The following is a 57,671-nucleotide window of genomic DNA, read 5'->3' on the forward strand; positions in this document are numbered from 1 at the left end:
GATCATGACAATCTGGTTGATCTCACTTATACCGATATGGAAGGTAAGGAACGAGGCAGTACCCAGATACATATACGTACAGCAGCGATTTCACTTGCTGACTTTCCGAAATGGAAAAAAGTGAAAGCACTACCCGAAAAAATGGAACCTGGAATGAATTTAATTAACTATCCGGGTATGAGTGAAGCGGATGTATCCCTCCCCTATATGTTAGATAGTGAAGGAGAATTACGCTGGCTGTTGCTTCTTAAATCATCTCCAGATTTACAGAAAATTTCGACCTCTATCGGGCTGAAGCGGACTAAAAAAGGAACTTTTATTGCAGGTGATCAAGCACAGGCACGTGTGGTGGAAATCGATATGTTTGGTAATTTAAAGCGTCAGTGGGATCTTCAAAAACTAGGATATGGATTTCATCATGAAATTACGGAATCGAACAACGGGAACTTCTTAATTACAGTGACAAAAACTGGTGCGCGCCTGCGAAATGGTGAACCACGCATCAATGACCACATTATCGAGCTAAATCCCGAAAGTGGTACGCTAGTAACCGAATGGGATCTTGCTCATCAGCTCGATACTTCCCGCTACATAAAGCCAGATGGTATTACTCCGCCCATTTTCTCGCAGACACCCAACAACTGGGCCCACAATAATGCTGTAGGCGAAATAGGCAATGATTTATTAGCCACGCTACGCTACCAGGGAATTGTAAGTTTTAATCATTCCGGAAGTCTTCGCTGGATCATATCACCTCACAAATTATGGAAAAGCCAATATCACGCTCTGTTATTAAATCCTATTGCTGAAGACGGCACTCCGGTTACAGATCCCGCAGTTATCAATGGCGACGCACAAATCGACGGCTTTGACTGGCCATGGGGGCCTCATACTCCGGTAGCTATTGCCAATGACCGCCTACTGGTATTTGACAATGGTTATGACCGTAATTGGATATCAAACTCCATCCCCTCTAGAACGAATTATAGTCGTATAGTGGAGTACAAAATTGATGTTGCCAACAAAACAGTACAGCAACTTTGGTCCTATGGTAAGGAACGCGGTGCTAAGGGATTTTCTCTTGCCGTGTCAGGAGTACAATACCTGAAACAAACCGGAAATGTCCTTTTCTGTCCCGGAATGGGCGTGTCCACCTCATTGGGAACAGGGGGCCGCATCATGGAAATAAATCCAAAGACTAAAGAAATACTATTTGAACTTGAAATCGCGGCCAACAGTGGCTTCGCCTTCCACCGTGTAACCCGCATGCCTTTATACCCAGAGAACTACTAAATTGAAAATACTTATAGATTTTACTGCCTGATGTCGACTATATTTGAAAACCAAAAGAAACAAGTAGCTGAATACCATGAATCTTTACTTAACCGACCCAATTATTGCATTCCTTCATCAAATGGTATTATACAGCGTTGTGAAAATCCAGTAATTACAAAAGATCATATTCCTTTGCATTGGCGTTATGATTTTAATCCACAGACGAATCCCTTTTTTTTAGAACGCATAGGTTTTAACTCGACTATGAATGCGGGTGCACTCTACTGGAAAGAAAGATACCTCCTTTTTATCCGTGTAGAGGGCACAGATAGAAAATCTTTTTTTGCAATTGCTGAAAGTAAAAATGGTCTTGACAACTTTCGCTTCTGGGATCGTCCGATCTCTGTGCCAGATACCGATCCTGACGAAACAAATATTTATGATATACGACTCACTGTTCATGAAGATGGCTGGGTTTACGGAGTCTTCTGCAGTGAAAAATTAGACCCTAACGCAGCACCAGGTGATCTCTCAAGTGCTCTTGCTTCTGCAGGCATTATACGTTCAAAAGACCTGATCCAGTGGGAACGTCTCCCCAATCTGCGTGCTTCCAGTCAGCAACGTAATGTTGTGCTTCATCCGGAGTTTATCGATGGAAAATATGCACTTTACACAAGACCTCAAGATGATTTTATCCTGGCCAAAAGTGGTGGCGGAATTGGATGGACATTGATAGATGATATCGCTAATGCTACAATACAAGAAGAAAAGATCGTCAATTTCAGACATTACCATACGATCAAGGAAGTTAAAAATGGAGAAGGTCCACCTCCTATTAAAACGACTAAAGGCTGGTTGCATTTAGCCCATGGTGTGCGTAAAACCGCAGCGGGTCTAAGATACGTTTTATACCTCTACCTCACCGCCCTGCAAGACCCTAGTCTATTGATTGCGGAGCCAGGTGGGTATCTGCTAGCCCCTCAAAAAGATGAAAGAATTGGAGATGTGTCCAATGTTTTATTTTCAAATGGATGGATTGCAAAAGATGATGGAACTGTTTATATATACTATGCATCCAGTGATACACGCATGCATGTTGCCATATCAGATATTGACAGACTACTGGATTACTGTCTTCATACACCAAAAGATGATTTTAGATCATTGGAATCTGTAAAAAAAATAAATCAGCTGATCGACAAAAATCACGCTTACCTCGCTAAAATGATCTAAAAGAAATTTCAAGCCATCGGCCAGAAACATCAATTTTTTCTTAAAGCCGTCATGAGTTCTCATAATTTTAGGAATTCATGACGGCTTTATCTCAACGATACAATCATTAATTTCTTTAAAGTCTTCATCTGCTTATACTAAATTGTCCTGATAACGATGTATATGGTAACATCCCTATCGCTGAAAACGGGATAAGGAATAGTAGAAAAAAAATGTATATTTGGTTACCGAAGAAACCAATTTACAAATCAATCACTAGAAAGGAATAGTTAATATTCAATGAAGCTCCAACTCATAGATATACTTATAATAGTCGTCTATCTCATCGCTATGATCGTTATCGGCTTATTATTAAAAAAAAGAGCCTCAAAAAATCTGGACTCCTATTTTCTTGGAGGCAAAAAACTTCCTTTCTACATGCTTGGTCTATCGGATGCCTCTGGCATGTTTGATATTTCGGGAACCATGTGGATGGTCTATCTTGCATTTGTTTATGGTTTTAAAAGCCTTTGGATTCCTTGGCTATGGCCCGTTTTCAATCAGGTATTTTTAATGATCTACCTTTCAGTATGGTTACGGCGTTCCAATGTACTAACGGGAGCTGAATGGATCCGAACACGCTTCGGCTATGGACGAGGAGCCAACCTGTCCCATACAATAGTAATCTTATATGCAATAATTGGGGTTCTTGGATTTCTTAGCTATGGTTTCATCGGAATCGGAAAATTCATGGAAGTATTTTTTCCCTGGGAGTATATCTCTCCCTATGTTCCCATTCATCTGGAACCAGAATCTGTCGCCAAAGTTTACGGCATATTTTTTACGACTATTGCAACCTCTTATGTGATGCTTGGAGGCATGCATAGCATTGTTTGGGCCGATGTTGTCCAATTCAGCATCATGACCATTTCAGGAATCATCATTGCGTCAATAGCCATGAATAAAGTGAGTCCGGAAATGCTTGCAGCACATACACCCAAAGGGTGGGACTCACCTTTTTTTGGATGGAAATTGGATCTTGATTGGGAGGATTTAATACCCTCTATCATGACTAAAATCCAAGAAGATCAATATAGCTTGTTTACGATATTTGTTATGATGATGCTTTTCAAGGGAGTATTTATGAGTATGGCAGGACCAGCAGCTAACTATGATATGCAAAAAATACTTGCCTGTCGTAGTCCAAGAGAAGCCGCACTCATGAGTGGCTCGGTATCGGTCATTTTATTAATTCCCAGATACTTGATGATCATGGGTTTTACAGTACTTGCACTTGTATTTTTTAGTGACGAATTTAAGACAATGGGAAATAATATTGACTTTGAAACCATTCTTCCTAAAGCGATCAATGAATTTGCATACGTAGGGCTCGTAGGTATTTTGCTAGCAGGGTTGCTCGCTGCTTTTATGTCGACATTTGCCTCCACTGTAAATGCTGCTCAAGCATATCTGGTAAATGATGTTTTTCTAAAATACATCCACACAAAAGCATCCTCCAAAACTCAAATTAGAGCAAGCTATATCATATCCGTACTGGTTGTTGTTGTCAGCACCATAATTGGCCTTTACCTGCACAATATCAATTCTATTTTACAATGGATCGTTTCTGCATTGTATGGCGGATACATCGCTGCTAATGTTTTAAAATGGCATTGGTGGAGATTTAATGGCAATGGCTTCTTTTCAGGTATGTTTACAGGTATTGTAGCAGCAATGGTGGCACCATTGTTTTTCCCAGACATATTGCCTTTGTATTATTTTCCGATATTAATGTGCATTTCATTGATTGGCTGTATAGCAGGCACATTACTATCCAAACCTACTGAAGATAAAACGCTCATAGACTTCTACATTAAAGTACGTCCGTGGGGTTTCTGGGATCCAATTATAAAAAAAGCACAAGCCCAATATCCCGATTTAAAGGAAAACAAAAACTTCAAACGTGATATGTTCAATATTGTTATCGGTATTGTGTGGCAGTGTTCATTGACATTAATACCGATGTATATTGTTGTTCAACAAGGATTTCCATTAATAACCAGTATATTGGTTCTGAGCATTACCTCGTTAATATTAAAGAAAAATTGGTACGACAAAATGAATATGGAAGAGAAAGAATACGATGCATTTATGAAAAAGAATTTCACACCATAAAAAACTGAAGATTTTTCCCTCCCAGACAACTACATTTTCATAATAGATCCAATATAAAATATAGTTCAAATCGGAAAATGTATATCTACAACAGTCGAAATATGGCTTCTGAAACACGGTATTATCGGATTTTGGAAATACAAGTAATGTTTGTTTTATCGAAAACATCGATCTCTTTATCATAAAACAAAAAACTAATAAAAATTAACATACTTAAAATCAGTAAAATCACTGCTCAAAATCTATTTTTACCCTTATTTTTTTAAAATAAATTTGGTAGGAATGTTAAAATTCGTACTTTTGTCGCGGAGAGCTGGCAGAGTGGTCGAATGCGGCAGTCTTGAAAACTGTTGACTGTCATAGGTCCGGGGGTTCGAATCCCTCGCTCTCCGCCAACAAAAAATAAAGCCCAACTGCAAAGTTGGGCTTTTGTTGTTTATGAAGTTTTTGAAGCTTGCTTAAATAAAACTCTATAAACAACAAAAGAAATGAGCAAAGCGAATGGTTATATTTTGTGATTGAAGCCCCCCCCTTTTTAGGATCATGAAATAATCCCTCGCTCTCCGCCAAAAAACAAAAGCCCAAAGTAATTTGAGCTTTTATTTTTTATGATATTTTGCAAGCTTTTTTATATTACTATATTCTATAGGGCTGCCTCTTCCTGGGATCATAAAATAATCCGCCACACTTTCCAAATATTAAAAACGATCGGTATCGAAATAACAAGCATACTTTATTCTATCAAAGATTCTTTAAATTGCAAGATAAAGAAATCTAGGATTTCAACTTTTTTATTTTTTGGAAAATGGAATTAAAGACAATTTGAAATTGTTTTAATTTCCACTGATAATTTAAACAAACCGATGATATTAGAATTAGCGATATTACATGTAAAAGCAGGTAAGCAGCTTGCATTTGAAAATGATTTCATCACAGCCAGCCAATATATTGCAGCTATTGACGGCTATATAAGGCATTCACTAAAAAAATGTATCGAGGTAGAAAACCAGTATGTACTTCTAGTGGAGTGGAGTTCTGTAGAAGCACATGAAATTGGATTCCGCCAGTCTCCGCAATATTTAAAATGGAAAGAGCTGCTTCACGACTATTATGATCCCTTTCCTCAAGTTTTTCATTACGAAGATTTACCTCAAAAAATATGATAAATTATAATAACAAACGTTTTTCTGCTGTAAACAATAGCAATAATGGAGAAACATCCCATGAAACAGTTTTTCACTATAAACAGATTGACTATATTGTAACAGCTCAATATAACGGAGGTAAAATCATCCATGGTCAATTGATTGGTCTCGTGAATGAGCAGGGTGAGATTGATATGCGCTATCAACAGGTGAATAGAGAAGGAAAATTAATGACAGGAATGTGTAAATCTAAACCCGAAATCTTACCGAATGGAAAAATAAGATTACATGAAAGCTGGCAATGGACTTCGGGAGACCTATCTTCGGGGCAGTCTATTATTGAAGAGTTGTAAACCATATTTTGAATACCAATACTAAAACAATAAATAATGAATTTCACGTTCCACCAGATCAATAACATTAAAGTAGCAGAATTAATTTCCGATGGTCTAGTCATAAAAACGGCAGATGATGCCGTAGATTTAATAGGAAATCTTTATTATGAAGATCTCTCTAAAGTAATCGTACACGAAAAAAATTTGATATCAGATTTTTTTGATCTTAAAAATAAAATCGCGGGAGAAGTATTGCAAAAGTTTTCTAATTACCGCATGCAAATCATTATTATAGGTGATTTTTCTAAATTCACTTCCAAAAGCATGATTGATTTCATATATGAAAGTAATAAAGGAAGACAGGTTAATTTTGTAAAAACACTAGAGGAGGCACTGTCACTTCTTGCAAAATAAAAAGCATGAAGGAGTGATTTTGAACTTTCACAGGCAATTCAAGTATTATTCATAAGCTTGAATGAAGTATAAAATTTAAATTTTCTATTTTTTAAAAAAAACTGCTTCAGCAACAAAACTGTTAGATAGGAAAAAAACAACAGCCAATATTTGCTGGCTCACATAAAAAGCCCTAGCTTTACCTCAATATGAACCGCTTTAGACTACATATCGCAAGAAAATCGCAACGCATCTTATTTGTCGTTGCAACGGTTTTTTGTGTACTGTTGACTTCCTGTGCAATAAAAAGTAGCATCAAAAGCTGGGCAGATATAACAAGTAATACAGCAAAAGCTCCGATAAAAAATGGAAATCTATTTTCCAGCAACGGAGCTGAAAAATGTATCAATAGTGAAAGCACAGATACACAGATATCACAAGCTGTTTCTTTTCATGTTGGTGATTTTGCTCCACTTGTATTATTTACCCTTGCGTTTATGTTGCTGCTTAACATTGTTATCCGCAGTCAACAAGTACACCCCAATTATGGTCATCTGAAACTATCAGGCTCCATCCCTATTTTTATAAGAGATCGCAATCTCCAAATTTAGTACTTCTTTTTACCTTCCTATAATCCTATTGATCATAACTTTTCAATAGGCAAAACTCTATTTTATTCTAGACAGCTTGTTGTTATTTCAACGGCTTTTCAAAACGTAATATCATTATGATAAAAGACATAGTGGCAGCTATATGTATATGGCTTGCCCTTGCATCCGTACTACCCTTATACGGACAGCAAAAAAAAGAAAACACATTGCGCAGTTTATGGTCTCAGGTGGAAGAAAACTACCCTGGAATAGGTGTTAAAAAAAGTGCTATAAATGCGGCCGAGCTAAATGCAAAAGCTGTAAAAAGTGCTCATCTTCCACAAGTAAAAACACAATTTCAAAACACCTATGGCACTTATGAAGGAAGTGCCGGAGCTTTCTTTCCGCAGCCCGGTTTTTTTAATGTAAGCGGAAATCCTGGAACATTAGAAGGAAGCAACTTAGCGGCAAATAGCTTTGCTTCGGCTACTGTTGAATGGGAATTGTTCACCTTTGGTAGACTTAAAAAAGAAAATGAAGTGGCAGAAATGCTCGTTCAGAAAAAAGTTAGTGAACAGGAAGCTTACATCCTAAATCTCAAAAAAATACTTTCTGAACGCTACATCACATTGCTTTATAATCATGCAAAATTAGAATGGTCGAAAAAAAATACAGCACGCTTAGATGATATCCGTAAAATCAGTTCAGGTTTAGCGGCTTCGGGTCTTAAACCTGCGGCAGATAGTCTTTTGGCTACTTCTTCTTATGTGCAGGCAATGGGTGAGTATGATAAATGGAACGGTAATAAGCATGCTTCCTATATCAAACTCCAAGAACTATATGGCCAAGATACTGTTATGTACAGTTCATCCATTCGGCATTTTTCAGATCCCATGGAAAGTCAGGATGTAAATGCTAGTCAGGGCATTAACGACAGCCATCCAATATTAGCTGCACTAGGCAAACAGGTGCAATACTATACGCAAAGCGGAGAAGCCCAAAAGAGAGCAGCGATGCCATCACTAAAGCTACTAGGTGGTTATGCTTATCGAGGGACAGGTGTTAATTCTAATGGTAAAAGTTCAAGTGCATGGCAAGACGGTTTTAGAAATAATACGAATAATATGCTTGTTGGTATAGGCATAACCTGGAATATAACAAGTTTGTATACAAACCGATTAAAAGGTAAAGGATTAAATGAAGAAGCCAACAGCGCTAAATTATTGCAAACGCAATATCAGGATGCGATGGAAGCAGATTTATCAGCATCTCAAACAAAAAGCCACTGGCAATATAAGCAGTTACAAAAATCTCAAATTGCCGTTAAACAGGCACAAGATGCTTATGGTATGTACATGGCCCGTTATAAAAGTGGATTGATCACGCTTAGTGAATTATTACAAATCCGCATTTTACTTGAACAGGCCGAGAATAATCATATCGAAGCCTCCCGTTCGTATTGGATGTTACTGGCATATGAGTCAGAGCTAACGGCCAATTTCGATTATCTGTTTAATAACCTTTAATATATAGATATGAATCTAATAAGATTTGCGCTCAGGAAACCCATTGCTATCATGGTAGCGGTCATTACGATTGCCTTTTTTTCTTATAGCACAATAAAAAAAATCAATGTAGACATCTTTCCTGAAGTTGAATTACCGGCTATGTATATCGCTATGCCTTATGGCGGATTATCCCCGGCCTATATGGACGGATTTATGGCAAATGAATTTCAGAAGGTGCTCCTATTTGTCAGCGGTGTTAAAAATATAGACTTTAAAAGTGTTCAGGGACTCAGCCTGATGAAGCTTACCTTTTATCCAGGTACCAACATGGCACAAGTAGCCGGAGAAGTATCTACTTCAGTTTCAAGAGCGATGGGCTTTCTACCTGCTGGTGCAGTACCGCCGATGGTAGTCCGTTTTGATGGAAGTTCATTACCGGTAGGTCAGTTGGTCTTTGAAAGTGACAAACTCTCGATCAATGAAATACAGACACTTGTGTTAACCAAAATCAGACCGATGTTTGTCGAAATCCCCGGGATCACCGCACCCGCACCTTTTGGAGGTAATGCGCGTTCTATTGTCGTCGATATTGATCCCGAAGCGATGCAAGCCAGCGGACTAAGTGCCGAAGACATTACAATTGCCATCACCAAAAGCAGTATTCCTTCTCCTGCCGGAAATATCCGTATAGGCGATGAAAATTTAATGGCTCCAATTAACTCAATCGCTAAAAATCCGGAGGAGTTTTTAAATACACCGATCAAGACCACTGATAACCGTACCATCTATGTCAGAGATGTCGCTTCTGTGTCAGATGGCGCAGATCAAACAGTGGGATATGCATTGGTTAACGGAAAACGCTCCGTATACCTGCCCATCATCAAAAAAGCAGATGCTTCTACACTAGATGCTGTAAATAATTTAAAGTCCTCCATGGATAAATTAAAGAATCAACTTCCGGAAGATGTGGATGTCCGTTACGAGTTTGATCAATCCAAATACATTGAGCGCTCACTTTCTAATCTGATACATGAAGGCATACTCGGTGCTGTTTTTACGGGATTGATGATTTTCTTATTTCTAGGAGATACGCGGGGGGCTTTTATCGTAGTACTGACAATACCGATTGCTATACTCTCAGCTGTTATGGTTCTTTACCTATTTGGACAAACCATCAACATCATGACACTAAGCGGCTTAGCCCTATCGATCGGTATTCTTGTCGATGAAGCGACAGTGACGATCGAAAACATCCATCAACATATGGAAATGAAAAAAGGAAAACAGCGCGCTATTTTAGATGCGTTGCTTGAAATATCTGTTCCAAAGCTTTTAATTCTACTTTGCATTCTAGCAGTGTTAACTCCTGCTTTCATTATGACCGGTATTCCTAAGGACATGTTTATTCCTTTATCAATGGCAGTTGCATTTGCAATGATAGCATCCTTTATTGCCTCTCAAACATTCGTACCTATTTTGGCGAATTGGTTAATGAAAAATAAACAGGAAATTGTAAGTAAAACAAACAGAAAAAAAGCTTTTTTTGAGAAATTCAGAGTAAATTATGCTTACAGAATGCGCAAGTGGTCCGCAAAATCACTTGGTCTTTTTTTACTCTATATCGTACTTTCGGGGGGAACAATCGGTTTGTTATTAAATTTCGTCGGAACCGATGTCATGCCTGTATCAAATAGCGGTGACTTTCAATTACGAATACAAGCCCCGCAAGGAAGCAGAATCGAAAAAACAGAACAGATCGTCAACTCCATTACTGATGCTATCAAAACACAGCTTCCTGAAGATGGCATAGCGATAACTTCTGCTTTCGTGGGCATGCAACCTGCAACATCCCCGATCAATCCTATTTTTCTGTTCACAAGTTCTTCACATGAAGCGGTATTGCAAGTATCCGTAGATCAAAATTTGTATGCTGGATCTATGGAGGACCTGAAAGAAAAAATAAGAACTTCAATAACTCAGAATCATCCACAGATAAAGTTCAATTTTGAACCGATGGAACTGACAGAAAAAATAATGGGACAGGGAGCTATGACGCCCATTGAAATTAAAGTTGGTGCCGGACAGCTTAAAGCTGCAAATACACATGCTTCGAAAATTGAATCGAATTTGAAAGAAATACGTTATTTACGAGATGTACGAATTGCTGAACCAATCGCCTACCCTACTCTTGAAATTGAAGTTAACCGTGACTTAGCCGGACAGTTTGGATTGACCATGCAGGAAATCACGAAGAGCTTAGTGACCGCCACCTCTTCTACCCGTTTTACAGATAAAAATCTTTGGGTAGATCCGAAATCGGGGCTTGTTTTTCAAGTTCAGGTTCAGATCCCCGAGCATATCATGTCATCAGAAGAAAGGCTTAAATCACTTCCTTTAAAGAAAGGAAACCTTCGTCCGGTACTTGAAGATATTGCCACTGTTCGCCGAGTAACCGCTCCGGCACAAGTAAACCGCAAAGGTCCTAACCGATATGTCACGATCATAGCAAATGTCTACAATCAAGATTTGGGAACAGCTTCTACAGCCGTAAAAAAAGCTATAAAAGATGCGGGCGAACCTCCACGTGGTGTTAGTATATGGACTGAAGGTACAATGCAACTTCTTGACGACACATTAGGTAATCTTTTGACAGGATTAGCTGTAGCTATTATGGCTATTTTCTTGATGTTATCTGCGTACTACCAGTCTTTTAAAGTTCCTTTAATTATCCTATCAGTCATTCCTGCTGTAATTACGGGGAGCTTAATTGTATTATTTCTTACCAACAGTACTCTTAATTTACAATCATATATGGGTATTATCATGTCCATTGGTGTATCGGTATCCAATGCCGTATTGCTCATTAATCAAGCTGAATATTACAGAAGAAATATGGCCTTAAAACCTACAAACGCGGCAAGATTAGCTGCTTCGTCAAGATTGCGTCCGATATTAATGACTGCCGCGGCCATGCTTGCCGGTATGTTGCCTATGGCGATAGGTATTGGAGATGGCGCTGAACAAGTAGCACCTCTCGGTAGAGCGGTTATTGGCGGTCTTATTGCATCTACAATTGTTATTTTACTGCTTCTACCGCATTTCTTTTCTTCGCTCATGTCCAGAACATCAGTTAGTAGCCCATCTCTAGATCCTGATGATGAGACAAGTCAGTATTATTCTAATAAAAAAACATCATCCATTTAAAATATCACATCATGAATACGACAATCTCTAAATATAAAATATCAAGTTTAACGGGCTTTGTTTTGCTCCTCTTTACATGTATGTCATGCGCTCAGCAAGAACAAAAAACTAAAAAAGAGAATAAAAAAGCGGACAAACAAGTAAATTATAGTACTGCGGCGGTGCAGTTCATAAATCCGGAATATGAAATTTCAGTTCCAGCAGAACTGAAACCTTATGAACAGGTGGCTGTTTTTGCAAAAGTATCAGGATTTATAAAACAGTTATATGTAGACCGTGGTGATCATGTACGTAAAGGACAGCTATTGGCGATACTAGAGGCTCCAGAAATGAATCAGCGATATCTTTCTGACAAAGCTACTGAGCAAAAGATATATAACGATTACCTCTTTGCACAACAAGCATACGATCGGTTGAAAGATGCATCAGCGACAACTGGTGCTGTAGCAGCAATTGAATTAGACAGAGCAAAAAGTTCCGTTGAAAGTGCACGTGCAGCTTACGAAGCTTCTAAAGCAGGTACGACCCATACATCACAATTACAGCAATATCTGCGTATCACTGCCCCTTTCGATGGCGTCATTACAGAGCGAAATGTTTCCGTAGGAGCATTGGCAGGAACTTCATCCAACCAATCGCTGTTCATGATGGCACAAGGTAATAAATTACGCTTAACTTTATCACTTCCAGAAAAACATGCGGCTTCTGTTCAGCAGGGTGTCCAAGCGAATTTCACCGTAAGTTCACAGCCTGGAAAAACATTTGAGACAACATTATCTCGTACTTCAGGATTACTGAATCAGCAAGATCGGTCACTAACACTAGAATTTGATGTCGACAATCCATCAGGTGAATTACAAGGAGGCGAGTATGCACAAGTTAAATTAAAACTAAAACGTAAGCAACCCTCTACTTGGGTACCTAAAAAAAGTGTTCTAACGACACAGGCTGGCACTTTTATACTTATATTAGACGATCAAGAAATTAAACGCATTCCTGTCAAGGAAGGCGTACATTTGGATACGTTAACGGAAGTATTTGGCCAAATTTCGACAGAAAGTCAAATCATATTAAAGCCATCAGAAGAAATTAAAGAAGGAAAAATAAACAAATAGAAATAAATATGAAAATCCAATTCAATAGGAAAATGATCGGCATGCTTTTGATTGCATGCAGCATTACAGCTATATCCTGCAATTCAAAAACTAAAGGCACGCAAAATTCAAAGTCGGACGAAACAGCAGAGGATAGTACAGTGGCTACTACAGCTATCCAAGCAAACGAGGTTAGCTTTAAAGATGAAAATGGAAAAGATATCACCCTAAGCTCACTAAAAGGTAAAGTGGTATTCATTAACTTTTGGGCGACGTGGTGCCCTCCCTGTATTCATGAAATGCCTTCTATCAACACTTTAAAACAATCCTTCAAAGGTAATGATGACATCGTATTTTTAATGGTAGATGTAGATGGCACGATGGAAAAATCAAAAGCATTTATGACCGAAAATAAATATGATTTACAAGTGTATATTCCAAATGGCGATATTCCGCAAGATTTCTTAGGAAATGCAATACCAACTACGGTAATCATTAACAAAAAGGGAGAGATGGTAGATCGTATGGAAGGTGGGCGTGATTATGCCGATCCTGAAATAGCAAAATCTTTGAATGAGCTTATTCAAAGCAATTAATACCTTATTGTAAAAAATGTAGCTCATTATTAATACAGTGAGACCAAAAGCCTTCATCTGTCCACGATGAAGGCTTTTTTTATGCTCATTAATTTACTTCTCCCGAAGTGAGCAATCAAGAATCCAATGCTCAAACAAAGAAATGTTACTTCTATAGTAAAAAATAAAAAAGCACATTTGCTAGAAAGCCTATTTTACAAAACAGCATGAAATAATCTTTGAACTTAAAAAAATATTGAATTATTATATTTTTTCCTTCATTATATAGATTTATCTCCTTATTTTTATATATGAGCAAAGCAAGTTTTGCTCATTAGTAACCAAATAAACTATAAAATACGCGATATAGATTAAAATTTATAGCTAATAATTCCCTGTTCTTTTACATTAACTATTTTATATGAAAAAAAACTTACCTTTTGCAACATGCACTTTAATTGGATTTTTACTTTTATACAGTATATCGGCTCGCGCCCAAGTACCCGATAGTACGCAAGGAGAAATTTTAGAAAGTTACCCCAAATTTCAGTTCAAGGGGCTTTTTCAAGGAAGGTTTACAACAAGCCTTAAAAAAAATGTTGATGTAGAAGGCCTTCACCATACAGATGATAAGGGCACCAATAATTCCTTTTCGCTCAAATACATGCGCGCGCAACTCAAAGGACAAATTAGCAGAAGAGTAGAAGTTGTTGCTTTAGCAAATTTTGCTGATTTTAAAAATGATCCCAAGACCCGAGTTTTAGAAAACGCTTATCTACGGTACAGTTTTAATCCCAAAGTTGCCATTACTGTTGGGCAGTTCAGACCTTGGTTCGGATTAGAAGAAACCTATCCCGTGGATATCATCAAATCATTGGAATGGTCTAATCAATATACCGAATTTGGAAAAAATGGTTGGACAAGTTTTCAAATTGGGGCTTCAGTAGGCGGTACATTACCGTTAGGGACCATACCAATGCGTTATGCCGTTTCTGTTGTGAATGGAAATGGGAAAAATCAGGTTTCGGATAAAGATAATGGAAAACAATTTTTAACAAGGATCGTATTTGATCTGGCAAAAAAATATGATTTCAGTATTGGTTTAAACGGTGGTACGGGTACCGTGTTTAAAAGAAATGTACATGCTTTAGCATTTGATGTATCGTCTAAATTTCAGCTTGCACATAAATGGAATATAGATTTTCAGATCGAAGCTAAGCAGGCGATTAATCACAATCTATACTTCAGTCTCGAAGAAACAGAGCGACTTCAAGATATCTATCAATACCAAATGCGAGGAGCTTACTTCTTACCGAATATGCGTTATGAAATTGATTATAAAAACCTGAAAGCTATTGAGTTTTCTTGTAGATATGAATACTTAGATACTGATTTCAGACAAAAATCTAATCCTAGACAGTCTTTAGTTCCTATGGTAAGTTTGGAATTTCTCAAAAACTACGGGGCTAGAATACAAATGGGTATGCAGATGGATTACTATAAACATCAAATTGAAAGTACAAACAAATACAATGGTAATTTGTTCATTTTACAAGTACAAAGTCGATTATAACCTTAAACAGAAAATATGAAAGAAGTGGACATTAAAAAGATGGGTATAACCTTTGCTTTCGCATTGATTATTTGGTTTATACCTATACCAAAGGGTGTGTCACCCGAGGCTTGGCACCTATTTGCGATATTTGCGGCAACAATCCTGGGTATCATACTAAAAGCTGCCCCTATGGGTACCATGTGTATGTTGGCCATTGGGTTCACCGCTTTTACACAGGTTCTAGCACCTGGTAATGCCTCTCTATCCATAACCAAATCATTAAGTGGTTTTGGTGATAAAGTAATCTGGCTTATAGGAATCTCATTTTTTATAGCAAGAGGTTTTATTAAAACCGGCTTAGGAAACAGAATAGCATTTATATTTATCAAAATATTCGGAAAAAGTTCTTTGGGATTAGCTTATGGATTGGGGCTTGCAGACGTTTGTCTTGCTCCTGCTATTCCTAGTAATACTGCCCGAGGTGGAGGTATCATCTACCCCATTATGAAATCAATGGCTATTAGTTTTGGATCTCTGCCAGAAGATCCGAGCACACATAAAAAAATCGGTTCATATCTAACGCTTAATAGTTATTACATGAACCTCATTGCCTCGTCTATGTTTCTTACCGGAACGGCGAGTAATCCCATGTGTCAGAAATTTGCTGCAGATTTGGGAATCAATATCACTTGGATGTCATGGGCTGCGGCTGGATTTGTACCCGGACTTGTTGCATTTTTTATTGTTCCGTTAGTCTTATACAAATTATATCCACCAGAGTTAAAAAAAACTGCCGATGCCCCTAAAATGGCGACTGAAAAGTTAAAAGAAATGGGTGCTATTAAAACAAATGAATGGCTGATGTTACTTGCTTTTTTTATACTGTTGGGATTATGGATTTTCGGAGGATCACTATCTATAGATGCCACAACTACGGCATTTATTGGACTGACACTGTTACTGCTCACATCTGTCCTGACTTGGGAAGATGTAAAATCAGAGAAAGGAGCATGGGACACCATTGTGTGGTTTGCAGTATTGGTCATGATGGCCAGCTCTTTAAATGAACTTGGTTTTATTGGCTGGTTCAGTGATTTGATCAAAACGGAGATCGGCGGATTAAATTGGATTATTGCCTTTCCTGTCATCATTTTAGTCTATTTCTACAGCCATTATATTTTTGCCAGTGCTACTGCACATGTTGCGGCAATGTACGCCGCTATGCTCGGAGTTGGAGTTTCCTTAGGTATTCCAGGTATGCTATTGGCCATGATGCTTGGTTTCGTAGGATCTATATATGGAGTCCTTACTCATTATGGACATGGACCTGCTCCGGTTTATTTCGGTAGTGGCTATGTCGATCTCAAGTCATGGTGGGTAAAGGGTTTTGAAATTGGAGTGCTGTTACTCGTGATCTACATGGCAGTTGGTGGTCTGTGGATGAAAATAATCGGTTATTATTAATTCTTTGCTTATGTTATCAACCCTATCTCGAAAATTAGTAATGTGTTTGACAGGTTTATTCCTGTGTTTTTTCCTTATCATTCACTTTTTAGGAAATTTGCAACTGTTTTTACCTTCCGAACAGGCCCATACACAGTTCAATGCCTATTCTCAATTTCTATCTGGTAATATTTTAATAAAAATAGTTTCATATGTACTTTATGCAAGCATTCTGATACATGCCCTGGACGCTTTGGTCATTACCCTTAAAAATAGAAAATCCGGAAAACAGTACCAACATGATCAAAGACAAAGGGCGAGTAAATGGTATAGTCGTAACATGGGTATTCTAGGTACCATTATTTTAATATTTCTAGTCATTCATTTTCAAAATTTTTGGTATGTCTATAAATTCGGAAGCCCGCCGATAGATAGCAACGGTAATAAAGATCTTTATATTTTGGTAGTTACCACTTTTAAAGAATGGTGGTATGTGCTCATTTACGTCTTATCTATGGTTGCATTATGCTACCACCTCATTCATGGTGTACATAGTGCAGTTCGTACTTTAGGGCTTTTTCATCCGAAATACGTCAAATGGATAAAAACCTGTGGGATAGCTTATTCCGTAATCATTAGTGTCGGCTTTGCCATGATGCCCATTTACATTTATTTTACACAATAGTAACCTTTATATTTTAAGAACATGAATTTAGATGCAAAAATCCCCGAAGGTTCTTTAGAGAAAAAATGGGAAAACTATAAAAAAACTGCAAAATTAGTCAATCCGGCAAATCGTAAAAAATTAGACGTCATCGTAATAGGAACTGGATTAGCAGGAAGCTCGCTTGCTGCATCTCTAGGTGAGATGGGTTATAATGTAAAATCTTTTTGCTTTCAAGACAGTCCTAGACGCGCCCATTCTGTCGCAGCACAAGGTGGTGTCAATGCTGCAAAAAATTACAAAAATGATGGAGACAGCGTCTACCGGATGTTTGTTGATACGTTAAAAGGAGGAGATTTCCGTGCTCGAGAGGCTAATGTATATCGAATGGCTGAGTGTTCACTCAACCTCATCGATCAAGCCGTTGCTCAAGGTGTCCCTTTTGGTCGAGAATATGGAGGCTATCTCAACAATCGTTCTTTCGGTGGTGTTCAAGTAAGCCGGACATTTTATTCAAGAGGACAGACCGGACAACAATTGCTACTGGGATCTTATCAAGCACTTATGCGTCAAGTCGGTAAAAAAACAGTCAAACTTCATGCGCGTCATGAAATGTTAGATCTGGTGATTATAGAAGGAAAAGCGCGTGGTGTAATTATCAGAAATCTAGATACTGGCGAGATTGAACGCCATGCTGCACATGCTGTTGTACTGGCTACTGGAGGCTATGGGAAAATCTATTACCTTTCCACTTTAGCGATGGGTTGCAATGGTTCTGCTATATGGAGAGCGCATAAAAAAGGTGCATTAATGGCCAGCCCAAGCTGGATTCAGATTCATCCGACATCATTACCGCAGTCTGGAGATTATCAATCTAAATTAACACTCATGTCCGAGTCTTTAAGAAATGATGGACGCATATGGGTACCACTTAAAGAAAATGAACAGCGCTCTGCTAATGACATTCCCGAACAAGAAAGAGATTACTATCTGGAAAGAAGATACCCAGCATTTGGAAATCTAGCCCCTAGAGATATTTCTTCACGCGCTGCAAAAGAAAGAATTGATGCCGGATTTGGAATCGGTCCCTTAAAAAATGCCGTTTATCTGGATTTTTCTAAAGCCATTAAAGAACAAGGAATAGACAAAATAAAAGAAAAATACGGTAATTTATTTGACATGTATGAAAAAATTACCGGTTATAATGCTTATCAAGTACCGATGATGATTTCTCCATCGGCCCACTTTTCAATGGGAGGACTTTGGGTAGATTACGAATTAATGACGACAATTCCTGGGTTATTTGCTTTAGGGGAAGCTAATTTTGCAGACCACGGAGCTAATCGATTAGGAGCAAATTCTCTCCTTCAAGCCTCCGTGGATGGCTATTTTATTGCTCCCTATACCATAGCAAATTATCTCTCAGGTGATATCCACACGGGAAAAATATCAACGGATCATACGGAATTTGAGAAAGCAGAGCAAGAAGTCAGAACACAATTGCAACAATTCAGCAAAAGCAAAGGAACCAAAACTGTGGATTATTACCATAAAACTCTTGGTAAAATACTATATGATTACTGCGGCCTTGCCCGAAATGAAGCCGGATTAAAATTCGCGATCTCGGAAATTCAGAAATTGCGGGAAGAATTCCATAGAAATGTTCATATTCCGGGAAATGAGGAAACAATGAATACAGAAATAGAGAAAGCAGGAAGAGTCGCTGATTACCTCGAAATCGGAGAATTAATGTGCTATGACGCCCTGACTAGAAATGAATCTTGTGGTGCACATTTCCGTGAAGAATATCAGACACCTGAAGGCGAAGCAAAAAGAAATGATGCGGAATATCAATTCATTTCGGCATGGGAATGGAACAACGCATCTGTTCCCATTCTTCATAAAGAACCACTATCTTTTGAAGTCATTCAACCAATTGTACGTAGTTATAAATAATTAAAATTCAAGCTATGAAATTACATCTAAAAATATGGAGACAAGAGAATAAAAATGCTGATGGCAAACTTGTAGACTATACTTTGGAAAACCTCAATCCGCATATGTCCTTTTTAGAGATGCTAGATACATTAAATGAAAAGCTCATATTAGCGAATGACACACCTGTTGAATTTGACCACGACTGTCGTGAAGGAATCTGTGGACAATGTGGTATGATGATAAACGGGATTGCGCATGGACCGCTGAAAAATACGACTACCTGTCAATTACATTTAAGGTCCTTCAAAGATGGTGAAGTGGTTTTTATCGAACCATTTAGATCTGAAGCATTTCCTGTAAAAAAAGATTTAAAAGTAGATCGTTCTGCATTTGACCGCATTATCTCTTCAGGTGGATTTGTATCAATCAATACAGGACAAGCACCGGACGCACTGACCATTCCTGTAACACATCAAGTGACAGAAGCGGCATTTGATGCTGCTGCCTGTATCGGATGTGGAGCCTGTGTTGCCACCTGTAAAAATGGAAGTGCGGCCCTTTTTACATCAGCCAAAATCAACCATATGGTATTACTCCCACAAGGTAAAGAAGAAAGACTTACAAGGGTCATTGCTATGGTGAATCAAATGGATGAAGAACTCTTTGGCCACTGCTCCAATACGGAAGCCTGTGAAGTTGAATGTCCACAAGGTATTTCAGTACTCAATATTGCACGAATGAATTATGAATATAATCGAGCACATCTATTAAAAAAATAAAGGTTGTAAATACCAATATTCTGGACTACAGTTCATAAAAAAAAATTGACCTTAAGAATCAAAAATGGATCAAATAGCAAAACAGCATTTAAATCATTTTATAGGAACTTGGGATACCGAAGGTATTATTCTAGAAACCAATAATGCTCCTGCAGTTAAAATCAAAGGGACTGATACATATTGTTGGATTCTAGACAATTCTTTTATTTTGCACCAGGCAAATGTCATGATAGGAACGTCAAATAGCCTTACCCATGAAATTATAGGATATGACGTCGTACGTCAACATTACAGCATGCAATATTATAACAATCAAGGTCAATCTGGCTTTATGAATGCTATATTAGACAATCACCTTTGGACATTTACCGGAACTAACTTAAAGTTTAACGGTGGGTTCAGTAAGGAGAACAATGAATTTTCAGGTATTTGGAAACAGCTGACTGATCATAATAGCTGGAACGATTTTATACACATAAAACTGACAAAAAGATAAAGTTGGTATAGGGTAAAACATAAAAATATTTTACAAAAAACATCAACTCTGCCCTTTTTTTCTATATTTAAATAAATTATAAAACTCTAAAATATGAAAAAGTACTTTTATACAGATGGCTACACAAACTTTGGTCCCTTTACTCTCGAAGAGCTCAAATATAAAAACATTACACCAGAAACAAATGTATGGTATGAAGGAATGGGTGACTGGAGAAAAGCCAGTGAGGTTCCTGAGCTTGCTGCTTTATTTTCTTCAAACATAGCCTCCCCTCCTAATCCTCCCAATCCATTTCAAACAACTGGACAATCTCCCTTCAACCAGTCAGCCGATCCGCAAAATAAAGCCTATGACCCATTTTTAAATATCGTACCTAAAACATGGTTAGTTGAATCTATTTTAGTTACAATTTTATGCTGTCTTCCTTTTGGAATAGCGGGAATAATAAATGCAGCAAAAGTTGAATCCAGATTCTATGCTGGAGATCTGCAAGGCGCACAAAGAGCATCAGATGAAGCTAAAAAATGGACTAAAATTGGTTTTATTGTTTCCATTGTGATGACAGTATTATATGTACTATTGATGATCTTAGGTGTAGTTGGATCTATATTTAATTATGGTAATTAAGAAATATTATCTATGGTCCATTGGGATTATACTTCTATTCATCTTAATTCTTACATATAAGTTCTTTAATCCGATACAGTATGACATTTTTCCTAAATGCCCATTTTATGTCATTACAGGCTACAAATGTCCCGGATGTGGATCACAACGCGCCATACATTATCTTTTAAATTTTGACCTCCAAAACGCATGGAGGCAAAATTTTTTACTGATCATCGCGATCCCCTATATCATCACAGGATTAATCTTTGAATATCAAAAATCACCTACGCCAAAAATGCTTAAATGGCGAAAGATACTATTTGGTTATAAAGCAATTGTAATCGTTTTTATCATTGTAATTGGTTTTTGGATAGTAAGAAACTTATAAAGTAGAAACAGTTACTGTAAGTCGCTTTAATATAAAAAAAACATTACGGTAAAAAATACTCATTTCAGATCATCCGTTCTATTTGCACGATTTTAATGAAATGATCTTACTTTAGGAATATGGATAAGATCTTATAATTAACTCCCAATTCCTATCAAGAACTATCTGTGTGTTTTAAAACTCATAAAAAAAGGAGCGTCTTATTAAAAACGCTCCTTTTATGTATGATAAATTGTTTAATTACAACTTACGTTTTACTTCAACTTGTTCGTATGCTTCAACGATATCACCCTCTTGAATATCATTATATCCTTGAATATTCAAACCACACTCATAACCGAATGAAACTTCTTTCACATCGTCTTTGAAACGTTTCAATGAAGCTAATTTACCTGTGAAAACAACAACACCATCACGGACGATACGAATATCATTATTGCGGTTAATTTTACCATCCAAGACCATACAACCTGCAATTGTACCGACCTTAGAGATTTTAAACGTTTCACGAATCTCAACGTTAGCAACGATTTTCTCTTCAAATTTCGGAGCCAACATACCTTCCATTGCCGATTTAAGTTCTGCAATAGCATCGTAAATGATAGAGTAAAGACGAATATCAATTTGCTCTTGTTCAGCCAATTTACGTGCACCTATAGATGGACGAACTTGGAAACCGATGATAATTGCATCAGAAGCAGAAGCTAATAAAACATCTGACTCTGAGATAGCACCCACAGATTTGTGAATTACATTCACTTGAATCTCTTGTGTTGATAATTTCAATAATGAATCAGATAATGCCTCGATCGAACCATCCACGTCACCTTTTACGATCACGTTCAACTCTTTAAAGTTACCGATTGCCAAACGACGACCGATCTCATCCAAAGTAATATGTTTCGTAGCACGCATACCTTGCTCACGTTGTAATTGAAGACGTTTATTCGCCACATTACGAGCTTCCGATTCACTCTCCATAGTATAGAACTTATCACCTGCAGTAGGTGCCCCAGCCATACCTAAGATTTGAACCGGTACAGAAGGACCTGCTTCTTTCACACGCTCACCACGTTCATTTGTTAAAGCTTTCACTTTACCACTATGAGAACCTGCTAAAATAGGATCTCCCACACGTAAAGTACCTCCTAATATCAGTACTGTTGTCACAATACCTCTACCTTTATCCAAAGCAGCTTCAATTACAGAACCAACAGCACGTTTGTTCGGATCAGCTTTTAAGTCAAGCATCTCTGCTTCTAATAATACTTTTTCTAATAAAAGATCCACATTCAATCCAGTTTTTGCTGAAATCTCCTGTGCTTGGTATTTACCACCCCAATCTTCTACTAATATATTCATTTGAGACAACTGCTCTTTAATACGATCTGTATTAGCACCTGGCTTGTCAATTTTTGTAAATGCAAATACGATTGGCACACCAGCAGCTTGTGCGTGGTTGATTGCTTCTTTCGTTTGTGGCATGACAGCATCATCCGCTGCAATAACGATAATTACGATATCTGTTACTTTTGCACCACGAGCACGCATCGCTGTAAAGGCTTCGTGACCTGGAGTATCTAAGAAAGTGATCTTACGTCCACCGTCTAATTGTACCGCATAAGCACCAATATGTTGCGTGATACCACCTGCTTCACCACCTGTTACATTTGCTTTACGCACGTAATCTAACAAAGATGTTTTACCGTGATCGACGTGACCCATTACCGTAACAATCGGAGCACGAGAAATCAATGCATCTTCATTGTCAGCTTCTTCAAGATCAGCAATCTCTTCATCTTCAGGTTTGATAAATTCAATTTGGTAACCAAATTCATCAGCAACAATGGTTAAAGTTTCTGCATCTAGACGTTGGTTAATTGAAACAAACATACCTAAACTCATACAAGTTGCGATAATTTGTGTAACAGCCACATCCATTAAGTTAGCAAGTTCGTTTGCCGTTACAAATTCTGTAACACGCAACACTTTTGCTTGCATTTCTCTTTCTAATGCTTCCTCCTCCGCGTTAGTTGCGACATCGTCACGTTTTTGACGTCTCAATTTCGCACGTTGAGCAAATTTACCTGACTTACCAGCACCACTTAAGCGCGCTAATGTAGCCTTGATTTGATCTTGGATTTCCTTTTCAGTAGGCTCCTCTTTTGGTACATTAGGTCCATTACTTCTATTGTTGAAGGCTGGACGACCTTTATTTGCACCTGGACCTCCTGGACGGTTATGATGTCCTCCTGGACCTCCCGCTGGACGGTTTTGATTATTTCCTCCTGGACCTCCTGCTGGGCGGTTTTGATTATTCCCTGCTGGATGATTTCCACCAGTACGATTTGGATGATTTCCACCACCTTGGTTTGGACCTCCAGTACGATTTGGATGGGTACCACCACCCTGAGGCGGAGTTCCTGTATTATTCGTACGTTTACGTTTACGCTTATGATCATTACCAGTAGCACTTGAAGAAGATGCTACAGGCTTATCGCGATGAGAAGGTCTTGCCGTAGGCAATTCAATCTTACCAATTACTTTTGGACCTGTTAATCTCTCTGCTTTAGCACTAATAACCTCATCTGCAGGATTAACTTTTTTCACTTCCTTTACAGGAGTTTCAACCGGTGCTTTCACAGCAGGTTTTTCATTTTTTGGCTTTTCTTCTACCACTTTCTTCTCTTGAACTTTAGGAGCTTCAGTTTTAACTTCAACTTTTTGAGGTGCAGCAATGACAACCTTAGGTGCTTCTGGCGCTTTCTCTACTATTTTTTGTGCTTCCACTATCGGAACTTTAGGAACTTCTACTTTAGGCTCTTCTTTTACGATAGGTTTTGGAGCTGTAGGAGTTGCTTCCTTAACTACCTCAGGCTTCTTCTCCACTTCCTTTGGAGTTTCAGCTTTCACTTCTGGAGTTTCCTCTTTCTTAGGTTTAGATCCTCTTTTCAAAGCATCTAAATCAATTTTACCCACAACCTTCATACCTCCAGTGTGTGTATTTGATGAATTTTCCTTTGCTTCAGAACCCGTTACCTTTTCAACTGGATTCTCTTTTTTATCTGCATTAGATTCTTCTCTTGTATTTACCGCAGCATTTTTTATCAAAATATCTTTTGAAGCTGCAGTTTCTTCATAATCGTCATTTTTAGATGATTCTTTAGGAGAAGCGACTGGCGACTCATCACGACGAATTTTGCCAATCACAATTTGTTTAGCTTCATCTTTCACGATCTTGTCACCTTGAAACTCTTTCAACAGCACATTGTACATCTCTCCGGATAGCTTAGTACCAGGTTTGGCGTCGACGTCATACCCTTTTTTCACTAAACAATCTACGGCAGTAGATATGCCAATATTGAGTTCCTTTGCTGCTTTAAGCAGGTTTGTACCTTTTCCTTCAGTCATCTATTATTTTAACTAATTAAATATTTAATACAAAAATATGTTTTTTTTACATCTCTATAACAATTAAATTCGAAATAGAGATGAAAATAAATTATGTGGCTTCATTTTATTCAAATTCAGCCTGTAAAATACGTAAAATGTCTTTTACCGTATCTTCTTCCAAGTCAGTCCTTCTAGACAACTCTTCTTCTGTCAATGCCAATACTGAACGAGCTGAATCTAAACCTACACGTTTCAATGCATCAATTACCCAGCTTTCGATTTCATCGCTGAATTCTTCGATATCCACATCTTCATCAAACTCGTCATTCTCACGATAAACATCGATCTCATAACCTGTCAATTTACCTGCCAATTTGATATTGTGTCCACCACGACCAATTGCCAAAGAAACTTGATCAGATTTTAAATACACTGCAGCCGTCTTATTTTCTTCATCAATCTTGATTGAGCTAATACGAGCTGGGCTTAATGCACGTGTAATGTAAAGTGAATGATTCGTTGTAAAGTTGATTACATCGATATTTTCATTACGCAATTCGCGAACGATACCATGAATACGAGATCCTTTCATACCCACACAAGCACCAACAGGATCAATACGATCATCATAAGATTCTACAGCCACTTTAGCACGCTCTCCTGGTTCGCGAACGATTTTCTTAATCGTAATCAAACCATCAAAAATCTCAGGAACTTCCAGTTCAAATAAACGTTGTAAAAATTCTGGAGCAGTACGAGAAATAAGAATCTTAGGATTATTATTCATCATATCCACTTTGTAAACTACTGCACGAATGCTATCACCTTTCTTAAAATAATCTGCAGGAATTTGTTCTGTCTTCGGTAAAATTAATTCATTACCGTCATCATCTAACACAAGCAATTCTTTTTTCCAGATTTGATAAACCTCGCCGATCACCAACTCCCCTTCACGGTCTTTATATTTTTTGAAAACTTCGTCTTTCTCCAATTCCAAAACTTTTGAAACCAAAGTTTGACGGGCTGCTAAAATAGCACGACGACCAAAACTCTCTAACGTTATCTGTTCAATATAATCATCGCCAACTTCTAAATCAGCATCAAATTTCTTCGCTTCTGTTAATTCAATTTCAAGATCATCATCTTCCGAAAATTCATCTTCAACAACAACGCGTGTTCTCCATATCTCTAAATCTCCATTATCAGGATTTACGATAACATCACAGTTTTCATCTGTACCAAAACGTCTACGGATCATACTACGAAATACTTCTTCTAAGACAGAAATAACCGTAGGTCGGTCAATGTTTTTAAACTCTTTAAACTCTTGGAAAGAGTCAATCAAATTGATATTGCTGCTCATTTTTATTTAAATGAAATTAACACCTTAGTTGCTTTTATTTGTTCAAAAGGTATAATGCGAGCAACCTGCTCCGCTTTTTTACCTTTTTCTTTTATTGTTTCTTCAATTGTTATCTGTGCATCCTCAACGGCTAACAATGTACCTTCCGTTTTTGTACCATCATTTAACTTCACTTGCACATTGCGTCCAATATTTTTCTCATATTGCCTTTGATTAACAAAATTAGCATCTAGCCCCGGAGAAGAAACTTCAAGACGATAAGCTTTCTCTACTGTCCCCTCTTCTTCCAACTGAAATCCGACAAATTTACTAACCTGTACACAATCATCGATACTAATTCCCTGATCACCATCTAGCAAAACTTCCAACACGCTGTTCGGATGAAATTTAACACTTACAATAAACAAATCATCGCGATCTGCTAATTTTTCTTGGACGAGTTCGATAACTCTTTTCTCTACATTTTGCATATTCTTTCGAAAACGAATAAAAATACTGAAATCAATGAATTAAAAAAGGGGGCATACGTTGCCCCCTTCCTCTCAGATAAGACAAAGGTAAATATTTTTTTTCAACTATCAAAATATAGATAAAAAAGATCCATCAAAATGATCCTCTAACCCTTATCTACAACCGAATTAATTGTTTTTTGCATTTCTGCCATCATGCTTGTCAAAGTCTCCATAGAAGGTTCATTACTAGGTTCCGGAAGCGTTGTACTAATAAACGCTTTTGCTTTCCAAACTTCCATAATATCACTCGCTTCTACCCAATATGGATCGTAGCTCTTATTATCAGAAACTAACTTCAGACCTTTATCTTCTTTAAATTTAAATGCTATTCGCTTGTATACAACCCCCTCATCTTTTGAAACGACAATATAGGTCTGCCCTGGCTTAATATCATTCCAGTTCTCAACATATTCTGCGACGACAATAGAACCACTAGCCAAAGGACGCATCGAATCACCCTTGATTTCAAAAGCCCGATAGGTTCCTTGATTGAACATAGGTAACGAAAATTTCGGTAACGTTGCAACATATTCCGGATCAGCATAACCATTCATATAGCCAGCGCTCGCTTTTACAGGAACCAACTCTATATTTTCGCGGTCAAGCCCATCAACTGTAACACTAAGTACCCGCAAATTAGAAGCATTACTTTTAGGAGCCCGTTTCCATTTTTCATTTATCTCATCATTAGCAAGCTCATCCATTGAAAGATCATAAAACTCTGCTATTTTTTTTAGTAACTCATATTTTGGCTCTGCCCGATCTTCTTCATACGCCCCTACAGAAGCACGTTTTATCTCCATTAAGTCAGCAAACTGCTGTTGTGTAAGCCTTTTCGTTTTTCTTAAAAACTTAAGATTGGAAGCTATGTTTGGCATATTTTTTTAATTTTAATTTTTAATATCTAAAAATATTAGTATTATTGTGCCAATAAAATTAGTAAAAATTATACAAATAACCAAATTTATTAGCTCAAAACATGAAATCACACACATTATACATCATTACGGACAGCAACAGACAGTTCTTAAATGTAGATATCACATCAGACTTTAACCGGGCGATGAACGAAATAAAAAGCAGCTGCAACATTTTCTTTCCAAATGGCCCACACTTAACTCGTGTCGTTTATATGGAAAAATTTGATTGTCAGGAACACGCTGAAAAGAGACAATTTGAATTAAATCACTTTACACGGATGCAGAAGGAGAAGCTCATCAGAAAACAAAATGCGAATTGGAACAACCTATGTCCAACTAATATGGATACTTCCAAAAAAAAATCGGTTGTTTATACTTCATAAACAACCGATTTAAAATTTTTAAGAGAATGTATTAATCACCAAAACCTAGTGAATCACGCGGTCTTATTGCCGCTGCATCATTATTGGTAGATAAGACGTCAGAAGCATCATCATCTCCAGAAGTTGATAACCCTTCTTCTTGAGTTGTACCACCATTTTGCACATCTTCCAGACCGTCGATTAACATCTCATCATCTACAGCGGTTGAATCTGAGACAACCTCTTCACGAGGCGGACGAGGAGTTTCACACTTATACTTCTTTGTAATTTCCACAGTTGGAGCAGGAAATTTACCCTGCGTATAGCCTAACTGCTTATCCTTATAAACAGATTCCATAAATAAACCAAAAATTGGTAGCGCAGTTTTAGAGCCTTCACCGGTCTGCGAATTTTTAAAATGGATATTTCGATCGTCACAACCGACCCACACCGCAGTTACCAGATCTTTGGTAACACCCATGTACCACCCATCTACATACTCCGAAGAAGTACCCGTTTTTCCACCAATCTCATTTTCCTTATCAAAAAGATCATACTCCCATAATGCCTGTGAAGTCCCTCCCGGCTCTTCCATTCCTCCGCGAAGCATATAAGTCATCAACCATGCATCTTGTTTATCCACTACCTGCTTACGTTCAGGTTTAAAAGTTGCAATTACCTTTCCGTCATAATCTTCTATTCGAGAAACAAGAATAGGTGTTACACGTTCACCGTGATTCATCATGGTAGCATAACCATTTACCATTTCAAAAACTGAAACATCATTTGGTCCCAAACCGATCGATGCCACAGGGCTCAATTTACTTTCAATTCCAACTCGATGTGCAGCTTCAACAATTTTATCAGCCCCTACTTTCTCTGTCAGTTGAACTGTAATCGAATTTACCGAACGCGCCATGGCCCAACGCAATGACATATCCCGATAGCTAAAATTCCAGTCAGCATTTTTAGGCTCCCAGACTTCAATTGAATCTCCTTTATCAATCTTGATGGTTACGGGCTTATCTTGAATCTGATCACAAGGTGTCATACCGGATTCCAATGCAGCTAAATAAACAAAAGGTTTGAATGTAGAACCTGCCTGTCTTTTAGATTGATTAACATGATCATATTTAAAAAACTGATGATCGATACCTCCTACCCACACTTTAATTTCAGCAGAATAGGGATCCATACTCATCACACCCGTATTTAACATCGTTACATAGTATTTGATCGAATCAACAGTGGACATCTCTACTTTTTCACGCATCCGCTCTCCTTTCCAAGAAAATACTTCCATTTCTTTTTTACGGTTCAAGTAGAAATCAATACTGTCAGTACGTTGATCATATTTTTTCACCAAAAATTTATAATAGTCTGTCTTTTTTACCAAGTTTTCAATAAATCCAGGAATTACCTTACCAGACAAATCACGCCAAGGCTCTTCACTACCCCATGCATTCTTCAATCTCCGTTGCAATACCTGCATCTGCTTCGCAACAGCTTCCTCGGCATGTTTTTGAAGTTTTGAATTGATTGTAGTATAAATCTTTAGACCATCCTTATAGATATCCATATCATTTTCATCAGCCCACTTCTCCAGCCAACGCTCTACCGCTGCCCGTAAATAAGAATCTTCACCCGCATGTATATCTTTGTTCTCAGTACGTAATACCAATGGCTCCTTTGACAACTGATCAACCTGAGTTTGATCAATATACTTAGCCTTCTCCATTTGAGTTAAAACGACATTTCGGCGCTCACGCGATTTGTCTAGATTACGCATAGGATTATAAATTGTTGTTCCCTTCAGCATACCCACTAATACCGCAGCTTCATTGATGCTAAGTTCACTTGCATTTTTACTAAAATAACGTCGTGCAGCCGTTTGGATACCATATGAATTATTACTGAACGAAACTGTATTTAAATACATCGTTATAATTTCATTTTTTTCATATCGTGACTCCAATTTATAAGCGGTCATCCATTCCTTAAACTTGGTTACAATTAAACCAACACCAGGTATTTTACCAAGAAGACCTCCCGATTTATTATAACGTGTACGATATAAGTTTTTTGCCAATTGCTGCGTAATTGTACTAGCACCTCTTCTATCTCCCGATAAAGTAGAAACAATACCAGATCCGAGACCTAAAAAATCAACTCCGCTATGTTTATAAAAGCGAACATCCTCTGTAGCCACCAGCGCATTGATCACATTTTTAGATATGCTGTCAAAAGCCACTGGATTACGGTCTTCATCAAAATAACGACCTATCAAAACACTATCTGCAGTATACAATTCGGTTGAGATATTAACACTGGGCATCGTAATATCCTTTTTTGTAGGCGAGTAGCCAAATAGCCCCAAAAAGTTAAGCTGTATAGCACAAACAAGGACGATTAAAAAATATATAGCAATTGCTATATAGCGTATATATTTATTCTTAATACGTTTAAACATATGGTAAAGGTCTAAAAATGTTTTGTGAAAACAAGCAAAAAAAATAGCTTTTACATGCCATAAAGAAGAATTAACGAAATTTAACATTTCATTATTCCAATTCTGATAATTAGGAGTATAAGATTATGGATAGCTACAAAAATTATACCCAAATACCTTTTCCATGTATTTTTGTTTCTTAAATCAATATAATTTATATAAATTTATATTCGAATTAGTCATAGAAAAACATGTTAAAGCAAACCTTACAACAAAAGTTATTACAAAAACTATCTCCACAGCAGATTCAGTTTATTAAACTTTTACAGGTTCCTACAGTCTCTTTGGACGCACGCATTAAAGAAGAATTAGAGGAGAATCCAGCACTTGAGGACGGCAGTTTAGCAAACATGGCCGAACCGAACGAAGAATACCCAGATCGCGATCCAGATGAGAGTTTTGATAGTGAAGAAAGCTTCGACAGCGATGAGTTCAACGTAGATGAATATATCCAGGAAGATGATTATACTGATTACTCCAACAACTATAATTATACTGACGAAGATGATGATAAAAAAGAGATTCCCATTGCTGTACAAGATTCATTTTTTGAGAAATTACAACAACAGCTCGATTTACTAGCCTTAGATGACCGTGATTTCTTAATCGGTCAGCAAATTATTGGAAGTTTAGATGATGATGGCTATCTACGTCGTCCAATATTAAGTCTCATTGATGACCTTGCGTTTTCTCAAAATGTTATCGCTACTGAAAGCGAAGTATTAGAAATGTTAAAGGTTATTCAAGATTTTGAACCGGCAGGTATCGGAGCTCGTGATTTACAGGAATGCTTGCTGATACAATTACAAAAGAAAGATCAAAATAATCCAACCATCATTCAGGCAACTAAAGTTGTAAAAAATTATTTGGATGAATTTACCAAGAAGCATTATGATAAACTTGAAAAATCGCTAGGGTTAACCTCAGATGATCTTAAAAATATTGTAAATGAAATTCTAAAGTTAAATCCAAAACCAGGTGATTCAGGAGCTGTTGCAGGTAAACAGTTACATGTCATTCCCGATTTTCACATCATTAACAACGATGGAGTACTTCATCTAACATTAAACGGACGAAATGCACCAGAACTACGTGTTAGTCGTTCTTACCAGAACATGTTCGAACATTATGAGAAATCCGATCAAAAGGATAAAAAAATGAAAGAAGCTGTTCAGTTTGTAAAACAGAAACTCGATTCTGCGAAATGGTTTATCGATGCGATCAAACAAAGACAGCAGACATTGCTTAAAACAATGAATGCCATTATGGAGTATCAGTATGACTACTTTTTAACAGGTGATGATGTTAAGCTTAGACCGATGATATTAAAAGATATTGCCGATCGTATAGGTATGGATATCTCGACTGTATCCCGTGTTGCCAACTCAAAATATGTACAAACAGAATTCGGTACATTTCTACTTAAATCATTTTTCTCCGAAGCTATTCAAACAGAATCTGGAGAAGAGGTATCCAATAAAGAAGTTAAAAAGATCTTAGAAGAATGCATCGCAAATGAAGATAAACGCAAACCTCTTGCTGATGAAAAGCTGACCGAAATCTTAAAAGATAAAGGTTACAATATCGCTAGACGTACCGTTGCAAAATATCGCGAAGCACTCAATATACCCGTTGCACGTTTACGTAAAGAATTATAATAATTAAAAGGCCACCTATAAAGTGGCCTTTTAATTATCATTTCATCTCATTTTTCTCCTCAATTCAATTAGATTATTATCTTTGTGTTTGAAAATAAAAAAAGTAGCAAATCACACTTTGTTTTATACATGGTTTCTTGTCAAGAATAGAATCACTGACATTGGATTTAGCTAAAATGACTGTCGCACGCATACAATATAAAAAGTTTTAATATTCGGACGTAGTAATAAACTAAATAGTTTTATCAATAAAATCATGATTAATCCGCATCTTTTATAGTTAGATGTTAAAAAGTTCATTTTATTATTACGCTACTATTTACAAGGAAATTAAACTGTTATAATTTAAGTACACACAACCCTTACTATAATATTTTTTTTAAAGACGAATGAGAGCAACAAAAATTGTTACCCTTACAGCCTTACTAGCGACCTTAGCCTGTGCTACAAAAGCGCAAGAACGAGATGATAGAGCTACTATCTTAAATTTCAAAGGAATTCAATTCCATAGCAAAGATTCCCTTTTCTACACAAACTTCAGATTTAGAATGCAAAACCGTGCCGGTTTCACAGAAAAATTAGACGGAGAAAAGAACGGTGAATGGGATGCACGTGTACGTAGACTTAGAATGCGGGTCGATGGTTACATCTACACACCTAAGATTAGCTACTCATTACAATTAGCTTTTACAAGAAGTGATCAAGATTTCGATGAAACCGGTATTCCAAATATTGTACGTGATGCCGTTGTATTCTATAACTTTACTGACGATTTCTACATCAGTTTCGGTCAAAACAAATTACCAGGAAATAGGCAACGCGTCAATTCATCTGGACAGCTCCAGTTTGCAGATCGTTCCTTAGTGAATACCAGGTTTACTTTAGATCGTGATTTCGGAATGAGTGCCAATCTGAGTAAAAAAATTGGCGAAGTACCTATTAATGCAAAAGTTGCCATATCAACAGGTGAAGGTAGAGCTGCAAGCGGAACAGATGGAGGCTTATCTTACACAGGTAGGGTAGAATTTTTACCATTCGGCAATTTTGAAAATGGAGGCGATTATTCCGAAGGAGACATAGAGCGTGAAGAAACACCAAAACTATCTATTGGGGGAGGTTACAGCTTTAACGACAGAACAACCCGTATAGGTGGTCAAACGGGTAAATATGTTGAAAATCCTTTTACTTTAAAGACCAGCTTTATAGATGCAATTTTTAAATATCAGGGTTTTGCTTATCAAGCCGAGTATATGCGTCGTGATGTCGACAATCCAATGAACATCGATTTACAGGGAAATACCGCCTATGCTTATAAAGGTTTTGGAGTTAATCAACAGATGTCTTACCTGATGAATCATGGATACGAGGTGGTAAGCCGCTATACCTTTGTCCAACCTCACAAAGATATTCGGGCATATGAAAAACAAACAGAAATTATTGAAGCTGGTATTAACAAATATATGAAAGCACATCGCTTAAAATTTAATTTGAGTGGTAATTATACTTTTAAAGATGGTCAATTTGACAATGCCGATCAAAAGAACTCCTGGGGGTTTCTATTTCAGGTTGAGTTAGGAATTTAAAGATAAAAAGGTTCAGTTTTAACAACTGAACCTTTTTATCTTCTATTACTCTTCATCCAACTCTTCGAATTTTTGTAAATCAGATTCAGCGCCTACCTTATCACCTAAAGATTCCCGTATTGCAGCACGATACTGATAAAGATCTGAATAGTAAGGATTCAAGTCTATAGCACGATTATAATCCAATAAAGCCTCCTCCTGCTTTCCTACACGTTCGAACATATCTGCGCGAAGTACATACGGATAAAAGTCATCCTTCATTAAGGCAATCAATTTAGAATAATCGACGATAGCATCTTCAAATTTCCCTAATCTTTCAAAAAGCGAAGCCCGCTCCTCATATATGGCAGTATGTTCAGGATTCAGAGATGCCGCTTTTTTATAATCCTCAAGAGCGGCGTCATGTTCGTGTAGACATTCCAATAACTTTGCTCGTAAAATATAAGCAGAAACACAATTTTCATCAATTGATAAAGCTTGATTACAATCCTCAAGGGCTTCTATATACAAAGTTAATTTACTGTAGATTGCCGCACGGTAAACATACCATTCTGTTTGATTATCCGCCATATTGATTCCTTGAGAATACAAACGAATAGCTTTTTGATAATCATAAATGTGTACATATTCCAAAGCGAGCTTCGTTAAGACATCTAATCGTTCTGGATCTTGTTCCCAAGTGCTTTCCAATTCCTGAAGTTCCAGCTGGTCCATTTTAAGCGTTTCTAAATAGGAAAGATGCTCATGCCACTCTAGCAGACTGTGATAATTGAAATCGAGACGTTTTGCGACTTGATAATCATAAAAAGCTCCCTCATCATCATCTAAACATCGATTCAGTATACAGCGACAGGCATAAAAATAAGGTTCTTTGGGGAAATCAGTAATCGCATTTGAATAAATCTGGATAGACTTATCAAAGTCTCCTTTCATAAAATAGCATAATGCCAAATAACTATATCCTAATGCCGTTACCTGGACTTTTTGAGCCTCATAAAGATATTTGGTTGCATCGTCTTGACCGGCTTGCATACTTAGCATACCTTTTAACAAAAGTGACGCAACAGGTTCCAATTCCTTAGCAACTTCCAATTCACTCAAAATATCTCGATACTCTTCTTTTATGTTAATATTAAAATTTAAAAGCTCCCGGATCGGTAAATATGCAAAACTAGCGAGTAAAGTAGTAGTCCCTCCCTTTACATTAAAATCTACTCTAATCCGCTCCTCACTAAATAATTTTCGAAGTATATGTTGAATCTGTTGCATACGCAAAGGTACAAGGATGTACAGCAAAACAGAAATATATTTCGCTATTCCATTTATTCTGCAAATGAAAAACAAATATTCCTACAAAACGAAAAGGCTTAAACTATCAGTAGTTTAAGCCAGTTCTATTGTCATAGGGTAGTTTTAGACTAATTCGTCACTATATACATAGCGAATCTCCTCTCTGAGATTATAGCGTGAAGACATTACTTCACCATATGCACCAGCGGTACGTATAGCAACAAGATCTCCTCTTTTCGATAATGGCAATGTGACCTCTTTTCCAAAACAATCGGAGCTTTCGCAGATAGGTCCTACAACATCATAATTGATAAGTTCTGTTGCATTTGCATCTCCAAGCTTTTCTATTTTATGAAAAGCCTGATATAATGCAGGTCGCATCAATTCAGTCATACCTGCATCTAATATTAAAAAGTTCTTCTTAACACCATTCTTTACATAAAGTACTTTACTGATTAAAGAACCACATTGCGCAACTAATGCACGCCCTAACTCAAAATGGACTTCCTGTTGTGGAGTTCTTTCTAAGAATTTATCAAAAATATCAAAATATGCTTCAAAATCAGGAATTGCATTCGTATCTGGGTTATGGTAATCCACTCCCAATCCACCTCCAACATTTAAAACTTTGATGATGACACCACGTTCTTCAAACCAATTTTTCCATTCATTCACTTTCACACAAAGGCTCTTGAATACATTCATATCTGTTATTTGAGAACCGATATGAAAATGTAAACCAATAAGTTCGATATTCTCACACTTCCGTATCACAGCTGCAGCTCTTTCAAGTTCCGCATTTGTAACACCAAATTTATTCTCATCTAATCCCGTTGTGATATAATGATGGGTATGTGCATCTACATTAGGATTAATACGTAATGCTACTTTAGCTTTTCTTCCCTGAACAGCGGCCAACTCATTGATCACCTCCAATTCCTGAATAGACTCGACATTGAAAGCAAAAATATCGTGCGCTAAAGCAAGATTAATTTCCTTATCCGACTTACCTACACCAGCAAAAGTGATCATTTTTGCATCAAAACCTGCATTAATAGCCTGTTGCACCTCATTTCCACTTACACAATCTGCTCCAAAACCTTTACTTTGGATCATTTCAAGCAAACGGCTGTTGAAATTTGATTTCAAAGCAAAATGCACATGGAATCCACGCTTACCGGAAGCGGCATAAGCCGCATCCAACGTTTCTTCCAAAACGTTCAGGTCGTAGTAATAAAAAGGAGTTTCCTTTCCTACGAACTGACTCTCTATATTTTCGTTTTTCATTTTGGTTATTTCAATTAAAATAAACGGTTGTGTAACGAGCGTAATGCTTCCACTTTATGATCCGTGTCCAACAGAACTGATACATTATAATCCGAACCTCCATATGAAATCATTCGGACCGGTAAGTGTTTTACAGCATCCAATACTCGGGCCGCATACCCATGTGTATTCAAGTCAAAATCACCTACCACACATACGATGGTTTGGTGTTCATCCACCGACACAGTCCCAAAATCTTCGACTTCTTTAATGATATCCTGTAGATTTTTAGTATCGTCTATCGTTACAGAAACAGCAACCTCCGATGTTGTAATCATATCAATTGGTGTCTTATAACGTTCAAATATTTCAAATACACGACGCAAAAAACCATAAGCCAAAAGCATACGTGAAGAATGAATATGAATAGCTGTGATACCATCTTTAGCGGCTATTGCACGAATACTACCCTTTTGACCACCTTCTTTACTAATAAGCGTACCTTTAGCCTGAGGATCCATCGTATTCAACAAGCGAACCGGTACATTATATTTTTGAGCAGGAAATACCGATTGCGGATGTAAAATTTTTGCACCGAAATAAGCTAATTCTGCCGCTTCGTCAAAACTCAAATGCGCAATTGGGGTTGTATTTTTTACTATTCTCGGATCATTATTATGCATTCCGTCGATATCGGTCCAGATCTGAACCTCTTCAGCTCCAATAGCAGCACCGATTAATGACGCAGTATAATCCGATCCTCCACGACGCAGATTATCTACCTCACCAAAAGAATTACGACAAATAAAGCCCTGCGTTATAAACAACGTATTATCAGGATAATTGGCAAGTAAAGGAGTCAATTTCTCTGTTATATAGTCTACCACAGGCTCATTATCCTCGTCAATCTTCATAAAATCTAATGCCGGTAATAATACGGATGGAACATTGATTTCTGTGAGATGAAAATGGAATAAAGCAGTTGACATCAACTCCCCCTGTGCTAAAATGATCTTATCTTCTACAGGAGTAAAAATCTCATGTGCAAAACTTTCAATAAAATTAAAATGCGAATCGATTAAGCTCTTGCCGTTTTTATATCCAGCTTCAGTTTTGAACAATTCCTTAATGAGGTCTTCGTACTTGTCTTTATGCTTCTTTATTAATTCCTTCGCCAAGTTCTTATCATCTGCAAGATATGCTTGACCAATTTCTACTAAAGCATTTGTTGTCCCAGACACAGCTGACAACACCACAACTTGACGCTCAGAAGGGTTTACAATATCTAACAACCCCTTGATGCGCTCTGCACTACCGACAGATGTACCACCAAATTTTAAAATTTTCATACTGAATTACATTATATTTAAATTTTGCCGTGAATATAGGCAATTACTTAGTTTTTTTGCAAAAAAATGCGGCACAAATACATAATGTTTTTGTGCCGCATCATTTTATTATGCGGAAGAATTACTTCTTAAGATTCTCGATAATCAATTGTGCCAATTCAACACCGATACGTTCTTGCGCTTCATTTGTTGCGGCACCAATATGTGGTGTCAAAGAAATTTTTGGATGTTTCAAAATCTCCAATCTCGGAGTAGGCTCATTGTCAAAGACATCTAATCCCGCAAAAGCTACCTTACCAGAATCCAAGGCTTCGATTAAAGCAAGTTCATCAATTACACCGCCACGGGCAGCATTAACTAAACCAACTTGATCTTTCAACAATGCAAATTCAGCTTGACCTATTGCTGGCTTATCTAAGAAAGGAACATGTAAAGTAATAAAATCAGAAGTTTTCAATAAATCTTCCATGGATACTTGATCTACTGGTAATTCCACTTCAAATCCTTGAGTCAGGGATAAAGTTAACGTTTTAGGCCCATCAGCTAGATCGTAATACACAATATCCATCCCAAGACCTAATCCAATCTTCGCTGTCTCACGTCCAATACGTCCAAAACCAACCACACCCAATGTTTTCCCTCTCAGTTCAGTTCCGCCTGCATACGCTTTTTTCAAAGCACCAAACTTACTCTCCCCAGATAAAGGCATTTGACGGTTTGAATCATAAAGAAAACGTACTCCATTTAATAAATGAGCAAATACCAATTCTGCAACTGATAAGGAAGAAGCAGCTGGTGTATTCAACACCGCTATTCCTTTGGAGCGTGCGTAGTCGACATCAATATTATCCATGCCGACGCCACCACGTCCGATCACTTTTAGGTTTGGACAAACATCAATTAGGGCTTGTCTAACTTTCGTTGCACTACGTACCGTAATGGCATCGTAAGCTTGTAATTTTTCCGCTAATTCTTCCTGCGGAATATGATTTGTATCTACTTCAAATCCGGCATCCTCCAAAAGTTGTTTTCCAGCTGGATCGATACCATCATTTGCTAATATTCTCATGATATAATTTCGATTTTATTTTTTCAATTCTTCAAACTCTTTCATTGCATCTACCATAGCATTGATGCTTGTTATCGACAATGCATTATAGATTGATGCTCTAAAACCACCAACTGAACGATGACCTTTAATACCGATCAGTTCACGTTCTTTAGCTAAAGCCAAGAACTCAGCCTCTAATTCTGCAGAATCCATGACAAAAGTAACATTCATACGAGAACGATCTTCTACGGCAGCAGTTCCTTTGAAGAATGGGTTACGATCAATTTCATCATACAACGTACGAGCCTTAATGATATTCTCTTGTTCAATAACCGCTACACCACCTTTTGCTTTCAACCAGCGTAAGTTAAGAAGAGATACAAAGATGGAGAAAACAGGAGGCGTATTGTACATTGAATCTGCCGAAATATGAGCAGTGTAATCCAAAATAGATGGAATCACACGTCCCTTTTTACCTAAAATCTCATCTTTAACGATTACTAAAGTAGCGCCTGCAGGACCCATATTTTTTTGTGCACCAGCATAGATAAGATCAAAATCACTCACATTAATCTCACGACTCAAAATATCCGAAGACATATCAACGACAATTGGCGCACTTGATGCTGGAACATCAAATACTTCCGTTCCGTAAATTGTATTATTTGACGTATAATGAAAATAAGCTGCATCAGCAGGAACAGTATATTGCTTTGGAATATAGGTATAATTTTTATCGCTCGATGATGCTACAACCTCTACATTTCCGATCTTCTTTGCTTCTTTAATTGCTTTTGAAGCCCATACACCAGTATCCAAGTAAGCTGCTTTACCATTTTCAGGCAACAAGTTTAACGCCACCATTGCAAATTGTAAACTTGCACCTCCCTGTAGGAACAAAATAGAATATCCTTGCGGCACATTTAACAATTCGCGAACCAATTTAGTTGCTTCATCCAAAACTGCTTCGAATTCTTTGGATCGATGCGAAATTTCTAAGATGGATAAACCAGTATTATTAAAATCAATTACAGCTTGTGAAGCTTCTTGAAAAACTTCCTTTGGCAGAATGCAAGGACCTGCTCCAAAATTATGTTTCATCGATATATAGTTTGTTTTTTTGTATACTTTCTACGGTTCGACTAAGCAATCGTTTGCTTTCCGAAGATCAAAGGTACAAGTTTTCTTACTTAAATTTCAACAAAAAATCAATATTAATGAAATTTAGAAAAAAGTAACACCGAAATGATAAAAAGATAACATAAAATACTTGAAAAAACATTAAAAATGATATTATGTCTAACCTATAATAAGATCACTTTCCACGCTTGCTCAACCTCTCCTTTTTTTAATAACTTCTGTGCATAAAGTTGTAAATGTATCAAACGACTATTTTCATCACCAATAAATGCATTAAGGAGATCGAAAATTTCTGGTTCATCACGGATAGCATCAATCTCCATATCATCGGGTAATTGTTCAATACGAAGTAACTGCTGTAATTCTTCTTCTGTAAATACAGAAGAAACTTTAACAAACGGTGGTAAATCTGAAAATTGCATATAAAAAAAGCTGACCTTTAAATAAAATTCAAAGGTCAGCTTTATCTAGCATATTCAAAATAGCTATTATAACTTTTCGATCATACGATCCGCAAATTCACTTGTTTTCACGAGCGTTGCATCTTCCATTAAATTATAAAAATCAACTGTTACAGTTTTGGCTTTAATTGTTTCGCTCAATGCTTTAACTATAGCATCCGCCACTTCTTGCCATCCCATATATTCGAACATCATCACACCACTTAAAATTACCGAGGAAGGATTCATTGTATCGGTATTTGCAAACCGGGGTGCGGTTCCATGCGTCGCCTCAAAGACAGCATGCCCAGTATTATAATTGATATTTGCCCCAGGAGCAATACCAATCCCCCCAACAATAGCAGCAAGGGCATCTGAAATATAATCGCCATTCAAATTCAATGTAGCAATAACAGAATAATCACGCGGATTTAGTAAAATCTGTTGCAGAAAATTATCTGCAATGACATCTTTAATTAACAGTTTACCAGCAGCCAGGGCTTCCTGTTGCTCAGCATTAGCTGCAGCATCCCCTTTCTCCGCCTTAGTTCGTTCCCATTGACCCCAGGTATATGTTTCCTTAGCAAATTCTGTCTCGGCTAATTCATAACCCCAATTTTTAAAAGCCCCCTCTGTAAACTTCATAATATTACCTTTATGAACCAAAGTCACAGAAGGTAATTTATGCGCTAAAGCATGTTCAATTGCTGCACGTACAAGCCGTTTAGAACCTCTTTCCGAAACCAATTTAATTCCCACCCCCGTATCATTCGAAAAATTATAATCGACATGAAGTTGATTACGAAGAAAATCTTGAATTTTAGTCGCATCTGCTGTACCCGACGCAAATTCAATACCGGCATAAATATCTTCCGTATTTTCACGAAAAATAACCATATTAACATATTCCGGATGCTTAACAGGTGATGGGACACCCTCATACCACTTTGTAGGACGTTGGCAAACAAACAAGTCTGATTCCTTACGCAAGGCCACATTGAGAGAACGGATACCACCCCCTATCGGCGTTGTTAACGGTCCTTTAATACCAACTAGATATTCTTTCAGTACATCAAGTGTCTCTTCCGGCAACCATGCTCCAGTTTCATCAAATGCCTTCTCTCCAGCCAGTACCTCTTTCCATTCAATTTTCCTTTTACCACCATACGCAACTTCTACCGCACGATCAAAAACTCGAACCGAAGCACGCCAAATGTCAGGGCCTATACCGTCGCCAATAATAAATGGAATGATGGGCTGATCAGGCACCTGTAGCGGTCCATCCAGAGACTTTGTTATTTTACTTGCCATAGTTCAGTTTATTTATCTTTATTGAACATGTTTCCAATTTCCTTACTAATCTTTCTGAAGATCGGCGCCGCTTGCACATCTTCATATTCATCAATATGTTGATTGTCTACCCGGCTCGGAAATACAAGGACCACATTTTCATTCTGATGAATACGTTCCAATTTCTTTGCCAAACCATCTAAAGAATCACGGTAAGATACCTCACCATAACGCGATGAAACATAAAATAAAAATGCATTATCCTCTCTAAATGACTTTAACCCCTGCATATGATCCCAATCATCATAGATCTTATAATTGACAGGAACTGAATTTTTAATTTCTTCCAGAAATATTTTAGTAGCCTCTTCAGTACGTTTATCACACACAAAAGTGACCGAAATTGTAAGCTCCTGTCCTAATTTAAGCACTTTTTCTACCCAATATTCAAATCCAAATTCGGATTGGGCCAAAGGTGGTGCGAAAACAATAATTTTATTATGCGTAATAAAAGGTTTCTTAAATTGGCACATCATAACATTTGCAGAAGTACGGTTTAAAATACTTTCAGACTTCTCACCAACAATTTTATCGACAAAATTACTTGCACTTGGCCATCCTAATAAAATACAGTCAGCCATCACCTCTTTTGCACTACGGCTAATTCCACTCGGAATATTATAATCAATCGTAGTAGCAATACTTACTTCGGTTTCACTACCAGAGGCATATTTTACAATATTATCCAAATTTTTACGCGCTATTGCCATATTCTTTTCCGCTTGCTCATTATCCTTAACAACGGAAACAATACTTATGGGATAATGCGATTTTTTGCTTCGCATCAATGTAGCAAAATCCAGAAGCGGTTTCATGTTCTCCATATTTGCTAATGGTATCAGAATATGTTCATCATGTTCCTTCACAATATTGATATGGCTTTCGTCCTGATCTCCATCCATTACTATTTTTTTCGATGCACCTTCTGTCACAATAGTTGCAACAATACAGGTTACCAAAATCAATAAGATTGTACCATTCAACACATTTTCATCGATAATCTCATTTTTATACCCGACCATGATCACAGCAAGAGTTGCTGCAGCGTGTGAACTACTCAAACCAAAAATAACATTTCGCTGTCCTGAGCTATATTTAAAAACCAATTGCGTCATCCATGCGGCTCCCCATTTACCCAAAATGGCAACAACTGTTAATGTTGCCGCAACAATTAAAGCCTCCGGTCCGCGTAGCAGCACACTGACATCCACGATCATACCTACGCTTATTAAAAAAAACGGAATAAAGATCGCATTTCCAATAAACTCAATACGATTCATCAGGGCGGACGAATGCGGAATTAACTTATTCAACGCTAATCCTGCAACGAAAGCACCAATAATTGGTTCAAGCCCCGCGATTTCAGACAAGAATGCGGCAAAGAAAACAATCGATAATATAAAAATATAATGTGAAGTTTTTTCACTTTCAATACGTTCGAAAAACCATTTCGCAATGCGAGGAATCACGCCAAACATGATAAAAAGGAAAATTGCGAAAGATACACCTAAAGTAACCCAAAATTCCTGTCCGATATTCCCTTGCGAAGCTCCGGTGATCACTGCCAAAATAATCAGAACAGCAGTGTCCGTTAATATAGTTCCACCTATAGTAATAGCTACAGCTTCATTTTTAGAAATACCATAACTATTTACAATCGGATAAGAAACCAATGTATGAGTAGCAAACATACTGGAAATCAAAATGCTGGCTAAAATACCATAATCCAAAAGATAAAAACAGACCGGGAAACCGATAGCAATAGGAATAATAAATGTGAAAAAACCGAACCATAAACTCTTATGCTTGGTTTTTTTAAACTCATTCATATCCAGTTCCAGACCAGCTATAAACATAATATAAAGCAAACCTATCGTAGAGAAAAGGTCCACTGCAGAGTTTTTCTCCAACCAGTTCAGTCCATGCGGACCAATGACAACACCAGAAATAATCAAACCTATAATGCCCGGAACTTTAATTGAACGTAATAAAATGGGCGATAATAAAATAATAAATAAGACGAGCGCGAAAATGAGTACTGGACTTTTTAAAGGTGCTTCGAAAGCATGCGATAAGTGATCTAATACGTTTCTATTCATAAATATATAAGCTAAATCTAGTATACATTTGAGTAAGATTTCTGGCAGAAATCCCCTTATCAAACTTCTAAAAGTAAAATATTTATTTCGGAACTACAATTAAAGCACTTATTTATTTGAAAGAAATCGCGCGAATTGGGCTGATTTTAGTGATCAATAGAGAAGGGATAAACAAAGCTAACATTCCAATAATTAATAGCGAAACATTGATTAAAATGATATCCGTCCAAAACAACTTGACAGCTACATAAGAGATGTAATAGGTTTGCTCATCTAATTTGAAAAAATGAGTGTAATCTTGAAAGAAATATAAACCCAGTCCTATAAAGTTGCCCAATAATAAACCTAAACCAATTAAATAGAGCGCATTATACATAAAAACACGTCGAACTCCATCATTATGAAAACCAAGTGCTTTTAAAATACCGATCATAGAGGTGCGCTCTAAAATTGTAATCAGTAAAGCTGAGACCATATTGATGACCGCAACTAAAGTCACTAATATAAAAATAATAGTAGTATTCATGTCCAGAAGATCTAGCCATTGAAAGATATCTGGCACCTGTTCACGGATGCTTATAGCATGCATATCCATTGGAACCAGATCATCAAGCTCATCAGTTGTTTGTTGCAACTTTGAAAAATCTTGAATACGAACCTCATACCCCCCCACAGCTGTACTATCTAAATTATTAAGTTTACGAATTAAATCTAAAGAACCTATCACATAAACCTTATCCAATTCTTCAGAACCTGAGTTATAAATTCCTTTAATCTCAAATTTTCGCTTACGAATAGGCTGTTGAACGAAATACATAATAAAATCATCACCAACCTTTAGCATCAACCTATTGGCAAGATACTTAGATATCAAAATTTGTTCTCCCGGTCCTTCTTTTTGTTTTAGATTTAATGTATCACCCTCGACCAATATCTTTTTTAAATAATTTTGATCATAGTTGATATCAACACCCTTTAATAAAACTCCCTCCACCTCATCGTTAACATTGATAATCCCAGGTTTTGTAGCAAAAGAATTTACACTAACTACATTTGGATGATTTTTAACCGAATCCCACTGTATTGAATCTAAAGCAATGGGTGAGTTTTCGTAGGAATTGTTCAGATCGTATCGCAAGACCATGATATCACCAAAAAAACCACGCTGTTTAGCTGTAATTTCAGATTTGAATCCTCGCAATACACCAACAGAGAGAATAATTGCAGCAATTGCCAGAGCTATTGCTCCTATAGTAATGCGCACAATCAATTTGGAAAAAGTTCTTTTTCCTAAAAAAGTGATTCTCTTGGCTAAAAAGTATGGAAAATTCAAGCTTTTAAATTATTTATGTAACTTCGCAAAGTTAAAAAAAAATGTGAAGCAGCCTATTTTATTCCTGTTGTTTCCATCATCTCAGTATTAAAACAACAAAACATAGTCTATTATGCGCATCATATTCATGGGAACCCCGGACTTTGCCGTCGCTTCATTAGATGCCCTTGTGCAATCTGGTGAAAATATTGTAGCTGTCATAACAGCACCTGACAAACCAGCAGGTCGAGGACAAAAACTTCATCAATCTGCAGTCAAAGTATATGCTGAAGCTCATAATATACCCGTATTACAACCTGTAAAATTAAAGGATGCTGATTTTCTAGAAGAACTGCGATCTTACCAAGCAGATTTACAAGTAGTCGTAGCATTCCGAATGCTACCAGAAGCTGTCTGGAAAATGCCTCCTTACGGCACGATCAATGTCCATGCATCGTTATTACCTCAGTATCGTGGCGCCGCACCAATTAACCATGCGATCATCAACGGGGAAGAAGTTACTGGAGTATCCACATTTTTATTGCAACATGAAATTGATACAGGAAGTATTTTACTATCCAAAGAAGTTACAATTGCGCCAGATGACAATGCCGGAATTTTGCATGATAAACTGATGCATACAGGAGCTGAAATACTGCTCAAAACTATAGCAGGTTTAAAAAACAATACCCTTACACCAAAAGCACAGAGCAACTTATTAGCGGAAAGTGAATTAAAACATGCGCCTAAAATATTTAAAGAAAACTGCCAAATTGACTGGAAAAAGGATGTCGACAGCATTTATAACTTGATTCGTGGCCTAAGCCCGTATCCAGCAGCCTTTACCAGCCTAGACAATAAAGTATTAAAACTATATACAGTATCCAAAGAATATGCAACCCCAGATATTGCACAGGGAGATTATAAAACGGATGGAAAAACTTATCTTAAATTTGCAGGCAATAACGGCTATATCAGCGTAAAGCAATTACAGATTGAAGGTAAGAAAAAAATGGAAATCATTGACTTCTTAAGAGGGTACCGCTTTTAGTCGCTTTGCTCCTCCTCTTTCGTTACCTCAGCCGTATCCGCGACATATTCCATGATATCTGCTGGCTGGCAATGCAATGCATGACAGATAGAAGCCAAAGTATCCAAACGCAATGCTTTGGCTTTTTGATTTTTAATAATCGAAAGGTTTGACAGTGTGATGCCTACCCTAGCACTAAGCTCATTCAATGACATTTTGCGATCGCGCATTACTTTGTCTAAATGTATAATAATTGGCATAATCAAAATTATATGTTTATTGAAAAACATGTATTTCATAAAAAAGTTTTGGTCATCGAAAATTTAATTTCTTGTAGAATCAAATGTATCATTTTTTTTTAGAAATTTAGTTTTTCAATACGATTCTTAGTCGCAATTCCGTTACACAAGCAAAGCGCATTCATTACCAAATGATTACAAATTTATTTAGAAGTTCAAACACTATTATGACCGAATTCAGTCATTTTGGAATAATTTTTGTTGCGTTATAAAGTAAATAAAATTCCTCATAATCAACAAGATATAATCACATATCAACAACAAATATTAAAATAATTCGTTTTTATTTTGTATTTTTGCAAACATTTCAGAGAAGAAAGGTATTAATATAATTAATGAGACAGCTCAAAATTACACAATCGATTACCAATCGTGAGTCACAGTCGTTAGACAAGTACTTACACGAAATTGGTAAAGTAGACTTAATTACAGCAGAAGAAGAAGTTGAATTAGCACAACGTATTCGCGAAGGTGACCAAGTTGCCTTGGAGAAATTGACTAAAACCAACTTGCGTTTCGTCGTATCTGTAGCAAAACAATATCAGAATCAAGGATTAACCTTAGGTGATTTAATCAACGAAGGTAACTTGGGCTTAATAAAAGCAGCTAAGCGTTTTGACGAAACAAAAGGTTTTAAATTTATCTCGTATGCGGTATGGTGGATTCGTCAATCAATCCTTCAAGCTATTGCAGAGCAATCTCGTATTGTGCGTTTACCTTTGAACCAGGTCGGTTCATTAAGTAAAATTAGTAAAGCATTCTCTAAATTAGAACAAGAGTATGAACGCGAGCCTTCACCAGAAGAATTAGCAGACATCCTTGAAACAACAGTCGATAAAGTTTCGGATACATTAAGTAACTCTGGAAGACATGTCTCTATGGACGCACCATTCGTGCAAGGGGAAGAAAATACCCTATTAGACGTATTAGAGAATCATGATCCAGATACCGATAGTTCCCTTATCGATGAATCTTTATCTGAGGAAATCAGACGTTCACTGTCAACGCTGACAGAGCGTGAAAGAGAAATAATTGTATTATTTTTCGGACTTGGATCAAACCACCAGTTATCCTTAGAAGAAATCGGTGAAAAATTCAATCTTACCCGCGAACGTGTCCGCCAGATCAAAGACAAAGCTTTACAACGCTTACGTCATACATCTCGTAGCAAGATCTTAAAATCTTATTTAGGTTAATAGTATTAACAGTATTTCTTAGATGCGCAGCCAAAAACTGCGCATTTTTTGTTCTATTAGATTAACACAGTCATTGCTACTCACTGTCAACGTACTGAACACCATCATTTAATTATACCATATTTACTTATTTCTTTGACCAGGTGCAAATGGTTTCGCAGATTTTGCTCCAACAGCTTTCTTGGCTTGTCCAGGTGGTACTTTACCACTATTTCCAGCGGTTCTCGTTGTATAACATGAGGTTAAAAATACCATACAAATAAAGGGCAATACTAAACAAATCTTTCTCATAATAATTATGTTTTATTATAAAAGACTAATAACGTGCCAAATATACGTTTGGATACAACGCAACTAATAGAATATATTAAAGTAATCTAATAAATCTTCCAATTAATAGCTATTCACCTAGTCTTCTAAGTTGATAATATATAATTCAAATTATATCTCGTTATTTTGTTTATATAATATCTATAAATTCTTTAAGAAATAGATAACCATATATAACTGAAATCGGGGATTTTAAAATTATAAATTCGCACGATCTTTATAGAAAATAAAACAGACAATTTTAACAGTAAAAAATGAATATGCAACAAGTGCTCATCCTTTTTATATTATCTCTATTTTCATTCAGTTGTTCAAGGGAAACTTCCGCATCGGATATGATAATCATTAAAAAAGATTGGTCTGTGCTAGATCTTGAATTTGAAAAATCCACAATTGAAGATTTTATTGTATTTGCATCATCAAAAAACATAGAATTTGAAAGAGATTCTTTATTCTCTTATAGTGAATACGATAGTATAGAATTTTCTAAAGATGACGATTATGAACAGACAATTTGTTTTACAAACGAACAGCTTGGTTTAAAATTTATTTTCTCTCAACAAAATGAAGGTGAGGATAAGCAGAATGCTAATCATACTTTCGAAAAATATGAAATTTCAAATTTTTCAAAAGTTAAATTTGCAAATGGCCTATTACCAAAATTTCCATCAAAGGAACGAGATCGAATTTTCGTCAAAGATTCTTTATTAAACAGCATAGATTTGTATGAGGCCTACAGCAAAAATAATTACATTACTGCTGGAGTACAAAAAGTAAATGACTCTATTTTTGAACTAAAAATAATCATTGGATCACAAAAAATAAATTAAACGAATAAAAACAGGAAAGAATCAAACCTAATTTTGTTCTTGAAAACCATTCATAAAGTTGCTATTTTCTTTATTTATAACTTCATGATCCTGAGTCATCAATGTATTCATAGGAAAAGAAATATAAACAATCGTCCCAACATCACTGATGTTTTCAAAATAAATATTACCGCCTACCCGTTGGAGAAGATCCTTACATAATGAAACTCCAAGTCCTGCCCCTGTACCATTAACAGCTTTTCTATGATCCCAACTGTTTCTATTATTAAGCTTTTCAACAGTCGATTCTGGCATATTGATTCCTTCATTTTCTATATATAATAGAAATTCGTCTCCATTCATCTCCGAAACTCCTAGAGTAATTTTACCGGCATATTTACAAAACTTGACGGCATTACTAACGATGTTCCTAACGACAAAAGAAAATATATCTCTGCTCATATACAAATAAACATCTTTAGGAAGACTCTCTTCTAAAGAAATATTATTTGACATTAAATCTTTTTGAAATAACAACAAGACATGCTGAATCTGTTGAGAAATATTAAACGTTTCCTTGTTTTCTAAGTTATCACGGAGCTGAGATTCTGCCCATAAAAGCACCTCATCCAACATATTTTGCGAATGAGAGATTTCTGATCCTAATTGCAGTAAAACTTGTTCCATATCAAGTTTTGACATAAGCGATAAGTCAACGGTATTCAATAACATATTCATTGAAACAAAAGGAGTTCTTAAATCATGTGAAGCAATTGATAATACCTTGATCTTAAAAAGTTCGGAAGCTTTCAATTCTTCATTATACTTTTTAATTTGATCAGACTGCTCTTCAAGTGCTAAATTAGTACCTAAAAGTTTGACTTTTTCCCGCTTTAAAATGCGATTTTTCCGAATCAATTCATAGAGTAAAAATCCGATAATAATTTTACTCACAATAATTCCGGTTATCAGAATTGTAATAATTGTTTGACTTTCCATAATTTCTCACACCCTAAGATCTTTCATGATCAAATAATTGATCAATAAAAATACCATTACATTAAGCACTTTTACAAAAGATAGATGTTTTGTAGTATTTTAAAAAAAAATCTAAAAATACCTAACAAGTAAATATAAGTATTTTTGAGCTCCAAATATGTTTCAATATCTGTAACAATTTCTTAAATAGCATGAATTCAATAAAAAATACGAAAGGTCTTCTGTATTTATACAGAAGACCTTTGAGATGGTACATGAATCAATTCGAGTTCTCGACAGTAATTACTTTTTTATTGTACTATACTAAATATTTATTTTTATTATCGTCAAGCATATGATAAGACTTCATATTATTCTAGAGTAGGATTAAAAGTTCCACCCCAATCTTTATTCTGTGATATTTTAGGATTTTTATCAATCACAGATTGAGCTAATGGAAAAAAGTAATAAGTATCGGGTACAAGATTTACTTTATTTCCCGTATTTGGAACTTGTAAAACACTGTATTTAAACTGATTTTCCTTAAGCTGATAAGTTTTGGCAAGATTTGCAGCCTCATCCAAATCCATTTCAGCTCCATTACTAAGAATAGCAATAGCCTCTACACCATATTTGGTCGTATTATTAAGTATATTCAATTTTCGTGTTCTTCTCAGATCCCAGAAACGGTGTCCTTCAAAACAAAACTCAATATTCCGTTCTGCCAAAATTGCATCTCTCATCTGAGTACGGTCAATAGCCGTAATACCGTAATTTCCGTCACTTCCTGCTTCAATACCTGCACGCCTCCTGATCTGTTTTAGAATGGTTAATGCGGTATTAAAATCCCCGGTTTCGTTTGCAGTTTCAGCATAGTTGATCATAACCTCCGCAAATCTCATCAATACAAAATCCACATCATATTGAGTTTCTACTTCTGTTTGCTTCAGCGATAACTTTGAATTTTTAAGTATAAAAAATCCACTATATCGATTCAGATTTTCTGATGGTGTTTTAGCCTTCGGATTAATACCAAAGTTATCCAGATCTGCGGCTATACCCACAGAGGTATATTGACGTTTCCCTGATTTCCCAGAAACTTCGTAGATCTTGCCATTCCATACAATAGATTTGTCGAACCGAGGATCCCTGTTTTCCCAATAAGATTGTAAAAACTGCTCATTCGTTTTAAAATACTTTCCTGTCGGATCTGAGAAAGTCTTACCATCTTTCATGGGAAATGACTTGACAAAATCCCATGTTGGAACTGCACCTGCTGCGCCTCTACTTTCAGAACCCGGGCGCACTCCATTATCCCAACTCGCCACTTTATTCGGATAAGAATTGATTACAGCAAAAACAACTTCAGATCCCTTCTCCTGCAAAGCAATGTTAGCATAGTCTGGAGTCAAATTATATCCATCCGCCTTTAACTTATCATAGGCAGCTTTATTTGCAGCATGCGCTTCTGCCCAATACACATTATTATAAGGGTTAGTTGGATTAAATTGAGGGGAAGCCTTGTACAATAAAACCTTAGCTTTAAAAGATAGTGCAAAATTCCCATCGATTCTACCATAATCTCCTGAACTTTTGGCAATCATAGGCGGCAATATGGCAATCGCCTGATCTAGATCTTTTATCATTAAATCAAAGCATTCCTTCGTTGTATTACGAGGTGTTTCTAGATCATCTTTCTCCAAATCCTGCGGTACAGTAATATAGGGCACACCACCATGATATCGAACCATATTAAAATACATATATGCTCTCATAAATAAAGCTTGCCCAAGAACAGCATTTTTTACATCTGCATTTAATCCTGCACTTTCGGTTACTTTTTGAATTGCAGTATTAATTCTACGGATAGTGGTATAATCCCAAGATTTATAAGCGGCATTGTTAACAGTGATAGCATCCAAAGGAAAAGATATGCCCATTAATTGCTCTGAATTGGCATCCGCTGAAGCATTCCAATTTCCAAACATGGGATAAAGATTCGTTATATAGGCATTCACAAGATTCGGATCATTCCATACCTTGCTTTCGTCAAGTGAATTAAGATCTTCAATATCTAACACATTTTTACAAGACGCTACTGTAAATAAAAGTGCTATTAGGGTATAAAATATCGTTTTCATAGTTTTTTCAATTAAAATTTAACATCCAAACCCAAGGTGAATGTTTTCATAACAGGATAGGAATCATACATTTTCTGTTCCGGATCATGAAACTCGGTCATAGGAGAAAGCACAAATAAGTTTGTTCCATTAAAGAATACATTCACACTGTTTATTTTCATCGACTTTGTAATTGACTGCGGTAAACTATATGATATATTTAAATCTCTTAGGCGCAAATATGCACCATTACGAATCCAAAAACTCGAAGCACCTGTTCCCGACTCCTGCCAGTTGGAACCCACTACTCTCGGATAATCTGCCTGTGGATTATCTGCTGTCCAAACATCGCCTGCCCAGATAGGATAATACGGTCGAAAAGTACCGCCATGCTGACGAATTCCCCCACCTTCCAAATTACTGATAACACGATCATATGCCAGTACACCCTGCAATAAAGCTGAAACAGAAAAACCTTTCCAGTTTGCATTTAGCCCAAAACCGTAATTGATGCGTGGAGTATTATTTTCGGAAAGCAACGTCAGATCATTATCATCGATCTTACCATCTGGGCTTTCAGAATAATTAGCTCCACGAATATCTTTGTACAAAATCATACCTAAGTATGGATCACGACCATATGTTTTAAACCCATTGCTCTTCAATGCATCTAATTGCTCCTGTGTTCTAACAAGATCCACAGCTTCAAAGCCGATGATTCGATTTTCAGGTCTTCCTATTCGAGATTCGAAATTGCGCGTTCCCCCTACAGCAAATGCAGGCTCTTCATCATAGATATCCCAACGATCTTTTGCATACCCCATATTAGCTGTGATTCCATAACCTACTTCACCCACACGATCATTCCAATTAATAGATACCTCTCCACCTTTATAACTTCGAGCAGCATAGTTTTCCGGAGCCAATGACCGTCCATAATTATCAGGAATTTTCAAAGTACGCCGTCCTAAAATATCTGTTTCCTTACGATTAAACACATCTATTGAGCCACTTAGTTTATTATTTACAAAACCAAAATCCAAACCGATATTCACACTTTTGGATGTCGTCCAAGTCAGGTTCTGTGTAGGTGTATCACCATAGGCAATACCATTATAGTAACGATCACCAAACATGTAGCCACCTGAAGGCCTATATTTTTCCTGATACAAGAATTGTCCGATCCTTTGCGCATTAACATCAAGATCATTCCCTGTTGTTCCATATGAAGCTCTTAACTTTAGATCACTAACCGTATTTTTGATATCTAAGAAAAACTGTTCTTCCGACACACGCCAAGCGGCTGACATGGATGGAAAAAATCCCCACCGTTTATCACCGGGGAATAAGGGCGAACCATCATATCTAAATGAAAATTCAGCAATATATTTATCTGCATAGTTATAATTTGCACGTCCGATAAATCCCCTTCTAGAATTAATAGTTTCATACGCATCTGTAGCTCTAAAATTACGATCAGTCGGGTAAATAAACATTTGATCAATACTAACAATTGGATTTTCAGCACGGGATGTTACATAGGTTCCACCAGCTTTAAATTGTTCATAGACCAACAACGCATCAATGGCATGTTTATTAAATTTACGGTTATAATTCAAAAACCAGTTGACCTGATATTCCCACTCCCGTTGAGGAGAATAATCCATAAAAGGCTGTGCTTGACTAAAAGTAAAAATATTCACTTTGTCTTCTGAAGGTGGTGCAGGTATAAACCTATTTCCATCCGGATTCAGAGAAGTAAATGTGTAGTTCTTTTGGAAGGTCATAAATCTTTTACGCATATAATCTTCTGCGAGATAGCTACCTACAACTTTTGTAGACAAGCCCTCTATAAGTTTATCCAACTTATAATTCAACGTCATGATTGGGTTTACCTGACGAACTTTACGATCGATATATCGATTCCCAACTACTTGGTCAATCACATTCCAGGCTTGCCAGCTCCCCATGGGTGTCTGAACAGGATATGCTGTTGGGGAATTACTTGGAGATCCATCTGCATTTAAATAAAACGGATACATTTTAGGCCAATTGAATGTTACGCGATAAAAATCTGACACATCAAAATCATCATCATTAGCGGAAGTACTAAATGGCCAATAAAAACGCTTGGAATTGATTTGATTGGCCGAGATATTAACATCAATCGTAAAATCATCCGTAATCTTGGCACTGACATTACTCCTTAAATTGAATTTTTCATGATCCAATGATTTGTAAGATCCATTTTCTTTACGATAACTGACTAAATTATAATAAGTAATTCGGTCTCCACCACCCGACACCGAGATCGATTGTCGGTGACTAAAAGGGTTTCTCCAGATATTATCATTAACACTGTAGTCCTTATCCTTAAAATAATCAAACTCAGCCTGTCCATTGGGTGCTACCCATGGTTCTGTTTTAGAGCCATTTTCCCACAGAAATTGGGATACCCGATTTTGATAAGTCAGTTCATCAGCCGCAGTCGTAATATCTGCTAAAAGCGTTTGAGTAGGAGCACCAAAACTATAATTACTTTGCACATTAAATACAGGCTCCTGAGCTGATCCCTTTTTAGTTGTGACAACCACAACACCGTTACCCGCTCTTGTCCCGTAGACCGCAGCTGTTGCAGCATCTTTCAAAAAACTCATCTGATCCACTTCATTGGCTTCCAAAGCATCGAATGCCGCTTTATCCCGTACAATTCCGTCAATCACATACAAAGGTTCTGCAAAACTACCACGAATGCGTAGGCTTGAGGAAGCTCCCGCCATACCCGAAGTATTCGTAACATTTATACCTGCGGCACGTCCAGCTAAGGCATTAGAAAGGTTAGAAGGCGAAATATTCTTTACTTGTTCGGCATTGACCGAAGCCACTGAACCCGTAATATTTGCTTTTTTCTGCTTTCCATAACCAACTACTACAACCTCTTCTAAACTTTCCTGTTCTTGCTCTAGCGCAACAGTAATAGCAACTTTATCTTTTGAATCAATATTATAGTTACTAAGTACTTTGGTCTTGAAGCCTACAAAACTGATTTTAATTTCGTATCCCTGCCCCTCTGGAATACGGTCAAACGAAAAAGTTCCTTCTGCATTCGTCGTATTCATCTGTTTATACTTCGTAGACAGATTTTCAATACTTACAGTAGCGCCACTGATGGGATTATTACTTCCATCCCTGACAACTCCACTTACAGAAGCTGTTGACTGGCCGTACCCTACATGAAATCCCATACTCAGTAATCCCAACATTCCGAGTCGAAGGGGCCAGTTAGTACGTGGACTTTTAAATCGAAGTAGCAGCACAGTTTGAAACTGATGCTTTTTAGATAAAAAGTTGTTCATAATTTGTTTGGTTTAATTGTTTATTATTGTGGATTGGTGTAGTTTATACCGGCATGATGTAAGTAGTTAATTTCCCTGATAATTTCTTCAAAGACATTCGTTTTATTCGTAAAAGTTCCGCTGTAAAATTTATTACTGATCAATGATTTATCGTATTGCAACTTGATGTCATAGTTTTGCATCAGAATTGTCAAAACATCCTGTAAGGCTATATTTTTAAACTGGATGATCTGGTTGTTTTGAAGAAAATGACCACCTCGATCTGTTCCTATTGTATGCGTCTTTATCTCCTCGACAACCTTTAATTCACGATGATCCAAGGTAATCTCTTCGTGCGGCAAAAAGGTCCGCACTAATTCTTTCCCTCTCTGATGATCCACAGCTTTCACCTCTATTTTACCTTCCATCAATTTGATCTGGGTTTGAGTAGATCGCAATTCATCAACACTAAAAACCGTTCCTAAAGCTGTAGTGACTACACCGGTGGAATGTACACGAAATGGCTTGGATTTATCTTTGGCAACCTCAAATTTAGCTTTCCCCTTCAAATACAGCACTCTCTCCTGCTGAGTACTAAAATCTTCAGCATATTTGATTTCTGACTGCGGATAAAGTGTAATAACAGATCCGTCACTAGCCGTTAATAACATATTGTGATTGCCTGAATTTATGTAGTATAGATTACTTACCTCCTCTTTCTCATCTTCAATAGCAGCTATTTTCCTAACATCTGGCGCAGGCTTATTTAAAAATGGATTTAAACTCACATAAAAGCCAAGAATAAAAACAACTATAGCAGCCGCAGCGGATACAATGCGAAGTAATTTCTTGTTATATTTTAAAACATTTTGCTTTTTAGCAAAAGCGAATATTTTAGCTTTGATTTCCTGCTGATGGGGATAATCTAAATTTTCGTCAGTAAGATCCCATTCTTCTTTAGACAATAGCTGATCAAGAGATTCTCCCAAATGTGCTATGTAATCTTCCAGATAAGCAGCCTCTTCAGCCGAACATTGATTCTTTAGGTATCGATTGATAAGTTCTCTCGTAATCTTCATATAATAAGAATACGGCAGAAACGTCACTTACCCCCAAGCCTATTTTTAAAAAAATAGATGAATGATAAACACAAACATTTTTTTCAAAACTTTTAATGCCAAAGCGATATGATTTTCAACGGTTTTGGGTGTAATCGACAATCTTTCTGCGATCTCTTTATAAGTCAAATTTTCGAACCTGCTCATCATGAACACCTTTCTTCTAGATTCTGGCATTCTTGACACGATGTCCTCATACCGTTCATTCAGTTCCTTTAAGCGATATAACTCTGACGGTGTGGGAACTTGATCAGTTTCAACTTTTAGATGCAATAGATCCTGCCTCTTCCTTTCTTCTTTCACAATATCCAAAAGTGTGGTACGAGCAATGCAAAATAGTTGAGCTTCTATTTCCACATGCACTTTCTTTTGAAAAATATTATTCCAAAGCTTGATAAATACACGTTGGACAGTTTCTTCGGCAATATAAGTGGAAGAAGTCTTGCTTAAAGCATATTGATAGACTTTTCGGTTCCATTTTTCATAAATACGCTCAAATTCTGCGGTAGAGATCAAGGTTTGGTTAGACATATCTTAGGTTAGTGCCGAAACTAAGATAGCTATTAATACCAATTATTCATAATTATGTTACAATTGATTAAAAACAAATAAAATCATACACCAAACAGAGTTATAAGGGCTAGTAAATTTTATTTAAACCATTATTAAAAGAATTTAAAACCATAAAACATCTAAATGAATCAATTTAATCGCCTTTTAGAATAAAAAAAAATATCAATAATTGAATATATATGTATCCATAAAAAAAATACTCAAATTACAGTTTCAATAACAAAGAAACGTAAACATTTACTTACGAATTTTTAAAACGTATCGATTGAAAAGAAAATTGATGGTGACAGCGGCATTTAACTTAATGAAATCATTGTAGATACTGGCAAATTTACTTAAGTTTATATAAAATATATGTTATGAAAATAGCCTTCTTTTCAACCAAGCCATACGATCGAGAATTCTTCGAAAAAGAAAATGAAAAATATGGTTTTGAACTTCATTTTTTTGAAACACATTTAGGACCTCATATTGTAAATGCAATTGAAAATGAAGATGCAGTATGTGTTTTTGTAAATGACAAACTAAATAGAAATGTCATTGAAATTCTTGCGAAAAAAGGAGTTAAGTACATCGCTTTGAGATGCGCGGGATTCAATAATGTTGATTTACAAGCTGCTAAAGATTTCAACATTCAAGTTTGCCGTGTCCCCGCTTATTCACCAGAAGCTGTAGCAGAACACGCAATGGCTATGCTATTGACCTTAAACAGAAAAACTCATAAGGCTTATAATCGTGTGCGTGAACAAAACTTTGCATTAAATGGTTTATTGGGATTCAATCTCTACCAAAAGAAAATTGGTGTGGTCGGGACCGGTAAAATAGGAAAAGCATTTGTTAAAATAGCGCTGGGATTCGGAGCAGAGGTTATTGCATATGATATATACCCTGATGAAACGTTGATTAAT

47 protein-coding genes and 1 tRNA gene (2 of these 48 only partly in view) are annotated in these 57,671 nt (G+C 36.8%); 27 read left to right on the top strand and 21 right to left on the bottom strand.

The window, feature by feature from the left end; genetic code table 11:
• The 20 genes from ACFS6I_RS01835 to ACFS6I_RS01930 form a co-directional block, all read left to right on the top strand.
• Positions 1 to 1,293, top strand: partial view of an aryl-sulfate sulfotransferase gene (locus tag ACFS6I_RS01835; protein ID WP_380917783.1) — the 3' portion only. 525 nt of this gene lie to the left of the window's left edge; the window shows 1,293 of its 1,818 coding nt (coding positions 526-1,818); its start codon lies off the left edge, out of view; its stop codon occupies positions 1,291 to 1,293.
• 30 nt (positions 1,294 to 1,323) lie between these two features.
• The gene (locus ACFS6I_RS01840) at positions 1,324 to 2,508 is read left to right on the top strand and encodes a glycoside hydrolase family 130 protein (protein WP_380917785.1); all 1,185 of its coding nucleotides are present in this window, start codon (positions 1,324 to 1,326) and stop codon (positions 2,506 to 2,508) included.
• Between the two features lie 279 nt (positions 2,509 to 2,787).
• A complete protein-coding gene (locus ACFS6I_RS01845; protein WP_380917787.1) occupies positions 2,788 to 4,662 on the top strand; it encodes a sodium:solute symporter family protein in 1,875 nt (624 codons plus the stop codon).
• Positions 4,663 to 4,969: 307 nt separating this feature from the next.
• Positions 4,970 to 5,057: transfer RNA gene (locus ACFS6I_RS01850), tRNA-Ser, on the top strand.
• Positions 5,058 to 5,525: 468 nt separating this feature from the next.
• Positions 5,526 to 5,825 (top strand): antibiotic biosynthesis monooxygenase family protein, encoded by a 300-nt coding sequence (locus tag ACFS6I_RS01855; protein WP_132845578.1) that lies wholly within the window; start codon positions 5,526 to 5,528, stop codon positions 5,823 to 5,825.
• Positions 5,822 to 6,160: a n-acetylglutamate synthase gene (locus ACFS6I_RS01860; protein WP_380917790.1), complete on the top strand. Its 339-nt coding sequence runs from the start codon at positions 5,822 to 5,824 to the stop codon at positions 6,158 to 6,160. Before ACFS6I_RS01855 ends, ACFS6I_RS01860 begins: the two co-directional genes overlap by 4 nt.
• Before the next feature lie 36 nt (positions 6,161 to 6,196).
• On the top strand, positions 6,197 to 6,556 hold the full coding sequence (locus ACFS6I_RS01865; protein WP_021189517.1) for a DUF4180 domain-containing protein: 360 nt from the start codon (positions 6,197 to 6,199) through the stop codon (positions 6,554 to 6,556).
• A gap of 188 nt (positions 6,557 to 6,744) precedes the next feature.
• Complete coding sequence (locus ACFS6I_RS01870; protein ID WP_021189516.1) at positions 6,745 to 7,146, top strand: hypothetical protein; 402 nt, start codon at positions 6,745 to 6,747, stop codon at positions 7,144 to 7,146.
• Positions 7,147 to 7,262: 116 nt separating this feature from the next.
• On the top strand, positions 7,263 to 8,651 hold the full coding sequence (locus ACFS6I_RS01875) for a TolC family protein (RefSeq protein WP_380917793.1): 1,389 nt from the start codon (positions 7,263 to 7,265) through the stop codon (positions 8,649 to 8,651).
• Between the two features lie 9 nt (positions 8,652 to 8,660).
• Positions 8,661 to 11,837, top strand: a complete 3,177-nt coding sequence (locus ACFS6I_RS01880; protein ID WP_380917795.1) for an efflux RND transporter permease subunit — start codon at positions 8,661 to 8,663, stop codon at positions 11,835 to 11,837.
• Between the two features lie 11 nt (positions 11,838 to 11,848).
• On the top strand, positions 11,849 to 12,952 hold the full coding sequence (locus ACFS6I_RS01885; RefSeq protein ID WP_380917797.1) for an efflux RND transporter periplasmic adaptor subunit: 1,104 nt from the start codon (positions 11,849 to 11,851) through the stop codon (positions 12,950 to 12,952).
• 8 nt (positions 12,953 to 12,960) lie between these two features.
• Entirely contained in the window at positions 12,961 to 13,527 is a 567-nt protein-coding gene (locus tag ACFS6I_RS01890) for a TlpA family protein disulfide reductase (RefSeq protein WP_380917799.1), read from the top strand.
• Positions 13,528 to 13,927: 400 nt separating this feature from the next.
• Positions 13,928 to 15,079, top strand: a complete 1,152-nt coding sequence (locus ACFS6I_RS01895; RefSeq protein WP_132845568.1) for a porin — start codon at positions 13,928 to 13,930, stop codon at positions 15,077 to 15,079.
• Between the two features lie 15 nt (positions 15,080 to 15,094).
• The gene (locus ACFS6I_RS01900; RefSeq protein ID WP_380917801.1) at positions 15,095 to 16,525 is read left to right on the top strand and encodes an anion permease; all 1,431 of its coding nucleotides are present in this window, start codon (positions 15,095 to 15,097) and stop codon (positions 16,523 to 16,525) included.
• A gap of 10 nt (positions 16,526 to 16,535) precedes the next feature.
• Positions 16,536 to 17,189, top strand: coding sequence for a succinate dehydrogenase cytochrome b subunit (locus ACFS6I_RS01905; protein WP_380917803.1), 654 nt, complete (start codon positions 16,536 to 16,538; stop codon positions 17,187 to 17,189).
• A gap of 21 nt (positions 17,190 to 17,210) precedes the next feature.
• Positions 17,211 to 19,124 (top strand): fumarate reductase/succinate dehydrogenase flavoprotein subunit, encoded by a 1,914-nt coding sequence (locus ACFS6I_RS01910; RefSeq protein ID WP_380917805.1) that lies wholly within the window; start codon positions 17,211 to 17,213, stop codon positions 19,122 to 19,124.
• Between the two features lie 14 nt (positions 19,125 to 19,138).
• Positions 19,139 to 19,885 (top strand): succinate dehydrogenase/fumarate reductase iron-sulfur subunit, encoded by a 747-nt coding sequence (locus ACFS6I_RS01915; protein ID WP_132771104.1) that lies wholly within the window; start codon positions 19,139 to 19,141, stop codon positions 19,883 to 19,885.
• Positions 19,886 to 19,949: 64 nt separating this feature from the next.
• Positions 19,950 to 20,381 carry a DUF1579 family protein gene (locus ACFS6I_RS01920; RefSeq protein WP_380917807.1) on the top strand — a complete coding sequence of 144 codons (432 nt, stop codon included), beginning with the start codon at positions 19,950 to 19,952 and terminating at the stop codon, positions 20,379 to 20,381.
• 93 nt (positions 20,382 to 20,474) lie between these two features.
• Positions 20,475 to 21,008: a CD225/dispanin family protein gene (locus tag ACFS6I_RS01925; protein ID WP_380917809.1), complete on the top strand. Its 534-nt coding sequence runs from the start codon at positions 20,475 to 20,477 to the stop codon at positions 21,006 to 21,008.
• Positions 20,998 to 21,378, top strand: coding sequence for a DUF2752 domain-containing protein (locus ACFS6I_RS01930; RefSeq protein WP_132771102.1), 381 nt, complete (start codon positions 20,998 to 21,000; stop codon positions 21,376 to 21,378). The genes ACFS6I_RS01925 and ACFS6I_RS01930 overlap by 11 nt, the downstream gene beginning before the upstream one ends.
• A gap of 240 nt (positions 21,379 to 21,618) precedes the next feature.
• Here ACFS6I_RS01930 and infB read toward each other — a convergent pair whose 3' ends face one another.
• The 4 genes from infB to ACFS6I_RS01950 all read right to left on the bottom strand — a co-directional run bounded on the left by infB (position 21,619) and on the right by ACFS6I_RS01950 (position 27,524).
• Positions 21,619 to 24,789, bottom strand: a complete 3,171-nt coding sequence (gene infB, locus ACFS6I_RS01935) for a translation initiation factor IF-2 (protein WP_380917812.1) — start codon at positions 24,787 to 24,789, stop codon at positions 21,619 to 21,621.
• A gap of 106 nt (positions 24,790 to 24,895) precedes the next feature.
• Positions 24,896 to 26,134 carry a transcription termination factor NusA gene (gene nusA / locus ACFS6I_RS01940; protein ID WP_021189504.1) on the bottom strand — a complete coding sequence of 413 codons (1,239 nt, stop codon included), beginning with the start codon at positions 26,132 to 26,134 and terminating at the stop codon, positions 24,896 to 24,898.
• Between the two features lie 2 nt (positions 26,135 to 26,136).
• Positions 26,137 to 26,604 carry a ribosome assembly cofactor RimP gene (gene rimP, locus ACFS6I_RS01945; RefSeq protein ID WP_021189503.1) on the bottom strand — a complete coding sequence of 156 codons (468 nt, stop codon included), beginning with the start codon at positions 26,602 to 26,604 and terminating at the stop codon, positions 26,137 to 26,139.
• A gap of 146 nt (positions 26,605 to 26,750) precedes the next feature.
• On the bottom strand, positions 26,751 to 27,524 hold the full coding sequence (locus ACFS6I_RS01950; RefSeq protein WP_132771100.1) for an XRE family transcriptional regulator: 774 nt from the start codon (positions 27,522 to 27,524) through the stop codon (positions 26,751 to 26,753).
• 101 nt (positions 27,525 to 27,625) lie between these two features.
• On the opposite strand from ACFS6I_RS01950, the gene ACFS6I_RS01955 reads away from it, so the two are divergent.
• Positions 27,626 to 27,949 (top strand): GIY-YIG nuclease family protein, encoded by a 324-nt coding sequence (locus tag ACFS6I_RS01955; protein ID WP_132845561.1) that lies wholly within the window; start codon positions 27,626 to 27,628, stop codon positions 27,947 to 27,949.
• A gap of 31 nt (positions 27,950 to 27,980) precedes the next feature.
• Here ACFS6I_RS01955 and ACFS6I_RS01960 read toward each other — a convergent pair whose 3' ends face one another.
• Positions 27,981 to 30,398, bottom strand: a complete 2,418-nt coding sequence (locus ACFS6I_RS01960; protein WP_380917815.1) for a penicillin-binding protein 1A — start codon at positions 30,396 to 30,398, stop codon at positions 27,981 to 27,983.
• A 230-nt stretch (positions 30,399 to 30,628) separates the two neighbouring features.
• Here ACFS6I_RS01960 and rpoN point away from each other — a divergent pair, with 230 nt between their 5' ends.
• Together rpoN and ACFS6I_RS01970 are read left to right on the top strand one after the other, a co-directional pair.
• Entirely contained in the window at positions 30,629 to 32,095 is a 1,467-nt protein-coding gene (rpoN, locus tag ACFS6I_RS01965) for an RNA polymerase factor sigma-54 (RefSeq protein ID WP_021189499.1), read from the top strand.
• A 389-nt stretch (positions 32,096 to 32,484) separates the two neighbouring features.
• Positions 32,485 to 33,678, top strand: coding sequence for a porin (locus ACFS6I_RS01970; protein ID WP_021189498.1), 1,194 nt, complete (start codon positions 32,485 to 32,487; stop codon positions 33,676 to 33,678).
• A 45-nt stretch (positions 33,679 to 33,723) separates the two neighbouring features.
• Here ACFS6I_RS01970 and ACFS6I_RS01975 read toward each other — a convergent pair whose 3' ends face one another.
• The 9 genes from ACFS6I_RS01975 to ACFS6I_RS02015 form a co-directional block, all read right to left on the bottom strand.
• Positions 33,724 to 34,947: a tetratricopeptide repeat protein gene (locus ACFS6I_RS01975; protein ID WP_380917818.1), complete on the bottom strand. Its 1,224-nt coding sequence runs from the start codon at positions 34,945 to 34,947 to the stop codon at positions 33,724 to 33,726.
• Between the two features lie 144 nt (positions 34,948 to 35,091).
• A complete protein-coding gene (lysA, locus tag ACFS6I_RS01980) occupies positions 35,092 to 36,255 on the bottom strand; it encodes a diaminopimelate decarboxylase (protein ID WP_380917820.1) in 1,164 nt (387 codons plus the stop codon).
• Positions 36,256 to 36,269: 14 nt separating this feature from the next.
• Positions 36,270 to 37,583 carry an aspartate kinase gene (locus ACFS6I_RS01985; protein WP_132771096.1) on the bottom strand — a complete coding sequence of 438 codons (1,314 nt, stop codon included), beginning with the start codon at positions 37,581 to 37,583 and terminating at the stop codon, positions 36,270 to 36,272.
• A gap of 121 nt (positions 37,584 to 37,704) precedes the next feature.
• Entirely contained in the window at positions 37,705 to 38,652 is a 948-nt protein-coding gene (locus tag ACFS6I_RS01990) for a D-2-hydroxyacid dehydrogenase (protein ID WP_380917822.1), read from the bottom strand.
• Positions 38,653 to 38,667: 15 nt separating this feature from the next.
• On the bottom strand, positions 38,668 to 39,735 hold the full coding sequence (gene serC / locus ACFS6I_RS01995; RefSeq protein WP_380917824.1) for a 3-phosphoserine/phosphohydroxythreonine transaminase: 1,068 nt from the start codon (positions 39,733 to 39,735) through the stop codon (positions 38,668 to 38,670).
• Positions 39,736 to 39,938: 203 nt separating this feature from the next.
• The gene (locus tag ACFS6I_RS02000) at positions 39,939 to 40,196 is read right to left on the bottom strand and encodes a hypothetical protein (protein WP_380917826.1); all 258 of its coding nucleotides are present in this window, start codon (positions 40,194 to 40,196) and stop codon (positions 39,939 to 39,941) included.
• Between the two features lie 66 nt (positions 40,197 to 40,262).
• Positions 40,263 to 41,525: an NADP-dependent isocitrate dehydrogenase gene (gene icd / locus ACFS6I_RS02005; protein WP_380917828.1), complete on the bottom strand. Its 1,263-nt coding sequence runs from the start codon at positions 41,523 to 41,525 to the stop codon at positions 40,263 to 40,265.
• Positions 41,526 to 41,533: 8 nt separating this feature from the next.
• Complete coding sequence (locus tag ACFS6I_RS02010; RefSeq protein WP_132771092.1) at positions 41,534 to 43,663, bottom strand: cation:proton antiporter; 2,130 nt, start codon at positions 43,661 to 43,663, stop codon at positions 41,534 to 41,536.
• Positions 43,664 to 43,775: 112 nt separating this feature from the next.
• The gene (locus ACFS6I_RS02015; RefSeq protein ID WP_380917830.1) at positions 43,776 to 44,996 is read right to left on the bottom strand and encodes an ABC transporter permease; all 1,221 of its coding nucleotides are present in this window, start codon (positions 44,994 to 44,996) and stop codon (positions 43,776 to 43,778) included.
• A 112-nt stretch (positions 44,997 to 45,108) separates the two neighbouring features.
• Here ACFS6I_RS02015 and fmt point away from each other — a divergent pair, with 112 nt between their 5' ends.
• Positions 45,109 to 46,026 carry a methionyl-tRNA formyltransferase gene (fmt, locus tag ACFS6I_RS02020; RefSeq protein WP_132845458.1) on the top strand — a complete coding sequence of 306 codons (918 nt, stop codon included), beginning with the start codon at positions 45,109 to 45,111 and terminating at the stop codon, positions 46,024 to 46,026.
• Here fmt and ACFS6I_RS02025 read toward each other — a convergent pair.
• The gene (locus ACFS6I_RS02025) at positions 46,023 to 46,265 is read right to left on the bottom strand and encodes a helix-turn-helix domain-containing protein (RefSeq protein WP_021189490.1); all 243 of its coding nucleotides are present in this window, start codon (positions 46,263 to 46,265) and stop codon (positions 46,023 to 46,025) included. The genes fmt and ACFS6I_RS02025 overlap by 4 nt on opposite strands.
• A gap of 374 nt (positions 46,266 to 46,639) precedes the next feature.
• On the opposite strand from ACFS6I_RS02025, the gene ACFS6I_RS02030 reads away from it, so the two are divergent.
• Complete coding sequence (locus tag ACFS6I_RS02030) at positions 46,640 to 47,500, top strand: sigma-70 family RNA polymerase sigma factor (protein WP_021189489.1); 861 nt, start codon at positions 46,640 to 46,642, stop codon at positions 47,498 to 47,500.
• A 123-nt stretch (positions 47,501 to 47,623) separates the two neighbouring features.
• On the opposite strand, the gene ACFS6I_RS02035 is transcribed toward ACFS6I_RS02030, so the two are convergent.
• Positions 47,624 to 47,791, bottom strand: coding sequence for a quinol oxidase subunit 4 (locus tag ACFS6I_RS02035; RefSeq protein ID WP_380917833.1), 168 nt, complete (start codon positions 47,789 to 47,791; stop codon positions 47,624 to 47,626).
• Positions 47,792 to 48,084: 293 nt separating this feature from the next.
• Here ACFS6I_RS02035 and ACFS6I_RS02040 point away from each other — a divergent pair, with 293 nt between their 5' ends.
• Positions 48,085 to 48,660 carry a hypothetical protein gene (locus ACFS6I_RS02040; RefSeq protein WP_380917835.1) on the top strand — a complete coding sequence of 192 codons (576 nt, stop codon included), beginning with the start codon at positions 48,085 to 48,087 and terminating at the stop codon, positions 48,658 to 48,660.
• Positions 48,661 to 48,687: 27 nt separating this feature from the next.
• Here the strand turns inward: ACFS6I_RS02040 and ACFS6I_RS02045 are convergent, their stop codons facing one another.
• The 5 genes from ACFS6I_RS02045 to ACFS6I_RS02065 all read right to left on the bottom strand — a co-directional run bounded on the left by ACFS6I_RS02045 (position 48,688) and on the right by ACFS6I_RS02065 (position 56,721).
• On the bottom strand, positions 48,688 to 49,638 hold the full coding sequence (locus ACFS6I_RS02045) for a sensor histidine kinase (RefSeq protein WP_380917837.1): 951 nt from the start codon (positions 49,636 to 49,638) through the stop codon (positions 48,688 to 48,690).
• A 350-nt stretch (positions 49,639 to 49,988) separates the two neighbouring features.
• Positions 49,989 to 51,758 (bottom strand): RagB/SusD family nutrient uptake outer membrane protein, encoded by a 1,770-nt coding sequence (locus tag ACFS6I_RS02050; protein WP_380917839.1) that lies wholly within the window; start codon positions 51,756 to 51,758, stop codon positions 49,989 to 49,991.
• 11 nt (positions 51,759 to 51,769) lie between these two features.
• Positions 51,770 to 55,093: a SusC/RagA family TonB-linked outer membrane protein gene (locus ACFS6I_RS02055; RefSeq protein WP_380917841.1), complete on the bottom strand. Its 3,324-nt coding sequence runs from the start codon at positions 55,091 to 55,093 to the stop codon at positions 51,770 to 51,772.
• Positions 55,094 to 55,116: 23 nt separating this feature from the next.
• Positions 55,117 to 56,151 carry a FecR family protein gene (locus ACFS6I_RS02060; RefSeq protein ID WP_380917842.1) on the bottom strand — a complete coding sequence of 345 codons (1,035 nt, stop codon included), beginning with the start codon at positions 56,149 to 56,151 and terminating at the stop codon, positions 55,117 to 55,119.
• A 45-nt stretch (positions 56,152 to 56,196) separates the two neighbouring features.
• Positions 56,197 to 56,721: a sigma-70 family RNA polymerase sigma factor gene (locus tag ACFS6I_RS02065; protein WP_380917844.1), complete on the bottom strand. Its 525-nt coding sequence runs from the start codon at positions 56,719 to 56,721 to the stop codon at positions 56,197 to 56,199.
• Positions 56,722 to 57,122: 401 nt separating this feature from the next.
• Here ACFS6I_RS02065 and ACFS6I_RS02070 point away from each other — a divergent pair, with 401 nt between their 5' ends.
• Positions 57,123 to 57,671: the 5' portion of a 2-hydroxyacid dehydrogenase gene (locus ACFS6I_RS02070; protein WP_380917845.1), read on the top strand. The gene runs 444 nt beyond the window's last position; the window shows 549 of its 993 coding nt (coding positions 1-549); the start codon lies at positions 57,123 to 57,125; its stop codon lies off the right edge, out of view.

It is taken from the genome of Sphingobacterium anhuiense (assembly GCF_042686355.1).
GTDB classification, from domain to species: Bacteria; Bacteroidota; Bacteroidia; order Sphingobacteriales; family Sphingobacteriaceae; genus Sphingobacterium; species Sphingobacterium anhuiense.

Bases quoted from the DNA above. Each gene is read 5' to 3' on its own strand.
- ACFS6I_RS01840 (WP_380917785.1), top strand. From the start codon at position 1,324: ATGTCGACTATATTTGAAAACCAAAAGAAACAAGTAGCTGAATACCAT.
- ACFS6I_RS01845 (WP_380917787.1), top strand. From the start codon at position 2,788: ATGAAGCTCCAACTCATAGATATACTTATAATAGTCGTCTATCTCATC.
- ACFS6I_RS01855 (WP_132845578.1), top strand. From the start codon at position 5,526: ATGATATTAGAATTAGCGATATTACATGTAAAAGCAGGTAAGCAGCTT.
- ACFS6I_RS01860 (WP_380917790.1), top strand. From the start codon at position 5,822: ATGATAAATTATAATAACAAACGTTTTTCTGCTGTAAACAATAGCAAT.
- ACFS6I_RS01865 (WP_021189517.1), top strand. From the start codon at position 6,197: ATGAATTTCACGTTCCACCAGATCAATAACATTAAAGTAGCAGAATTA.
- ACFS6I_RS01870 (WP_021189516.1), top strand. From the start codon at position 6,745: ATGAACCGCTTTAGACTACATATCGCAAGAAAATCGCAACGCATCTTA.
- ACFS6I_RS01875 (WP_380917793.1), top strand. From the start codon at position 7,263: ATGATAAAAGACATAGTGGCAGCTATATGTATATGGCTTGCCCTTGCA.
- ACFS6I_RS01880 (WP_380917795.1), top strand. From the start codon at position 8,661: ATGAATCTAATAAGATTTGCGCTCAGGAAACCCATTGCTATCATGGTA.
- ACFS6I_RS01885 (WP_380917797.1), top strand. From the start codon at position 11,849: ATGAATACGACAATCTCTAAATATAAAATATCAAGTTTAACGGGCTTT.
- ACFS6I_RS01890 (WP_380917799.1), top strand. From the start codon at position 12,961: ATGAAAATCCAATTCAATAGGAAAATGATCGGCATGCTTTTGATTGCA.
- ACFS6I_RS01895 (WP_132845568.1), top strand. From the start codon at position 13,928: ATGAAAAAAAACTTACCTTTTGCAACATGCACTTTAATTGGATTTTTA.
- ACFS6I_RS01900 (WP_380917801.1), top strand. From the start codon at position 15,095: ATGAAAGAAGTGGACATTAAAAAGATGGGTATAACCTTTGCTTTCGCA.
- ACFS6I_RS01905 (WP_380917803.1), top strand. From the start codon at position 16,536: ATGTTATCAACCCTATCTCGAAAATTAGTAATGTGTTTGACAGGTTTA.
- ACFS6I_RS01910 (WP_380917805.1), top strand. From the start codon at position 17,211: ATGAATTTAGATGCAAAAATCCCCGAAGGTTCTTTAGAGAAAAAATGG.
- ACFS6I_RS01915 (WP_132771104.1), top strand. From the start codon at position 19,139: ATGAAATTACATCTAAAAATATGGAGACAAGAGAATAAAAATGCTGAT.
- ACFS6I_RS01920 (WP_380917807.1), top strand. From the start codon at position 19,950: ATGGATCAAATAGCAAAACAGCATTTAAATCATTTTATAGGAACTTGG.
- ACFS6I_RS01925 (WP_380917809.1), top strand. From the start codon at position 20,475: ATGAAAAAGTACTTTTATACAGATGGCTACACAAACTTTGGTCCCTTT.
- ACFS6I_RS01930 (WP_132771102.1), top strand. From the start codon at position 20,998: ATGGTAATTAAGAAATATTATCTATGGTCCATTGGGATTATACTTCTA.
- infB (WP_380917812.1), bottom strand. From the start codon at position 24,789: ATGACTGAAGGAAAAGGTACAAACCTGCTTAAAGCAGCAAAGGAACTC.
- nusA (WP_021189504.1), bottom strand. From the start codon at position 26,134: ATGAGCAGCAATATCAATTTGATTGACTCTTTCCAAGAGTTTAAAGAG.
- rimP (WP_021189503.1), bottom strand. From the start codon at position 26,604: ATGCAAAATGTAGAGAAAAGAGTTATCGAACTCGTCCAAGAAAAATTA.
- ACFS6I_RS01950 (WP_132771100.1), bottom strand. From the start codon at position 27,524: ATGCCAAACATAGCTTCCAATCTTAAGTTTTTAAGAAAAACGAAAAGG.
- ACFS6I_RS01955 (WP_132845561.1), top strand. From the start codon at position 27,626: ATGAAATCACACACATTATACATCATTACGGACAGCAACAGACAGTTC.
- ACFS6I_RS01960 (WP_380917815.1), bottom strand. From the start codon at position 30,398: ATGTTTAAACGTATTAAGAATAAATATATACGCTATATAGCAATTGCT.
- rpoN (WP_021189499.1), top strand. From the start codon at position 30,629: ATGTTAAAGCAAACCTTACAACAAAAGTTATTACAAAAACTATCTCCA.
- ACFS6I_RS01970 (WP_021189498.1), top strand. From the start codon at position 32,485: ATGAGAGCAACAAAAATTGTTACCCTTACAGCCTTACTAGCGACCTTA.
- ACFS6I_RS01975 (WP_380917818.1), bottom strand. From the start codon at position 34,947: ATGCAACAGATTCAACATATACTTCGAAAATTATTTAGTGAGGAGCGG.
- lysA (WP_380917820.1), bottom strand. From the start codon at position 36,255: ATGAAAAACGAAAATATAGAGAGTCAGTTCGTAGGAAAGGAAACTCCT.
- ACFS6I_RS01985 (WP_132771096.1), bottom strand. From the start codon at position 37,583: ATGAAAATTTTAAAATTTGGTGGTACATCTGTCGGTAGTGCAGAGCGC.
- ACFS6I_RS01990 (WP_380917822.1), bottom strand. From the start codon at position 38,652: ATGAGAATATTAGCAAATGATGGTATCGATCCAGCTGGAAAACAACTT.
- serC (WP_380917824.1), bottom strand. From the start codon at position 39,735: ATGAAACATAATTTTGGAGCAGGTCCTTGCATTCTGCCAAAGGAAGTT.
- ACFS6I_RS02000 (WP_380917826.1), bottom strand. From the start codon at position 40,196: ATGCAATTTTCAGATTTACCACCGTTTGTTAAAGTTTCTTCTGTATTT.
- icd (WP_380917828.1), bottom strand. From the start codon at position 41,525: ATGGCAAGTAAAATAACAAAGTCTCTGGATGGACCGCTACAGGTGCCT.
- ACFS6I_RS02010 (WP_132771092.1), bottom strand. From the start codon at position 43,663: ATGAATAGAAACGTATTAGATCACTTATCGCATGCTTTCGAAGCACCT.
- fmt (WP_132845458.1), top strand. From the start codon at position 45,109: ATGCGCATCATATTCATGGGAACCCCGGACTTTGCCGTCGCTTCATTA.
- ACFS6I_RS02025 (WP_021189490.1), bottom strand. From the start codon at position 46,265: ATGCCAATTATTATACATTTAGACAAAGTAATGCGCGATCGCAAAATG.
- ACFS6I_RS02030 (WP_021189489.1), top strand. From the start codon at position 46,640: ATGAGACAGCTCAAAATTACACAATCGATTACCAATCGTGAGTCACAG.
- ACFS6I_RS02035 (WP_380917833.1), bottom strand. From the start codon at position 47,791: ATGAGAAAGATTTGTTTAGTATTGCCCTTTATTTGTATGGTATTTTTA.
- ACFS6I_RS02040 (WP_380917835.1), top strand. From the start codon at position 48,085: ATGAATATGCAACAAGTGCTCATCCTTTTTATATTATCTCTATTTTCA.
- ACFS6I_RS02045 (WP_380917837.1), bottom strand. From the start codon at position 49,638: ATGGAAAGTCAAACAATTATTACAATTCTGATAACCGGAATTATTGTG.
- ACFS6I_RS02050 (WP_380917839.1), bottom strand. From the start codon at position 51,758: ATGAAAACGATATTTTATACCCTAATAGCACTTTTATTTACAGTAGCG.
- ACFS6I_RS02055 (WP_380917841.1), bottom strand. From the start codon at position 55,093: ATGAACAACTTTTTATCTAAAAAGCATCAGTTTCAAACTGTGCTGCTA.
- ACFS6I_RS02060 (WP_380917842.1), bottom strand. From the start codon at position 56,151: ATGAAGATTACGAGAGAACTTATCAATCGATACCTAAAGAATCAATGT.
- ACFS6I_RS02065 (WP_380917844.1), bottom strand. From the start codon at position 56,721: ATGTCTAACCAAACCTTGATCTCTACCGCAGAATTTGAGCGTATTTAT.